General features: G+C 68.7%; 57 protein-coding genes. 35 read left to right on the forward strand and 22 right to left on the reverse strand.

Features of this window, described 5'->3' with window-relative positions; genetic code table 11:
* Positions 1-407, reverse strand: a 407-nt coding sequence (locus UK23_RS51705) for a PhnD/SsuA/transferrin family substrate-binding protein (protein WP_045312865.1), incomplete at its 3' end; no start/stop codon positions are given.
* A gap of 56 nt (positions 408-463) precedes the next feature.
* On the opposite strand from UK23_RS51705, the gene UK23_RS55030 reads away from it, so the two are divergent.
* Positions 464-694, forward strand: coding sequence for a PhnD/SsuA/transferrin family substrate-binding protein (locus UK23_RS55030; RefSeq protein WP_196777788.1), 231 nt, complete (start codon positions 464-466; stop codon positions 692-694).
* Here the strand turns inward: UK23_RS55030 and UK23_RS18775 are convergent.
* Positions 618-1,670, reverse strand: coding sequence for an FAD-dependent oxidoreductase (locus UK23_RS18775; RefSeq protein ID WP_045312866.1), 1,053 nt, complete (start codon positions 1,668-1,670; stop codon positions 618-620). The two genes, UK23_RS55030 and UK23_RS18775, sit on opposite strands and share 77 nt — an antisense overlap.
* Before the next feature lie 102 nt (positions 1,671-1,772).
* Between UK23_RS18775 and UK23_RS18780 the strand changes: the two genes are divergently transcribed.
* Both UK23_RS18780 and UK23_RS53815 read left to right on the forward strand, forming a co-directional pair.
* The gene (locus tag UK23_RS18780; RefSeq protein WP_156213228.1) at positions 1,773-2,513 is read left to right on the forward strand and encodes a GntR family transcriptional regulator; all 741 of its coding nucleotides are present in this window, start codon (positions 1,773-1,775) and stop codon (positions 2,511-2,513) included.
* Between the two features lie 279 nt (positions 2,514-2,792).
* Positions 2,793-3,143 (forward strand): HAD family hydrolase, encoded by a 351-nt coding sequence (locus UK23_RS53815; protein ID WP_231114568.1) that lies wholly within the window; start codon positions 2,793-2,795, stop codon positions 3,141-3,143.
* Here the strand turns inward: UK23_RS53815 and UK23_RS18790 are convergent.
* Positions 3,140-3,568 carry a hypothetical protein gene (locus tag UK23_RS18790; RefSeq protein WP_045312868.1) on the reverse strand — a complete coding sequence of 143 codons (429 nt, stop codon included), beginning with the start codon at positions 3,566-3,568 and terminating at the stop codon, positions 3,140-3,142. The genes UK23_RS53815 and UK23_RS18790 overlap by 4 nt on opposite strands.
* Entirely contained in the window at positions 3,565-5,205 is a 1,641-nt protein-coding gene (locus UK23_RS18795) for a DNA repair helicase XPB (RefSeq protein ID WP_045312869.1), read from the reverse strand. Before UK23_RS18795 ends, UK23_RS18790 begins: the two co-directional genes overlap by 4 nt.
* 109 nt (positions 5,206-5,314) lie before the next feature.
* Here UK23_RS18795 and UK23_RS18800 point away from each other — a divergent pair, with 109 nt between their 5' ends.
* From UK23_RS18800 to UK23_RS51710, 4 genes are all read left to right on the forward strand, one after another.
* Positions 5,315-6,028, forward strand: coding sequence for an LppU/SCO3897 family protein (locus UK23_RS18800; RefSeq protein ID WP_045312870.1), 714 nt, complete (start codon positions 5,315-5,317; stop codon positions 6,026-6,028).
* Between the two features lie 50 nt (positions 6,029-6,078).
* Positions 6,079-6,558, forward strand: a complete 480-nt coding sequence (locus tag UK23_RS18805) for an LppU/SCO3897 family protein (RefSeq protein ID WP_045312871.1) — start codon at positions 6,079-6,081, stop codon at positions 6,556-6,558.
* A gap of 71 nt (positions 6,559-6,629) precedes the next feature.
* Entirely contained in the window at positions 6,630-7,133 is a 504-nt protein-coding gene (locus tag UK23_RS18810) for an LppU/SCO3897 family protein (RefSeq protein WP_045312872.1), read from the forward strand.
* Between the two features lie 220 nt (positions 7,134-7,353).
* On the forward strand, positions 7,354-8,205 hold the full coding sequence (locus UK23_RS51710) for an LppU/SCO3897 family protein (protein WP_156213223.1): 852 nt from the start codon (positions 7,354-7,356) through the stop codon (positions 8,203-8,205).
* A 64-nt stretch (positions 8,206-8,269) separates the two neighbouring features.
* Here the strand turns inward: UK23_RS51710 and UK23_RS18820 are convergent, their stop codons facing one another.
* Positions 8,270-9,247, reverse strand: a complete 978-nt coding sequence (locus UK23_RS18820; RefSeq protein ID WP_045312873.1) for an ABC transporter substrate-binding protein — start codon at positions 9,245-9,247, stop codon at positions 8,270-8,272.
* A gap of 483 nt (positions 9,248-9,730) precedes the next feature.
* On the opposite strand from UK23_RS18820, the gene UK23_RS48760 reads away from it, so the two are divergent.
* The 4 genes from UK23_RS48760 to UK23_RS18840 are packed head-to-tail and all read left to right on the forward strand — an operon-like array spanning position 9,731 to position 14,878.
* Positions 9,731-13,096 carry a nitrate- and nitrite sensing domain-containing protein gene (locus UK23_RS48760; RefSeq protein WP_231114569.1) on the forward strand — a complete coding sequence of 1,122 codons (3,366 nt, stop codon included), beginning with the start codon at positions 9,731-9,733 and terminating at the stop codon, positions 13,094-13,096.
* On the forward strand, positions 13,093-13,512 hold the full coding sequence (locus UK23_RS18830; RefSeq protein WP_030470879.1) for a roadblock/LC7 domain-containing protein: 420 nt from the start codon (positions 13,093-13,095) through the stop codon (positions 13,510-13,512). Before UK23_RS48760 ends, UK23_RS18830 begins: the two co-directional genes overlap by 4 nt.
* Positions 13,513-13,542: 30 nt before the next feature.
* Positions 13,543-14,292 carry a DUF742 domain-containing protein gene (locus UK23_RS18835; RefSeq protein ID WP_082114769.1) on the forward strand — a complete coding sequence of 250 codons (750 nt, stop codon included), beginning with the start codon at positions 13,543-13,545 and terminating at the stop codon, positions 14,290-14,292.
* Positions 14,273-14,878 carry a GTP-binding protein gene (locus UK23_RS18840; RefSeq protein ID WP_030470877.1) on the forward strand — a complete coding sequence of 202 codons (606 nt, stop codon included), beginning with the start codon at positions 14,273-14,275 and terminating at the stop codon, positions 14,876-14,878. Before UK23_RS18835 ends, UK23_RS18840 begins: the two co-directional genes overlap by 20 nt.
* Before the next feature lie 143 nt (positions 14,879-15,021).
* On the opposite strand, the gene UK23_RS18845 is transcribed toward UK23_RS18840, so the two are convergent.
* Positions 15,022-15,663, reverse strand: coding sequence for a hypothetical protein (locus UK23_RS18845; RefSeq protein ID WP_045312875.1), 642 nt, complete (start codon positions 15,661-15,663; stop codon positions 15,022-15,024).
* A gap of 117 nt (positions 15,664-15,780) precedes the next feature.
* On the reverse strand, positions 15,781-18,033 hold the full coding sequence (locus UK23_RS18850; RefSeq protein WP_045312876.1) for a helicase-associated domain-containing protein: 2,253 nt from the start codon (positions 18,031-18,033) through the stop codon (positions 15,781-15,783).
* Positions 18,034-18,118: 85 nt separating this feature from the next.
* Between UK23_RS18850 and UK23_RS18855 the strand changes: the two genes are divergently transcribed.
* The 5 genes from UK23_RS18855 (at position 18,119) to UK23_RS18875 (ending at position 21,204) form a co-directional block, all read left to right on the forward strand.
* Positions 18,119-18,304 carry a hypothetical protein gene (locus tag UK23_RS18855; protein WP_045312904.1) on the forward strand — a complete coding sequence of 62 codons (186 nt, stop codon included), beginning with the start codon at positions 18,119-18,121 and terminating at the stop codon, positions 18,302-18,304.
* A gap of 107 nt (positions 18,305-18,411) precedes the next feature.
* Positions 18,412-19,794 (forward strand): NAD-dependent malic enzyme, encoded by a 1,383-nt coding sequence (locus tag UK23_RS18860; protein WP_045312877.1) that lies wholly within the window; start codon positions 18,412-18,414, stop codon positions 19,792-19,794.
* Positions 19,795-19,841: 47 nt separating this feature from the next.
* The gene (moaC, locus tag UK23_RS18865; protein WP_045312878.1) at positions 19,842-20,315 is read left to right on the forward strand and encodes a cyclic pyranopterin monophosphate synthase MoaC; all 474 of its coding nucleotides are present in this window, start codon (positions 19,842-19,844) and stop codon (positions 20,313-20,315) included.
* Positions 20,312-20,782 carry a MogA/MoaB family molybdenum cofactor biosynthesis protein gene (locus tag UK23_RS18870; protein WP_045312905.1) on the forward strand — a complete coding sequence of 157 codons (471 nt, stop codon included), beginning with the start codon at positions 20,312-20,314 and terminating at the stop codon, positions 20,780-20,782. Before moaC ends, UK23_RS18870 begins: the two co-directional genes overlap by 4 nt.
* Positions 20,779-21,204, forward strand: a complete 426-nt coding sequence (locus UK23_RS18875; protein WP_045312879.1) for a molybdenum cofactor biosynthesis protein MoaE — start codon at positions 20,779-20,781, stop codon at positions 21,202-21,204. Before UK23_RS18870 ends, UK23_RS18875 begins: the two co-directional genes overlap by 4 nt.
* 108 nt (positions 21,205-21,312) lie before the next feature.
* Here the strand turns inward: UK23_RS18875 and UK23_RS18880 are convergent, their stop codons facing one another.
* On the reverse strand, positions 21,313-21,948 hold the full coding sequence (locus tag UK23_RS18880) for a transglycosylase family protein (protein ID WP_045312880.1): 636 nt from the start codon (positions 21,946-21,948) through the stop codon (positions 21,313-21,315).
* A gap of 426 nt (positions 21,949-22,374) precedes the next feature.
* On the opposite strand from UK23_RS18880, the gene UK23_RS18885 reads away from it, so the two are divergent.
* From UK23_RS18885 to UK23_RS18895, 3 genes are read left to right on the forward strand one after another with little or no spacing between them, the layout of a single operon-like run.
* Positions 22,375-24,804 (forward strand): tetratricopeptide repeat protein, encoded by a 2,430-nt coding sequence (locus UK23_RS18885; protein ID WP_052684802.1) that lies wholly within the window; start codon positions 22,375-22,377, stop codon positions 24,802-24,804.
* A 4-nt stretch (positions 24,805-24,808) separates the two neighbouring features.
* Complete coding sequence (locus tag UK23_RS18890) at positions 24,809-27,217, forward strand: ATP-binding protein (protein ID WP_045312881.1); 2,409 nt, start codon at positions 24,809-24,811, stop codon at positions 27,215-27,217.
* The gene (locus tag UK23_RS18895; RefSeq protein WP_196777789.1) at positions 27,214-29,601 is read left to right on the forward strand and encodes an ATP-binding protein; all 2,388 of its coding nucleotides are present in this window, start codon (positions 27,214-27,216) and stop codon (positions 29,599-29,601) included. Before UK23_RS18890 ends, UK23_RS18895 begins: the two co-directional genes overlap by 4 nt.
* On the opposite strand, the gene UK23_RS18900 is transcribed toward UK23_RS18895, so the two are convergent.
* Both UK23_RS18900 and moaA read right to left on the reverse strand, forming a co-directional pair.
* Positions 29,565-29,828, reverse strand: a complete 264-nt coding sequence (locus UK23_RS18900; protein ID WP_045312882.1) for a MoaD/ThiS family protein — start codon at positions 29,826-29,828, stop codon at positions 29,565-29,567. The two genes, UK23_RS18895 and UK23_RS18900, sit on opposite strands and share 37 nt — an antisense overlap.
* Entirely contained in the window at positions 29,825-30,883 is a 1,059-nt protein-coding gene (gene moaA, locus UK23_RS18905; protein WP_045312883.1) for a GTP 3',8-cyclase MoaA, read from the reverse strand. Before moaA ends, UK23_RS18900 begins: the two co-directional genes overlap by 4 nt.
* A 13-nt stretch (positions 30,884-30,896) precedes the next feature.
* Between moaA and UK23_RS18910 the strand changes: the two genes are divergently transcribed.
* Entirely contained in the window at positions 30,897-31,445 is a 549-nt protein-coding gene (locus UK23_RS18910; protein WP_419503889.1) for a MarR family winged helix-turn-helix transcriptional regulator, read from the forward strand.
* Between the two features lie 4 nt (positions 31,446-31,449).
* The gene (locus tag UK23_RS18915) at positions 31,450-32,238 is read left to right on the forward strand and encodes an HAD-IIA family hydrolase (protein ID WP_231114570.1); all 789 of its coding nucleotides are present in this window, start codon (positions 31,450-31,452) and stop codon (positions 32,236-32,238) included.
* On the opposite strand, the gene soxR is transcribed toward UK23_RS18915, so the two are convergent.
* Positions 32,208-32,714, reverse strand: coding sequence for a redox-sensitive transcriptional activator SoxR (gene soxR / locus UK23_RS18920; RefSeq protein WP_045312910.1), 507 nt, complete (start codon positions 32,712-32,714; stop codon positions 32,208-32,210). The genes UK23_RS18915 and soxR overlap by 31 nt on opposite strands.
* 83 nt (positions 32,715-32,797) lie before the next feature.
* On the opposite strand from soxR, the gene UK23_RS18925 reads away from it, so the two are divergent.
* From UK23_RS18925 to UK23_RS18940, 4 genes are all read left to right on the forward strand, one after another.
* Entirely contained in the window at positions 32,798-33,676 is an 879-nt protein-coding gene (locus UK23_RS18925; protein WP_052684804.1) for an NmrA/HSCARG family protein, read from the forward strand.
* Between the two features lie 70 nt (positions 33,677-33,746).
* Complete coding sequence (locus UK23_RS18930) at positions 33,747-34,532, forward strand: metallophosphoesterase (RefSeq protein WP_045312885.1); 786 nt, start codon at positions 33,747-33,749, stop codon at positions 34,530-34,532.
* Between the two features lie 14 nt (positions 34,533-34,546).
* Positions 34,547-36,142 (forward strand): AMP-binding protein, encoded by a 1,596-nt coding sequence (locus tag UK23_RS18935; RefSeq protein WP_196777790.1) that lies wholly within the window; start codon positions 34,547-34,549, stop codon positions 36,140-36,142.
* A 131-nt stretch (positions 36,143-36,273) separates the two neighbouring features.
* The gene (locus UK23_RS18940) at positions 36,274-36,666 is read left to right on the forward strand and encodes a VOC family protein (protein ID WP_045312886.1); all 393 of its coding nucleotides are present in this window, start codon (positions 36,274-36,276) and stop codon (positions 36,664-36,666) included.
* Positions 36,667-36,725: 59 nt separating this feature from the next.
* Here the strand turns inward: UK23_RS18940 and UK23_RS18945 are convergent, their stop codons facing one another.
* Positions 36,726-37,100, reverse strand: a complete 375-nt coding sequence (locus tag UK23_RS18945) for a YccF domain-containing protein (protein WP_045312887.1) — start codon at positions 37,098-37,100, stop codon at positions 36,726-36,728.
* A gap of 22 nt (positions 37,101-37,122) precedes the next feature.
* Between UK23_RS18945 and UK23_RS18950 the strand changes: the two genes are divergently transcribed.
* The gene (locus tag UK23_RS18950; RefSeq protein WP_052684805.1) at positions 37,123-38,082 is read left to right on the forward strand and encodes a Gfo/Idh/MocA family protein; all 960 of its coding nucleotides are present in this window, start codon (positions 37,123-37,125) and stop codon (positions 38,080-38,082) included.
* Here UK23_RS18950 and UK23_RS18955 read toward each other — a convergent pair.
* On the reverse strand, positions 38,061-39,266 hold the full coding sequence (locus UK23_RS18955; RefSeq protein ID WP_045312888.1) for an Nramp family divalent metal transporter: 1,206 nt from the start codon (positions 39,264-39,266) through the stop codon (positions 38,061-38,063). The genes UK23_RS18950 and UK23_RS18955 overlap by 22 nt on opposite strands.
* A gap of 37 nt (positions 39,267-39,303) precedes the next feature.
* Entirely contained in the window at positions 39,304-39,846 is a 543-nt protein-coding gene (locus tag UK23_RS18960) for a TetR/AcrR family transcriptional regulator (RefSeq protein WP_196777791.1), read from the reverse strand.
* Positions 39,847-39,898: 52 nt separating this feature from the next.
* Between UK23_RS18960 and UK23_RS18965 the strand changes: the two genes are divergently transcribed.
* On the forward strand, positions 39,899-40,516 hold the full coding sequence (locus UK23_RS18965; RefSeq protein ID WP_156213227.1) for an HAD family hydrolase: 618 nt from the start codon (positions 39,899-39,901) through the stop codon (positions 40,514-40,516).
* Here the strand turns inward: UK23_RS18965 and UK23_RS18970 are convergent.
* Positions 40,488-40,691 (reverse strand): hypothetical protein, encoded by a 204-nt coding sequence (locus UK23_RS18970; protein WP_045312890.1) that lies wholly within the window; start codon positions 40,689-40,691, stop codon positions 40,488-40,490. The two genes, UK23_RS18965 and UK23_RS18970, sit on opposite strands and share 29 nt — an antisense overlap.
* Before the next feature lie 125 nt (positions 40,692-40,816).
* Between UK23_RS18970 and UK23_RS18975 the strand changes: the two genes are divergently transcribed.
* Positions 40,817-41,206, forward strand: a complete 390-nt coding sequence (locus tag UK23_RS18975; RefSeq protein WP_045312914.1) for a cold-shock protein — start codon at positions 40,817-40,819, stop codon at positions 41,204-41,206.
* A gap of 13 nt (positions 41,207-41,219) precedes the next feature.
* Positions 41,220-41,804 (forward strand): HD domain-containing protein, encoded by a 585-nt coding sequence (locus UK23_RS18980; protein WP_045312891.1) that lies wholly within the window; start codon positions 41,220-41,222, stop codon positions 41,802-41,804.
* Here the strand turns inward: UK23_RS18980 and UK23_RS48765 are convergent.
* The 3 genes from UK23_RS48765 to UK23_RS18995 are packed head-to-tail and all read right to left on the reverse strand — an operon-like array spanning position 41,751 to position 44,550.
* On the reverse strand, positions 41,751-42,266 hold the full coding sequence (locus UK23_RS48765; protein ID WP_196777792.1) for a DUF2771 family protein: 516 nt from the start codon (positions 42,264-42,266) through the stop codon (positions 41,751-41,753). The genes UK23_RS18980 and UK23_RS48765 overlap by 54 nt on opposite strands.
* 10 nt (positions 42,267-42,276) lie before the next feature.
* Positions 42,277-43,791: an MFS transporter gene (locus tag UK23_RS18990; protein ID WP_045312892.1), complete on the reverse strand. Its 1,515-nt coding sequence runs from the start codon at positions 43,789-43,791 to the stop codon at positions 42,277-42,279.
* 3 nt (positions 43,792-43,794) lie between these two features.
* Positions 43,795-44,550, reverse strand: a complete 756-nt coding sequence (locus UK23_RS18995) for a glutaminyl-peptide cyclotransferase (protein ID WP_045312893.1) — start codon at positions 44,548-44,550, stop codon at positions 43,795-43,797.
* A 58-nt stretch (positions 44,551-44,608) separates the two neighbouring features.
* On the opposite strand from UK23_RS18995, the gene UK23_RS19000 reads away from it, so the two are divergent.
* Entirely contained in the window at positions 44,609-45,346 is a 738-nt protein-coding gene (locus UK23_RS19000) for a DUF3027 domain-containing protein (RefSeq protein ID WP_231114571.1), read from the forward strand.
* Positions 45,343-48,117: a sacsin N-terminal ATP-binding-like domain-containing protein gene (locus UK23_RS19005; protein WP_045312894.1), complete on the forward strand. Its 2,775-nt coding sequence runs from the start codon at positions 45,343-45,345 to the stop codon at positions 48,115-48,117. Before UK23_RS19000 ends, UK23_RS19005 begins: the two co-directional genes overlap by 4 nt.
* Here the strand turns inward: UK23_RS19005 and UK23_RS19010 are convergent.
* The 3 genes from UK23_RS19010 to UK23_RS19020 are packed head-to-tail and all read right to left on the reverse strand — an operon-like array spanning position 48,083 to position 51,303.
* Positions 48,083-49,345, reverse strand: a complete 1,263-nt coding sequence (locus UK23_RS19010; RefSeq protein WP_082114775.1) for an MFS transporter — start codon at positions 49,343-49,345, stop codon at positions 48,083-48,085. The two genes, UK23_RS19005 and UK23_RS19010, sit on opposite strands and share 35 nt — an antisense overlap.
* A gap of 58 nt (positions 49,346-49,403) precedes the next feature.
* On the reverse strand, positions 49,404-49,829 hold the full coding sequence (locus tag UK23_RS19015; protein ID WP_045312896.1) for a MarR family winged helix-turn-helix transcriptional regulator: 426 nt from the start codon (positions 49,827-49,829) through the stop codon (positions 49,404-49,406).
* A 40-nt stretch (positions 49,830-49,869) separates the two neighbouring features.
* Positions 49,870-51,303, reverse strand: a complete 1,434-nt coding sequence (locus tag UK23_RS19020) for an NCS2 family permease (RefSeq protein WP_045312897.1) — start codon at positions 51,301-51,303, stop codon at positions 49,870-49,872.
* Between the two features lie 16 nt (positions 51,304-51,319).
* Here UK23_RS19020 and UK23_RS19025 point away from each other — a divergent pair, with 16 nt between their 5' ends.
* Both UK23_RS19025 and UK23_RS19030 read left to right on the forward strand, forming a co-directional pair.
* A complete protein-coding gene (locus UK23_RS19025) occupies positions 51,320-51,583 on the forward strand; it encodes a DUF2530 domain-containing protein (protein ID WP_045312898.1) in 264 nt (87 codons plus the stop codon).
* 9 nt (positions 51,584-51,592) lie between these two features.
* Entirely contained in the window at positions 51,593-52,357 is a 765-nt protein-coding gene (locus tag UK23_RS19030) for an ABC transporter permease (protein ID WP_045312899.1), read from the forward strand.
* A gap of 128 nt (positions 52,358-52,485) precedes the next feature.
* Here the strand turns inward: UK23_RS19030 and UK23_RS19035 are convergent, their stop codons facing one another.
* Positions 52,486-53,106, reverse strand: coding sequence for a superoxide dismutase (locus tag UK23_RS19035; RefSeq protein ID WP_045312900.1), 621 nt, complete (start codon positions 53,104-53,106; stop codon positions 52,486-52,488).
* 91 nt (positions 53,107-53,197) lie between these two features.
* On the opposite strand from UK23_RS19035, the gene UK23_RS19040 reads away from it, so the two are divergent.
* Positions 53,198-54,850 carry an ABC-F family ATP-binding cassette domain-containing protein gene (locus UK23_RS19040; RefSeq protein WP_045312901.1) on the forward strand — a complete coding sequence of 551 codons (1,653 nt, stop codon included), beginning with the start codon at positions 53,198-53,200 and terminating at the stop codon, positions 54,848-54,850.
* A complete protein-coding gene (locus UK23_RS19045) occupies positions 54,847-55,257 on the forward strand; it encodes a hypothetical protein (RefSeq protein WP_045312902.1) in 411 nt (136 codons plus the stop codon). The genes UK23_RS19040 and UK23_RS19045 overlap by 4 nt, the downstream gene beginning before the upstream one ends.
* Positions 55,258-55,351: the final 94 nt, after the last annotated feature.

A 55,351-nucleotide genomic window follows, 5' to 3' on the forward strand; every position in this document is an offset into this window, starting at 1 on the left:
GCACTACTAGCCGCTTGCGCACGAACGCAGACGCCTGGTCGACCACAACAACGAGAAGCAGCACCACGAGGAAGGTCGGCGTCGCGGACGTGAAGCTCGACTACGCCGGTGGCCACCCCGAAGCGATGCTCGCGCTGACCAAAACCAAGGTCGACGCCGCCGAGATCAACAGCCAGACGCCGGCGTCGGCCAAGGACAAGTTCGACACCTCGAAGTACCGCCAGATCGGCGAGGTCCTCGATCTTGCGCGCCGGCGAGTCCTTGGAGACCCAGATGCCCGCGGTGTAGCTGGTGAGCTTGCCGGTGCCGTCGGCGAACGACGCCAGCGGCTCGGCCTTGGCCTTCTGCGAGGCGAAGACGTAGCCGAGCGGGCCGAACTCGGCCAGCTCCAGCTTGCCGTTGCGCAACCGCCTGCGGCACAACGAACTCCTCCAGCGGCGAGGGCTGCCCGAACAACGGCCGCGTGCGGTTCGGCGTCGAGCCGTACGCGGCCCCCGACAAGCTCAAGCCCGCCTACGAGGTGCTCGCCAAGGCGTTGACCCGCAAGCTCGGCTGCGAGGTCGAGCTGCAGATCGTCGACGACTACGCCGCCGAGGTGCTGGCGATGCGTTTTCACGTCACAGCTCCTGGAGGAGGTCGTCGAGCACGGCCGGGGCGAGGCCGAGCGCGGTGGTCATGCCGATGCCGGAGGTGACCGAGACAGCCCGGACCCGAGGAGCGGGCGTCGCGGTCAGGAAGGGTTCTGGGGCCGACGCGTAGACGCCGCGCCAGCGTTCGAGCACGTGCAGCGAGGGCACACCGAGGAGCCGAGCCGTCTCGGTGAGGACCAGGTCGTCGAGGTCCTCCGGCCGGTACGGGTCGACCGTGCGGCTGTAGTGGTGGGTGTCGCCGATCGTGAGCGAGCCGTCGGGGAGCTGGGTGAACATCAGGTTCAGCCCGGCTTCGACCAGTTCGGGGTGGTCGTGCGAGAGGCGTTCACGGACGAGCTGAGTGCTCGGGCACCGCGCGAACGCCTCGTAGCGCAACATCGAGAACCCGGTCAGCACGGCCGGGTCGATCACACCGCCGTGCGCGACGCGCAGCATCCGCAGCCGGCAGCGCTGGATCTGGCGTTCCTCCGCGATGTCCGGGAAGAACCTGTCGACGTCGTGCCCGACCGCGACCACCGCCGCGCGGCAGGCAATCTCGCCGCGAGAGGTGCGGACCAGGCCGGGCTCGACCGTCAACACGTTGGTGGACCAGAGGAACGTGACACCGCGTGAGGCCAGCAGCGCCGCGATCGAGTGCACGGCCTCGCGCGGGTTGACGCGGATGTCCAACGGCAGGAACGCGCCTTCGTCGGTCAACGAGATCTCACGGACGGAGGCGAGCTCTTCGAGCACAGCGCGTTCGTCGTCGTGACGGGCCTTGACGACGGTTCCGCACTCGCGCAGCCAGAAGCCGGCCTCGCGACCGAGCTTCAGCCACTCCTCGCGCGCGGTCATCGCGTACTCGAACGCCACTCCGTCCTGAGCGGTGAAGCAGCCGTGCCCGAAGTTGCGCACGGAAGCCCCGACCGCGTGCTCGTCGCGCTCGACCACGGTGACGGAGAGACCCCGCCGCACCGCGTGCCAGGCGTGCGCGAGGCCTACGACGCCCGCGCCGACGACCACCAGGTCCACACTTGTCATGACAAGAACGATGGGTGGCTCGCAAAGCAGATGCAATGGCTGTTCTGATGTGTTCACTTGGTGTTCAGACTTGTTATGACATGTATGGTTGCCTGCGTGGAGATGCCCCTGCACGAGCGCATCGCGGCCGATCTGCGCCGCCGCATCGCCTCGGGTGAGCTGGCCGTCGGCGATCCCGTGCCGTCCGAATCGCAGTTGTGCGCGCACTGGGAAGCTTCGCGCGCACCGGTCCGGCAGGCGCTCACGACGCTGCGCGCGGAGGGCATGATCGGCGGCGGGCGCGGCAAGCCCGCGGTGGTGCGCAGGCACACGCTCTCCCAGCCGTTCGAGACGTTCCTGTCGTTCTCCAGCTGGGCTGCCGGTCTTGGCCACGTGCCAGGGCAACGAACCCTGGAGATCGCCCGCCGGCCCGCCGACGCCGACATCGCGGACGCGCTGCAGCTCGACGAGGGCACGCCGGTCGTGCAGCTGTTGAGGCAGCGGCTGATCGACGGCCGGCCGACGATGCTGGAGCGCACGACGTTCGTGGAACCGGTGGGGCGCCTGCTGTTCGACTTCGACTGCGACAGCGGCTCGCTCTACCAGTACCTGGGGGAGCAGGGCGTCGACATGACGGTCGCCCGGCACCAGATCGACGCCGTCGCGGCGGACGAGCAGGACAGCGAGCTGCTCGAAGTCGCCTTGGGCGCACCACTTCTGCGTGAACGGCGCTGTGCGTCCGGTGTGGACGGACGTCCGGTCGAGCACTCCGACGACCGCTACCGCCCGGACATGGTCAGCTTTTCGATCGAGAACTCCCAGCAGGCGCAACCGGCGCTGCTGCGGCACTGGAGGGCTTCGTGAAGGTCGACCTCGTGGTGCTGGACATCGCCGGCACCACCGTGGAGGAACATGGACTGGTGTACAAAGCGTTGGCGGACACCGTGATCGCGGCGGGCGGCGACGCGAGCGACGTCGGCGACTGGATGGGCGCCGACAAGTACGAGGCGATCTCCTCGATGCTGGGCAGGTCCATTGTGGACGCCGAGTTCAAGGACTTCCACGAGCGACTCTCGGCCTGCTACGCCGCCGACGCCGATCCCCGGAGCGCCGGAAGCGTTGGCGCAACTGCGATCGAACGGTGTGAAGGTCGCGTTGACGACCGGTTTCGACCGGCCGATCGTGGACGGGCTGCTCGAAGTGCTGGGCTGGGGCGAGGACGTGCTGGACGCGGTCGTCTGCGTGGACGACGTGCCGGCGGGCCGCCCGGCGCCGTACATGATCTACCGGGCGATGGAGCTGACCGGCACGCGCGACGTACGGCGCGTCCTGACGGCCGGCGACACCGTGCGTGACCTGGAAGCGGGCACGAACTCGGGCGCGGGCTTCGTGGTCGGGGTGCTGAGCGGCGGCCAGACGGAGGACGAGCTGAAGCTCCACCCGCACACGCACCTGCTCGGCAGCGTCGCGGAGATCCCTGCTCTCGTGTCCTAGTCCAGAGCGGCGGTGTGGCGGAGCTGCTCCGGCGTCGGGTCGGTGACCAACACCTGCAACGCCGCCGCGAACTGGTCGAAGCGCCGGTCGAACTCGGCCAGTTCGCGCGAGGGCTCGGCGACCAGGGCAGCCCGCCCGGCCTTGGGGATCGCGGTCGCCAGCGCGTCGCGGAGAGGCTGAGACCGGCGCAGAGCCACGAGCAGCGCCCACAGCCGCTGCTCGACCAGCGCGACCTGCACCGGGTCACCCGTGACGCGCAGGAAGTCCGACCGCACGGCCGTGGCACGGCGGCGCTGCTCCGAGCACGCGAAGTCGTCCGACCGGACCACCTGGCCCTCTGGAGCCGAGCGGGCCAGCGACTCCTCCGACCGGAACCGCCGCACAGGCACGGTCCCGGCCGGGTTCCACATCCACCAGAACGTCATCCGACCAGGTCGTCCGCGTCGACGATCTTGTACGCGTAGCCCTGCTCCGCCAGGAACCGCTGCCGGTGCGCCGCGTAGTCGGTGTCGAGCGTGTCGCGCGCGACGACCGAGTAGAAGTGCGCCTGCCGCCCGTCACCCTTCGGCCGCAGGATCCGGCCGAGGCGCTGCGCCTCCTCCTGGCGCGAACCGAACGTGCCGGACACCTGGATGGCGACCGAGGCCTCTGGCAGGTCGATGGAGAAGTTCGCCACCTTCGAGACCACGAGCGTGCGCAGCTCGCCGCGACGGAACTTGTCGAACAGCTCCTCGCGCTCCTTGTTCTTCGTCGATCCCTTGATCACCGGCGCCCCCAGTTCCTCGCCAAGCTCGTCGAGCTGGTCCAGATAAGCACCGATCACCAGAGCCGGCTCGTCGGGATGCTGCTCGAGCACCCTTCGGACCACGGGAATCTTGGTCCGCGCGGTCGAGCAGAGCTTGTAGCGCTCCTCGGGCTCTGCCGTCGCGTACTGGAGCCGCTCGTTGTCCGTCAGCGTCACCCGGACCTCGGTGCACTCGGCGGGAGCGATCCACCCCTGCGCCTCGATGTCGCGCCACGGCACGTCGTACCGCTTCGGCCCGATCAACGAGAAGACGTCGCCTTCCTGGCCGTCCTCGCGCACCAAAGTCGCCGTGAGACCAAGCCGACGACGCGATTGCAGGTCAGCGGTCATCCGGAACACCGGCGCCGGCAGCAGGTGGACCTCGTCGTAGACGATCAGGCCCCAGTCGCGCGAGTCGAACAGCTCCAGGTGCTTGTACTCGCCCTTCGACTTGCGGGTGATCACCTGGTAGGTCGCGATCGTGACCGGCCGGATCTCCTTGCGCTCACCCGAGTACTCGCCGATCTCCTCCTCGGTGAGCGATGTGCGCGCGATCAGCTCCCGTTTCCACTGCCGCCCCGCCACGGTGTTCGTGACCAGGATCAACGTGGTCGCCTGCGCCTCGGCCATCGCCGCCGCGCCCACGAGCGTCTTGCCCGCGCCGCACGGCAGCACGACGACGCCGGAGCCACCGGCCCAGAACGCCTGGGCCGCGAGCCGCTGGTAGTCGCGCAGCTTCCAGTCGGTCTCGTCCAGCTCGATCGCGTGCGCCTCGCCGTCGACGTACCCGGCGTGGTCCTCCGCGGGCCACCCGACCTTGAGCAGCAGCTGCTTGAGCCGCCCGCGCTCGCTCGGGTGCACGATCACCGTGTCGTCGTCGATCCGCGCCCCGAACATCGGCGCGATCTTCTTGTTGCGCAGCACCTCTTCGAGCACCGCACGGTCGTTGGAGTGCAGCACGAGCCCGTGCGCCGGGTTGTTCGTCAGCACCAGCCGCCCGAACCGGCTCATGGTGTCGACCACGTCCACCAGCAACGGCTGCGGCACCGGGTAGCGGCTGAACCGCACCAGCGCGTCCACCACCTGCTCGGCGTCGTGGCCTGCCGCGCGGGCGTTCCACAAGGCCAGCGGCGTCACGCGATACGTGTGCACGTGCTCGGGTGCGCGCTCCAGCTCGGCGAACGGCGCGATGGACGTGCGTGCGTCGTCGGCGAGCGGGTGGTCGACCTCGAGCAGCAGCGTCTTGTCCGACTGGACGATCAGGGGGCCATCGGTCACGGGTACAAGTCTCCCTGACGACGCCAAATGCGTTCGACCTGCGTCAACTGGCGATAACAAGTGTGAGGCGACACACGCAGCCAACACCGCGTGTCGTAGTTTCTCGCGCATGAGCACCGAGTCGACCGATCCCGTCGAGCCGAAGGCGTCGTCAGCACCGGCTCCCGAGGAGACCGGGACCGCGGACACCGAGGTCGTGGAGACCGCGGCAGAGCCCGCGCCGGACACCGCCGAGGCCGAGGAGACCGAGCCGGAGGAGATCGAGGCCGAGGAGCCCCCGGCCGTGGTCTCGTCGGCTTTCGGGGGCGGCGACGAGCCGCCCGCCAAGAACAAGTGGCTGAAGCCGGTCATCGTCGCCGTGCTGGCGATCGTCCTGGTCGGCGCCGGCGCCTGGGCGGTCACCGCGCTCAACGGCACCGCGGTCGGCGACTGCGTGAGCGCCTCGCCCAAAGACGTGGACAAGCCGGACGGCGACTGGAACGTCTCGTCCAAGAGCTGTGGCGACGCGGCTGCGACGCACAAGGTCGCCAAGGTCCTGAAGAACGCCGACGAGCCGTGCCCGGAGGAGGGCATCTACGAGCCGGTCAAGGACGGTGGCGACTCGTTGTGCCTGATGCCGAACCTGGCCGAGGGCAAGTGCTACACCTCGGGCGACGACGGCGCGTTCAAGGCGGAGGCGTGCACGACCGAGTCGCCGGTGAAGATCGTGAAGAAGGTCGACGGTCTGCCAGAGGAGGGCACGGTCTGCCCGGAGGGTTCGAGCGAGCTGCGGTTCAGCGAGCCGGCCTCCGTGTACTGCATGGGCGTCCACGAAGGCTCCTGATCGGGTGAACTCGGTTGAGTTGACCACCCGCTGACGCCGATACCCAGGCCATGAAGAAGGTCGGCCTGGGTATCGCCGTTGTATTTGCGCTCGTCCTGCTCGGCGGGTTCGTGCTGAACCAGCTCGGTGGCGCGGCGCAGGCGGCCCAGGTGGGCGACTGCGCGCGCATCTCCGGCAGCCAGGACAACCCGAGCTACCAGGCGCTCGACTGCGCCTCGGAGCAGGCGACCGTCAAGATCGCCAAGATTCTGCCGTTCAACGAGCAGAAGTGCCCGTCCGGCGGCATGGACTACTCGACGTACACGGGCGACTCGGTGCTCTGCCTGATGCCGAACTTCGTCGAGGGCGCCTGCTACGGGCAGGACGCCAACAGCGGCATCGCCAAGGTCGACTGCACCACCAAGGACTCGGTGAAGGTCGCCAAGGTGCTCACCGGCAAGACCGACCGCGCAGCCTGCGGAGACGCGCGCGCGGCGGTCTTCCCGGAACCCGCCGTCACCTTCTGCCTCGAGCGCGGCGACAAGCAGTGATCTTCCGCGCGGTCGTTTTCTGCTGAAGGCCCGCCGCGGTCCGTGGTCCACATGGGACCCTCTGCGGCGTGATGAACGAGGAGACCGCGCCCAGGACGAGCGTGGCCAAGCAGGTGCTGACCTACGGGATCACGCTGGTCGTCGCCGCGGTCGCGATCTACGGCATCTCCGAGTTCCTCACCCCGGTCCAGCCGCCGAAGCAGGGCGACTGCGCCTCCCTCACCGGCGACATCGGCCGCTACGAGGCCGTCGACTGCTCGGCGAACGCGAACTACGTCGTCGAGGGCACCGTGGCCGCGGCGCAGTCCTGCCCCAACGGCGAGGACCTGAGCTGGGTGCCCGTGCGGCGCATCGACCCGAAGGTCCGGTTCTGCCTGGCCCCGCTCTACGACGTCGGCGAGTGCTACCCCGAGGCCAGGTCCGGCTACGACCTCGACGCCGTGGACTGCGGTGACCAGGACGTCTTCCAGGTGACCAAGGCCAGTCGGGATGCGCCGCCACCGTCGTGCGGGCCGGGCGAGGAGACCCGTTCATACCCCGCGGTGAAGCTCACCTACTGCCTCAGTCGCGCGTAGCGACCGCCCGGTCACCAAGTGGTCGTAACGTTTCCGTAAAGCCCCGGCGGATTTTTTGCCCGCGTGGCAATCTCAGCCTCCGGCCGTGTCGGGGGGCGTGGGCCGTTCGGCGCAGTGACGTGCGCGAATGGCTCGGCCAGTCAGCTTTCCCGAAACCGGAGCCGGGTCCCAACGGCTCCGGTTTTGCCGTCTTTCGCACGCCCCATCGGAGAGGAATCCAGTGACCACCCCCAACTACCCGCAGCAGCCTGGGCCCTACGGCCCGCCTCCCGGTGGGCAGCCGCAGCAGCCGTACGGTCAGCAACCGCAGCCCTACGCACAGCCGGGACAGCCAGGTCAGCCGGGTCAGCCCGGTCAGTACGGCCCGCCTCCCGGTGGCGACCCCTACGGCCCGCCGCCCGGAGGGATGCCGCCCGGAGGGATGCCGCCCGGAGGGATGCCGCCCGGAGGGATGCCGCCCGGAGGGATGCCGCCCGGTGGCATGCCGCCCGGCCAGCCCATGCCGTACGCGCAGCCGCCGAAGAAGGGTGGCGCCGGCAAGATCATCGGCTCGATCCTCGGGTTCGTGCTGATCGCGGGCGTCATCGCGGTCGTGAAGTTCGGCATCGGCAGTGGCATCAACGCCATCTCCACGCCGGACGAGAAGCCCGGTGAGTGCGCGAGCGTCACCGGCACCACGATGAGCCCGAAGTACAAGAAGGTCGACTGCGGTGCGACCGACGCGAACTACATCATCGCCAAGGTCACCAAGAGCACCACCGAGGCGTGCCCGAGCGAGGACTACGCCGAGTACACCGAGTCCGGTCGGCGCGGCTCCAGCCTGAAGCTCTGCCTGGTCGAGAAGCTCGAAGAGGGCAAGTGCTACCAGGAGGAGCTCGTCAAGATCAACATGGATGGCATGAAGCCCATCACGTGCCCGGCGACCCCCAACGAGTTCGCCATCACGAAGGTTCTAAAGATCGAGAAGTCGGTCAAGGCCGCGACCGCCGAGTGCGGTGAGGCGACGGCCATCTCCTACGCCGAGCCGGCGCCCGGAATCACGTACTGCGTGAGCGTCGCAGAGGGCAAGTGAAAAAAGGCGGGCCGTGAAAAGCGGCCCGCCTTTTTCATGTACTGCGTTTCATGTACTGCGACAACTAATTCGTCGTGCCCGGCGGCAAAAGCTGCTGCACGTCCAGACGACCGGACAGCACGTCCTCGGTGTCCATCATGTCGGCGACCCGCTGGAGCCGGATCGGGTTCAGCGACAGCGGGAACGTGCCCACGGACACGAGCGCGGCGGTCGGCTGGTCGACGTCGGCGTAGCTGGTCAGCGAGTCCTGCACGGCCAGCTTGTTGGCCTGTGCGCGCTGCTGTGCCTCACGCAGCACCTCGCGGAAGACCTTGAGCGTCTTCGGGTTCGCCTCGGCGAACTTCTTCGTCGCCGCGTAGCCGGACAGCGGGAAGTCGAGTGTCGGGCCCCGCGCGGTGTCGGTGAGGATCTTCGCACCGATGTTGCGCTGGGCTTTCGTGATGAACGGCTCGATCATGAAGGCCGCGTCGACGGACCCGTCCTTCAGCGCCTTCTCCATGTCGCCGAACGGCATCGGCCGGAACTTGATCTTCTGCTTCTCGACCGCGGCGGTGTCCAGCACGGCACGCGTGGTCAGCGCGCCGATGTCGGTCTCGCTGCTCACGGCGATGGTCGGCTGGGGCTTCTTGCCCGGGTCGTCGTAGTCCGACGCAGCGGACGTGACCAGCGCCATCGAGTTCGGGCCTGCCTGGTAGGCCTCGCCCTGCAGCTGCAGTTCGGTGCCTTCGGCAACGGAGCGGAAGAGGCTGACGTGCGTGGCCCACGTGATGTCGAGCGTGGTGTCCAGCTGCTTGATCGCCTCGGCCTCGCTGGGCTGGGTGACCAGGTTGACCTGCAGACCGGCCTTCTCGAACAGCTTCTCGGTCAGCGCGATTCGCAGCGGGGCCACGTCGACGACCGGCATTACGCCGATGCGCAGGATGTTGCGCTCCACGTCCGCGTTCCCGCCGTTCGACGAACTTCCGAACAGGCTGCAGCTCGCGGTCAGAACACACGTGATGAGCACTGCGGCAAGCCGCAGAGCTTTGGCTCGGGTAGCCATGGCACCTCTCGCCGGTAGGCCTTGAGTAGCATCAAATGATCAGTGAGTGTCGCCACAGACCAGGTAGTCCGCAGTCCGAACAGCGCGTTCGGACGGACATGGGGCGTGCCGACAACCGGGGATGTTAACCACCTGAACGTATGAAACGACACCCCGTCTCGATACGGTGAGTGCTTCTGGAGACTTCCCCCGAGGAGGGGGTGGCCATTACGCTCCCCGCCGGGTGGCACAGGTTGTAGTAGACCGACGTGTCTTCAGAACGGGGTAGGGCGCCTCACCGGGCGCACGGCCCCTGTGCTGCAATTCGGCCCGTTTGACGAGTCCATGCTCGGTCCTGGGGAGAGACCGGGACACTGCTGCTGGAAGAGGAAGCCCAGAGTGGCCCGACGTGAGAGAGGTCCCAGCCAGTTTGGCGTGGGTGACACCACACGCTCCGAAAGGCCCGAATCGGGTGACGGACTGGCTGCGCTGGGTAACGGAACCGTGACGGCGACACCGGACGTGGTGAAGGCCGACCTCGGAACCGGACCCGGATCAGGACCTGCCGCCCGATCCGCGCCCTGGCGCCTGCGCAACTGGCGGTTGCGCACGAAGCTGCTCGCCGTCCTGATGATCCCGACGGTCTGTGCGCTCGCCCTGGGTGGTCTGCGTGTGCGCACCGACCTTCAGAACGCGACGGAGTTCAACAACCTCGCGAACCAGATCCGCCTGGAGACAGCGGTCGCGGACCTGGTGCAGCAGCTGCAGCGTGAGCGCGACCTGTCGGTCAGCTACGTAGCGTCGAACAAGAAGGTCGACCGCGTCGTCCTCGAGCGCCAGCTGCGCCGCGTCAACGACACCAGCGAGGCGTTCAGCAACAAGATCGCCGAGCTCAGCTCCGACCTGAACCCTGCCGCCGTCGAGCGGTTCCAGGTCGCGTTCAACCAGCTCAACCGCCTGAACAGCCTCCGCAACTCGGTGCGCGACACGCAGTACCCCGCGGAAGCCGTCCAGCGGACCTACTCGGAGTCCATCGAGACGCTCATCAACCTCGGTGAGCAGACGATCTCCGAGATCAACGACCCCGAGCTGGTGCGACTGCACCTGACGACGAACGCCATCGCGCGCATCAAGGAGCAGGAGTCCCTCAAGCGGGCGATTCTCCTCGACGTCTTCCAGCGCAAGGCGTTCTCGCCGCAACAGCTGCGTGCCCTGCAGGCAGCAGACGCCGAGCTCGAAGCGGCACGAAACGACTTCCGCAAGTCCGCGACGCCCGAACAGGCCAAGATCTACGACGACACCGTCACCGGCCTCATCGTCGACACCGCGAACGACATGCAGGAATCGGCGATCAACCAGCAGTCCCAGACCGGCAAGAAGGACTTCACGCAGCTGACGTCCGAGAAGTGGGACATCGCCGCCACGCTGACGGTCAACCTGACCCGTGACGTCGAGAACCTGCTGGTCGAGCAGCTGCAGAACAAGACGGACGTCGCTGCCGGCAACGCCCGTCAGAGCGCGTACATCCAGTCCGGCATCGTGCTCGCGGTCCTCGCGCTCGCGTTGCTGATGGCGCTGTTCGTCGCCCGCTCGATCCTCAACCCGCTGCGCACGCTGCGCCGCACCGCCCTCGACGTCGCCGACCACGGTCTTCCGGACGCGGTCGAGCGGATCCTCGCGGACCCGAACCCGGAGGACGCGGCCAAGACCGCCGTCGAACCGGTGCCGGTGCACACGCGTGAAGAGATCGGTCAGGTGGCGCGCGCGTTCGACGCGGTGCACGGTGAAGCGGTGCGACTGGCCGCCCAGCAGGCCCTCCTGCGTGACAACGTCAACGCGATGTTCGTCAACCTGTCCCGCCGTTCGCAGGCGCTGGTCGAACGCCAGCTGAACCTGATCGACCGGCTCGAGCAGGACGAGCAGGACCCGGACCAGCTGGCCTCGCTGTTCGAGCTGGACCACCTCGCCACTCGTATGCGCCGCAACTCGGAGAACCTGCTGGTTCTCTCGGGCACGGACCTCTCGCGGCGCCTGACCCGGCCCGTCCCGGCCGCCGAGGTCCTCGGCGCCGCGGTCTCCGAGGTCGAGCAGTACGCCCGCGTGCAGGTCGGCCAGACCCCGGACCTCACCGTCCAGGGCCGCGCGGTCAACGACCTTGTGCACCTCATCGCCGAGCTGCTGGACAACGCCACGGCGTTCTCCGACCCGGTCACCAAGGTCACCGTTCGCACGGCCAAGACCCGCAAGGGTGAGCTGGCGATCGAGATCCAGGACCGCGGTGTGGGCATGGGCGACCAGGAGATCCTCGACGCCAACGAGCGTCTGGCCGACCCGCCGGACGTCGACGTCGCCGTCTCCCGCCGAATGGGCCTGTACGTGGTCGCGCGGCTCGCCAAGCGCCACGACATCAAGGTCCGCCTGCGCGGCAACGAGGACATCGAGGGCGGCACGACCGCACTCGTCATCGTGCCGGAGACGCTCATCGCGATCCCCGGTCAGGCAGGCCCCTCGACCCCGCCGTCCGGCTCCAGTGGGCTGGCCGCCGCGTTCGGCATGCCGACCCCGGCTCCCGGCCTGGCCTCGGCCGAGCTCACCACCGAGATCGGCACCACGGCCACCAGGGCGAGCGGTATCGCGGGCGCGTTCGGCGGGGCCACCGGCACCCAGCCGAGGATCGACGAGTCGAGCCCGAGCAACCCGAGCATTCCGGTCAGCTTCGTCCCGAGCGCACTCACCGACACCGGTGCGGGCGCCACGGGGATCCCCGTCTACAACGAGACGCCCGCCCAGAACGAGATTTTGGCGCAGGACTCGACGCCGTCCGAACGGTGGCGGCGCGACCAGCTGGCAGCCGTTGAGCCAGAGGGCTCCTTCGGCGAACCGACCCTCTTCACGGCTTACGAGGACCGCCAGGAAGACGACGGCGGCGAGATCTCCTTCGAGCCGGGCTACGAGACCACGCAGTTCGTGCCGATCTCTCCGCTCGACGCGGAACCGGCATCGAGCAACGGTGTCTCGCGGGCCCCGGTGGACACCGAACTCGCGCACCGCAACGGCACCTCGGAAGCCTCCCGCAAGCAGGTCGAGCACGACCTGGACGCCCCGACCGAACGCCTGCCGATCTACGAGGCCGTTCTGTCGCAGTGGTTCCAGGCCGTCGGCAGCGAGACCTCGGCGTCCTCCGCGGCGCCGGTTCCGCCGTCCGCCGAGAGCTCGCCCGAACCCGCGGAGTCCAACGGACGTGTCGAGTCCAGGCTCGGCAGCAGCGTCGACCGCCTCGGCAACACCGACAAGGGTGGTGTCGAGTACATCGACGAGCCGGTGACGACCCCTCCCCTCTCGGACGGGCCTGAGCCGGAGCTGCCGACCCGCAAACCGAAGCCTGTACCGGCGGTGGCACCCACCACCACGTCGGCTGCCGGTCTGCCCGTGCGCCAGCCGCGCGCGAAGGTGCAGCCAGCGGTCGAAGAAGTTGTGACCGCACCCGCCGAGCAGGAGCGAGTTGTGGAACCGGAGCCCGTTGTGGAGGAGACTCCAGCGGCGGCGCCCACGTCTGAGTCGGCTTGGCAATCACCTGCCGATGAGGGATGGCACGCGGCTCAGGCGTTGTTGAACAAGGCGCCGGAGACGAAGACAACGGCAGGATTGCCAAAACGGACACCGAAGGCTCAACTAGTGCCAGGTTCGGCGGCACCCAAGCCGCAGTCCCTGTCGCAGACGGCCCAGCGCCCGCCGCTGCCTCCGCGTTCGGCGGATGCGGTGCGCGGACGGATGTCGAGCCTGCAGAGTGGTGTCAAGCGAGGCCGGCACGCATTGATCGAGGCATACGCTGGTGACCAATCGAGCCGGCAGAACGAGGAGCAGGAGTGACGACCGCAGCGCAGCCAGGCAGCTTTGGTTGGCTTATCACCGACTTCGTGCGGAGGGTGCCCGGCGTGGCACATTCCGTCGTGGTGTCCGCGGACGGGCTGTTGCTCGCGGGGTCCCAGGGTCTGCCCAGGGACCGTGCAGAGCAGCTCTCCGCCGTCGCGTCAGGGCTGGTCAGCCTCACACAGGGTGCTGCCCGCTGCTTCGAGGCAGGCGGGGTCAACCAGACCGTGGTCGAGATGGAGCGGGGCTACCTGTTCCTCATGTCGATCAGTGACGGCTCGTGTCTCGCCGTCCTGGCGGCACCAAACTGTGACATCGGCCTGGTGGCCTACGAGATGACGCTTTTGGTGGAGAGAGTCGGTCAACAACTCACCCCTGAGCTGCGCGCGCAGCTTCAGGGCGTGGTCCGTCGCTAGACCTCACTGGCAGTTCAGGGGTGAGAAGAGATGGCTGGAAGATCTGGCGCTAGAGGCCGGGGCTTCGGTAGGAACTTCAACTACCAGGAGTGGGCCGCTGGTGGGTTCCAGTTCGACGAGCCTGACGCGATCCCCCAAGAACCAGAGGAAGCCGAGGACGCACCCCACGATGAGCGGGTTACAGGGCAAGGGCTAGGCGATATGTCTCAGCGTGAGGTGGATGACTCGTCGTCGTATCCGTACGACGACGTGCCGAACCGGTTCGACATAGACGGCGGGTACGGCACCGGGTTGTTCGGTGGCCCCGGTGCGGACCTCTTCGGCCAGCACGAGATGCCGGACGCCGTGCCGGAACAGTTGCCGTACACCACCGGGCCGCAGCCGGTGTACAGCACCGGTGCGCAGTCCGCTGTGCGTCCGGAGGAAACTTCTTCTGCGGACTCGGGTTCACTGGTGCGGCCGTACACACGCACCGGTGGACGCACACGACCCGACTACGACCTCGCCATCGAGGCTTTGATCTCGACCAGCGAGCGTGGCCTCGAACGGGATGCCGCAGTTCTTCCCGAGCACAGGTCGATCTGCGGGCTGTGTGTGGACACGCGGTCGGTGGCCGAGGTCGCGGCACTCCTACGCTTGCCACTTGGCGTCGTGCGGGTGTTGATCGGCGACATGGCAAGCATGGGATTGGTTTTGATTCACCAGGGCGGTCTGGTCGTGGGGGACCGGCCTTCCATGGAATTCCTGGAGAGGGTGCTCAGTGGGCTTCGCAGGCTCTAGTCCCCAGGGCGCCGAGGGCGCACGGAAGCCGACGACCTCCGCCAAGATCGTGGTGGCGGGTGGCTTCGGTGTTGGCAAGACGACGTTCGTCGGCTCGGTGTCCGAGATCGTCCCGTTGACCACCGAGGCGGTGATGACCGAGGCCAGCGCGGGGGTGGACGACCTCTCCGCCACGCCGAACAAGGTCACCACGACGGTCGCGATGGACTTCGGCCGTGTGTCGCTCGACAGCGACCTGATCCTGTACCTCTTCGGTACACCGGGTCAGCACCGGTTCTGGTTCATGTGGGACGACCTGGTGCGGGGTGCCATCGGCGCCATCGTGCTGGTCGACACCCGCCGTCTCGCCGACGCGTTCGCGTCGATCGACTTCTTCGACGACCGGCAGCTGCCGTACGTCGTGGGTGTCAACTGCTTCGACGGCCTCCTCCACCACAGGCTGGAGGACGTCCGCGAGGCGTTGACGATCGACGAGTCCGTGCCGATCGTGACGTGTGACGCCCGGAACCGGCAGTCGACGAAGCAGACGCTCATCACGCTGGTGGAGCACGCGATGCGCCAGTGGATGTCCGTCCGCGCCGGCTGATCTCCTTCACCGGGGACAACCGCACAACGTGAGACGAGGCGAGCGCCACCTTCGGGTGCGGCGCTCGCCTCGTCGTTGCACGTCTGGCTCAGCTCTGGGTCACGTCGTCCTGATGGCCTCCTCCCTGCTCGATGTGCGGCTCGTCAGATGTGCAGCTGGACCAGGTTGGGCAGCAGGCAGACGCTGAGGATTCCCAGCGCGGTGATGTTGGGGCAGCCCGACGGGCCCGCCTCGTCCGGGCAGTCCTCTTCCTCGTCGTCGCCCTTGGGCTCGTCGGTCACCGCCGCGGTGTCGTCGGTGATCGTGACGGCGGACTCGAGGACCGGTGCGGCCTCGGGTTCGGCGGGCAGCGCGGCCACCTGAGGTGCGGGAGGCGCGGCCACCTCGGGTTCGGCTGCCGGCGGTGGGGCGACCGCGACGTGCGCCGCAGGCATGTCGACCGCGGCTGCGGCGGACGCCTCGACACCGATGTGCGTGAACGGGACGCCGACCGACGCGCCGGCCCAGATGTCCGCGTGGCCGATGTCCAACGCGAGCTGGATGCCCTCGTTCTCGTCGAGGTCGAGGGTGAGTCCGCTGCCGGTGTTGAGGCTCGCGCCCGCGCCCAGGCTGATGGGGATCGAGTCCACGTTGTTGTTGTAGGCGCCAACGGTCACGTTGACGTTGTTGTCCCCGAGAATCTCGATGATCGGGTCGGCCTGCGCTGTTCCTGTGGTGAACGGCAAGGCGAACGCCAATGCCGTTGCGGTGAGGACGGCTCTACGCGCCCACCGGTTGATGGCCATTTGCGCTGCTCCTCCTTCGTCGAGGGAGCGTCGTGAAACGCTCACGCCACTCGACGCTAGGTCGCGAAGCGGTCACGCAAGGATGAACGTGCGTTTCTACCGGGGGATGACCGTCCGTCAGTCCTCGTCCACCAATGCGGCGGACGTGACGCGATGAAGAGGGAACCTGAGCACCTCTCCGTAGCTGTGGTCGTAGCCCTCGAGGACGCCCCCTCCGACCACGTGCGGCTCGATCACGCGCTGCGCGGCCGTGCCGTGGGAGTCGACGAACCCGACGAGCACTCTGCGTCGCGCCCTCGCGGCCTGCTGGAGCAACGACAGGGTGGCGGACGGCCCGGCGCCGAGGTGTCCGGGGACGGCCACGCGTTCACCCCGTGGTGTCGCGGCGGCACGATCTCCGGCCCGGACCAGCCGGACGAGTTCACCCAACCGCTCGTCGGCGGGCACGGGGGGTGACGCGACTTTCCGGGCCGTTCGCTGCCTCGGCGTGGTCCGGCGTCCACCGGGACGCAGGTCGAGCACCTGGCCGTCGGGGCCTTCCGCCGCCGGGGCGAACCCGGCCGAGCGCAGCCCGTCCAGCACGTCTGCCAGCGGCAACGGGCTGACCAGCACGGTCGGTGCGATTCTGCGCAGCTCCAGCCGGGTGGCCTCCGGGTGCGCGAGGACCTCGCTGATCAGCACCGGGTCGTCGCACCGCAGGAACGAGCCCGCAGCGCCGCCGCGCAGCCTTCCGTGCCTGCGCGCGGCGTCGTCGATCAGGTAGCTCAGCGACTGCGGCACGGGCGTGCGCGAGCGGAGCTTGAAGAGTTCCTGCAGCTCATCGGCGGTGCGCCCGGAGTCGAGCGCGCGGCGGACCGTGGCCTCGCTGATCCGGTAGACGGTCGCGCTGCCCGCCGACTCGACGTCCGCGACGAGCGCCATCTCGTCCGCGAGCTCGGGTTCGAGCCGGCCGGGCGCGATGACGGTCAGGTCGGCCTGCACCAGCACGTGGTCGAGTGGAGCGGGCAGCGCGTCGCCGAGCGTCTTGGCGGCGTGACCGGGGCCCTCGTCGAGCAGCACGCGGCCCGCGCTGGTGATCGCACCGAGGGCGAGCACGCCGACCGCGGTGCCCTCCTCGACCGTCCAGCGCACGAGCTCGTCGCGCTGCCGTCCGCCCTTCCGCGGCGCGCGCCAGCCGAGCAGTGCGGCCAGGTCCGACGGGTTCGCGATCGCCGTGCCCTTGGGGAACGCGGCCAGCGCCTCCAGGACCCAGCGGCGGTCACGGGGTGCCTGGGCACGGCGGATCTCGTCCGCGAGGGGGGTGAAGAGCTTGTCCTTCTCGTCGCGGCGGCCGACCAGCGCGGGCAGCCTCGGCAGCTCCAGCCAGGCGTGCGCGATCGTGGCCCAGCGGACCTCGGTGGTCGCGGCGAGCCACACGTCGGCCTTGGTCGTCGGCACCCACTCGGGTTCGGCGGCCTCGGTGTTGGCGGCCAGGTCGGCGCCGGCCACGAGTTCGATCAACAGCGCGGCGCGGCGTTCGTCGACGTCGAGGTCCTTGGCGACCTTGCGCAGCTCGCGGACGCCCAGTCCGCCGGTCCGCAGCACCGCGGGGGGTTCGGCCGACCAGCTCGTGATCAGTTTCTCGACGTGCCGGACGAGTTCCAGCGCCTCACCGCCGCCGGTGGCGTCGATGCTGACCGGCTGGAGGCTGGTGGTCTTGGGCTTCGGCTCGGTGACCTGGATCGGGCCGAGCGGGCGTTCACCGCGGAACTGGAGTGCGATCTCTCGTGGCAGCTCAACTGTGCCGGGGTCGCGTCGCAGCAGCAGACCACGCGCGAGGAGCCGTTGCACCGGGGTCTCGGCCTTCTCCAGCGGCACGACCCGGGAGGCGTCCTTGGTGTCGCCGATCGGAGGCCCGGCGGCGAGCTTCTGCAGAACGCGCTGCTCGCCCTCGGTGATCCCGGCGAGGTCGTACGTCTGCCCGGTCGCCCGGCCCAGCCCGCCGGGATACGTGCCGAACGCCTCCCGTGTGACCGGAGGGACCGACATCGCGTCGTCGTCACCCCACACGACCGCGAGAGAGCGCAGTTTCGCGACGGCCAGCTTGAGCGGCCTGGGCTTCACGTCCGGCCCGAGCACCTGCGCGAGTGTGGCCAACGCCACGGGCTCGGCGTCCGCGCCCTGCACGACCAGGCCTTCGAGCACCGCCAGCGTGAACGTGTCGAGGTCCTCGCAGGCGCGCGCGATCGACGCCCTGGTGCCGACCCGTGTCGCGAGCACGGACATATCGGCAGGTGGGGGCGTTGCCAGGTCAGGACGCGCGCGCAGCAGAGCCACGAGTGCGGCGTCGTCCTGGGCGCGCAGCCAGTCGGCGAGAGTGATGCCGGACATTCTCACCACGGTATATGGGCCGGTTGAGAACGTGTCGTGCTCTGTCACACTTGTCGCGTCATTGGGCATCACCGAGGAGGAGAACGTGGCGAAAGGACGCCCTGGACGGGTCGACCCGCACTGGCCGGAGGGCCCGGACGGCGGTCACCCCGTCACCGAGCTCACGAGCGACTCGCAGGGTGCGCTCTCCCCGTTCGGCTCGGTGACGTTCCCGCTGTCGGCTGAGGACCTCGGCTACACGCACCCGGTCACCGAGATCAACAAGTCCTGAGGGATTTGTCAGACCGGTCTTAAGACTGGTCGAGTCGCGTGAGTACCGCAAAGGGCCCGGGGATAGGCTCACTTCCCGCTTGAGCAGCACTTCGTGGGAGGAAGACGATGCCGGTCCCCGGCCCTGGTTACTCGATCACAGTTCGCCTGGAGGCGCCGCCGTCAGCGAGCGCCGCGGGTGACCTCACGACGGCTGTCGGCCGCGCGGGCGGGGTGATCACGGCGTTCGACGTCGTGGAGTCGCACAACGACCGCGTCGTCATCGACCTCACGTGCAACGCGCTTTCCGCGAACCACGCGAAGGACATCACCGACACGCTGGAGACGTTGCCCGGCATCGTCGTCCGCAAGGTGTCGGACCGCACGTTCCTCGTGCACCTCGGTGGCAAGATCGAGATCGCGTCGAAGGTTCCGCTCCGAAACCGTGACGACCTCTCCCGCGCGTACACGCCGGGTGTCGCTCGTGTGTGTGAAGCGATCGCCAAGAACCCGGACGACGCGCGCCGCCTGACCATCAAGCGCAACACCGTCGCCGTCGTCACCGACGGTTCGGCCGTGCTGGGCCTCGGCAACCTCGGCCCCGCCGCCGCGCTGCCGGTGATGGAGGGCAAGGCGGCCCTGTTCAAGAAGTTCGCGGGCGTCGACGCCTGGCCGGTCTGCCTGGACACCCAGGACACCGAGGAGATCATCCGCGCGGTCGAGCTCATCGCTCCCGTGTACGGCGGCATCAACCTCGAGGACATCTCCGCGCCGCGCTGCTTCGAGATCGAGGCCCGCCTGCGCGAGAAGCTCGACATCCCGGTCTTCCACGACGACCAGCACGGCACCGCCATCGTCGTCGTGGCCGCGCTGCGCAACGCCCTGCGCGTCGTCGGCAAGGACATCAAGGACTGCCGCATCACGGTCTGCGGCGTCGGCGCGGCCGGTTCCGCGATCATCCGCCTGCTGCAGGCCCAGACGCCGGGCGACATCATCGCCGTGGACGTCGACGGCATCGTGCACCGCGACCGCCCAGGCCTGGACTCGAACCTGAAGTCCATCGCGGCCTCCACGAACAAGGACAACCAGGCCGGCCGCCTGCACGACGCCCTGGTCGGCTCGGACGTCTTCATCGGCGTCTCCGCTCCCAACCTCTTCGGTGCGGAGCAGGTCGCGACCATGGCCAAGGACGCCATCGTGTTCGCCCTGGCCAACCCGGACCCGGAGATCGACCCGATGGAGGCCCAGCAGCACGCCGCCGTCGTCGCGACCGGCCGCTCGGACTTCCCGAACCAGATCAACAACGTGCTGGCGTTCCCCGGCGTGTTCCGGGGACTCCTGGACGCCCACGCCCGCACCATCACCGACGCGATGCTGCTGGCCGCCGCGCAGGCCATCGCGGACGTGGTGGACGGCAGCCGCCTCAACGCGTCGTTCATCGTTCCGTCGGTCTTCGACAACACCGTTGCTCCGGCCGTGGCCGACGCAGTCCGCAAGGCAGCCACTTCGTAGGGACTTCGGCCCGGGCCGCGCACTGTGAGCAGGCATACGATCGCGGTATGACCAAGCAGTTCACCCACCTGGACTCACAAGGCGCGGCCCGCATGGTCGACGTCTCCGGCAAGGAGCAGACCACCCGGACGGCCGTCGCCACCGGCGTCCTGCACACGACGGCCGAAGTGGTCGAACTGCTCGGCGCCGACGGCCTGCCCAAGGGCGACGCCATGGCCACCGCCCGGATCGCGGGCATCATGGCCGCCAAGCGCACCTGGGAGCTCGTCCCCCTCTGCCACCCGATCTCGTTGTCGTCGGTGGTCGTGGACCTGGCACTGGCCGACTCGGCGGTGCTGATCACCGCCACGGTCCGCACCACCGACCGCACGGGCGTCGAGATGGAAGCCCTCACCGCCGTCTCGGTGGCGGGCCTGACCCTGCACGACATGGTCAAGTCCGTGGACCCGGCCGCCACCCTGGACGCCGTGCGCGTCGAACGCAAGGAAGGCGGCAAGTCGGGCCTGTGGGAGCGTCCGTGAAGGCTGTGGTCATCACCGCCTCCAACCGAGCAGCCGCCGGTGTCTACGAAGACCGCAGCGGCCCCATCATCACCACCTGGCTGACCGAACGCGGCTTCTCGGTCTCGGATCCGGTCGTCGTGCCGGACGGCGAGCCCGTTCGCGAGGCTTTGAGCACGGCGGTCTCCTGGGGCGCGGATCTCGTCCTGACCACCGGCGGCACCGGCATCAACCCGACCGACCGCACCCCGGAGGCGACGCGCGCGGTCCTGGACTACGAGGTCCCGGGGCTGGCCGACGCCATCCGCATGTCCGGCTGGCCCCGCGTACCGGGTTCGGTGCTGTCGCGCGGTGTGGCCGGTGTCGCGGGCCGGACCCTGATCGTCAACCTGCCGGGCTCGACCGGCGGAGTCCGGGACGGCCTGGACGTCCTGGCCACCGTCGTAGAGCATGCGTTGGACCAGTTGCGCGGAGGTGACCACAAATGAGCGTCGTGCTGAGAGCAGCAGTGACCGAAGAGCCCCTCTCGGTGGCAGAACACGAGGCCCTGGTCACCTCGGACCGGGCAGGCGCGATCGTCACGTTCTCCGGCGTGGTCCGAGACCACGACGGTGGCCGGTCCGTCCTCGAGCTCGAGTACCACTCCCACCCGTCCGCGGGCGACGTCGTGGCCGAGGTGGTCGAGTCGCTCGCCGAGAAGTACTCGGGTGTGCACGGCATCGCCGTCTCGCACCGCGTGGGCCCGCTGAAGATCGGCGACGTGGCACTGGCGTGCGCGGTGGCGGCAGAGCACCGCAAGGAAGCGTTCTCGCTGTGCGCGGACCTGGTCGACGAGGTGAAGGCCCGGCTGCCGGTCTGGAAGCGTCAGGTGTTCTCCGACGGCAAGGACGAGTGGGTCAACTGCCCTTAGCCGTGAACGCAGGCAGGGACCTCACCGTCGGGGGGGTAACGGTGAGATCCCTGGTCCTACGTCGGCCCGCACACACAGGGCCGACCGAAATTCAGCGAGAAACCCAGATCAGAGCTGGATCTTGTCGCCCGGGAAGATCAGGTCCGGGTTCGTGAGGAAGTCCTTGTTCTTCTCCACGATGGCCTGATAGCCGCCGGCGACCTTGTTCTCGTCGGCGATCTTGGACAGCGTGTCGCCGGCCTTGATCTCGTAGTTGCCGTTCGGGTTCGACTTCGAACCCGCGAGCGCGACAACCGGAGCCTGCTGCACCGGAGCGGTGCGCTGCTGCGGCGCAGCCTTGCGCTGCGGCTGGGCCTGCTTCGGGGCCGGCGCGGTCTTGCCCACGTAGGCGCCGATGCGCTTGCTGCACGACGGCCACGCGCCTTCGCCCTGCGTGCGGAGCACGTTCTCGGCGACACGGATCTGCTCGGCGCGGGAGGCGTTCGCCGGGTTACCGGAGCCGCCGTTGGCGTTCCAGGTGCCCTGCGTGAACTGCAGACCGCCGTAGAACCCGTTGCCGGTGTTGGCGGCCCAGTTGCCACTGGCCTCGCACTGCGCGAGTGCGTCCCAGTCCATTCCCTGAGCGTTGGCGGTGCCAACGGCCAGGCCCAGAGGGGCGCCGGCGATGATGCCGGCGACCGCGACCTTGGCGATAGTGCGAGCGGCGGAACCCTGCTTGCCCTGCTTGCCTCGGTTGAAAGCCATGTGCCTCTCGGTCCACCACACCTGCGGCCAGGAACTCGGGTTCGGGGCCCGGTACGTCCCTGCGTCCCAGTCCGGCGGTATCTCTCGCTCGGGGTTGTGCCGGAGAACCCTCGGACTGGGTTCGGTGCTCGGTCCTCCGGTCGTGCTCGTGGCTGGTCGGGGCCAGCCGAGGAGCGACGGTACGTAACCGGAGATGCCCTCACCAAACGTATCAAGCTGTGATGCGCATCACAGTAACGTTTTGGAACGTTGTGCAGACCCTACAAAACGGCAGCTCAGGACCGTCGTTATCGGTCCGTATCCGTTCTGAGATCGGCCGAGATCTATTACGGAAAGTGAGGCGTGGCTCACGGCTTTTGGGCCATCGGAGACGCTCTCCTCACGGTCGGAGGACGGTCTTCCGGCGTTCGGATCATGATGTCCCGCATGAGCAAGGAATCCCGGCTGGCCGCGTTGCACCGGGCCCTCGCCGCCCAGGCGGGGCAACCGGTGTTGTTCGCCGATCTCATCCGCGCGGTGTGGGGCGACGATCCGCCGTCAGGGCCGTTGCCCGCGCTGCGCAGCCTGGTCAAGCGGCTGCGGCAGTCCATCGACGACGAGATCGTCACCGACGCGTCCGGCTACCGGCTCGTCGTGCGCCCGCCGGGACCGCGGCAGCTCCCGGCAGACCTGCCGGACTTCGTCGGGCGTGACGAGGAGCTGGCCGCGCTCTCGGCCTCGAACACTCCGGTACTGGCGATCACCGGCCCGCCCGGTATCGGCAAGACCGCGCTCGCGGTCAGGCTCGCGCACCGGATCCGCGACCGGTTCCCAGGCGGTCAGCTGCACGTCAACCTGCGCGGGTTCGCGGCGGGACCCGCGGTGACCGTCGAGCAGGCGCTCGGCCGGTTCCTGCGCTCACTCGGCGTGTCGCCCGCGAACATCCCGCTCGACGTCGGTGAGCAGATCGAGCTGTACCGGTCGAAGCTGCGTGGCCGCCGCGTCCTCGTCCTGCTCGACAACGCCACCGAACTCAGCCCGCTCGTCCCGGACGTCGACGGCTGCACGGCCATCGTGACCAGCCGCAACGAGCTCGCCGGACAGGTCAGGCTGGACGTGTTGACCGACGACGAGGCCAGCACGCTGCTCGACCGGTGGCAGATCGACGGTTCACCGCAGGACCGGGTCGAGCTGATCAAGCTGTGCGCGCACCTGCCGCTCGCGTTGCGGATCGCGGGTGCCCACCTCGCGGACCGGCACCTGTCCGACTACCTGGCCGACCTGCGCGGCGACGGCAGGCTCGACGCGCTGGAGATCGAGGGCGACGCGGCGGTGCAGGCGACCTTCGACCTGTCCTACCGGGCTCTGCCTGAGCGCGCTCAGCACCTGTTCCGACTGCTCGGCCAGATCCCCGGCGCGGACTTCGGAGTCGAGGCCGCCACGGCATTGCTCGGCGAGGACGCCACCGAGCCGCTCGGGCACCTCGTCCACGCGAACCTCGTGCAACGCGCACAAGACCGCCACAGCCTGCACGACCTGCTGCGCGCCTACGCGCTCCGCCTCGGCGCACCCGAGCCGACCCGGCTGTACGAGTACTACCTGGTCAACGCGGACGCGGCAGGCAGGCGGCTCAATCCGGAGGTGCACCGGATGGAGCTGCCGAGGTTGCCGGACGACCTTCCCCGGCACGACATGCCCGACGAGCCGGGTGCACTGGCCTGGCTCGACACCGAGCGGGCCAACGTCGTCGCGGCGGTGCTCGCGGCAGGCGACCAACCGATCACCTGGCAGCTGGCCGACGCGATGCGCGCCTACTTCATGCACCACGCCGCGAACGCGATCGAGTGGCGCACCGCCGCGCAGGCGGGGCTGCAGGCAGCGCAGCACCTCGGCGAGGTCGGCGCGGAGGCGAACATGCTCGGCTCGCTCGGCCTCGCGCATTGGCGGTCGAGCCAGTTCACCGAAGCACTGCCCAAATACGCGCGAGCGGTCTCGCTCGCCCGGCAGGAGAACGATCTCGACTCGTTGCAGCCTTACCTCGGCAACTTCGGCATCATCCACTGGGAGCTGGGCAACCTCGCCGAGGCGGCAGAGGCGATGCGAGAGTCGCTCTCCATCGTTCGGAAGCCGAACACGCTGTTCAACCTGAGCTGCGTCCTCGAGGACCTCGGTCCGCTGGATCTCGCCGTGTCCTGTGGCGAGGACGCGTTGCGCATGTCGGTCGAGCAGAACCTGACGGCCGGAGTGGCGATCTGCCTTCACGGTCTCGCTGTCTCCCACCAGTTCATCGGGGAGTTCGACGAGGTGGAGAGATACCTGGCCGAGGTGGAACCCCTGGTGACGCCCGAGCTAGGTCCTTCCTTCGCCGCCAGCGTTCTCGAGAGCCGCGCGCTTCTCCTGTTCGAGCAGGGCCGACTCGCCGAAGCGGAGAGCGTCTGCCGTCAGGCGCTCGAAGTCGCGGCAAGCCACGAGGACGAGCTGAACCAGGCGGACGCCCACAGCACGCTCGGCAGCGTCCTCCGACAGCTCTCGCGATTGGACGAGGCGGTTCAGCAGCACCACCAGGCGCTGGCGCTCTCTCGAAAAGCGGGGTTGGCACGCTGCGAGGTCCAGTCGCTGACCGCACTGGCCGCCGATCACCGCGTGCTGGGAAACCTGGCGGCGGCGCTCGGCTTCGCCACCGAGGCGGACAAGATCGCGGAGCGCGGCCAGTTGCGGGTTCGTCAGGTGCCGGTCGTGGCGGAACTCGCGGAGATCCACCGGGCGAACGGGGACGAGGCGGAGGCCGAGAGGTGTCGCCGGCGAGCGCTGGACCTGGCGCGCGTGACCGGCCGGAAGGAATGGGCGCGGCGGTTGATCGAAGTTTCGGCACGATGAACACATGAGGATCGAGGCGTTGCGCGCTGCCCTGGCGGCCAGGCCCGGCCAGCCGGTGTCGTTCGACGAGCTGGTCGACGCCGTCTGGGGTGAGGACAAGCCGTCGAATCCCAGGGGCGCGCTGCGCAATCTCGTGCAGCGGCTGCGCGCGACCGATCAAGTGGTCACCGAGCCGTCCGGCTACCGGCTCGTGCTGCGCAAGCCCGGCCCGCGCCAGCTGCCGGCCGACCTCCCGGACTTCGTCGGCCGCACCGACGAGATCGCGAAGGCCCTCGACTCGGCGGCACCGGTGCTGGCGATCACCGGGCCGCCCGGTGTCGGCAAGACGTCGCTCGCGGTCCACATCGCACATCGAATGCACGACCGGTTCACCGACGGCCAGCTGTACGTGAACCTCCGCGCCTTCTCGCCGGGGGCGCCGGTCACGCCGGAACAGGCGGTGTCGCGGTTCCTGCGTGCGCTCGGGGCAGAGGAGGTCCCGGTCGACCTGGCCGCGCAAACCGAGCTGTACCAGCAGATGACCGCTGACCGCGCCGTCCTGGTCGTGATCGACAACGCGACCCGCGAGCTGCTCGGCCCGCTGCTGCCGGCGGGCGAGCGCACGAAGGTGATCGTCACCAGCCGCACCGACCTGCCGGAGTACGAACAGCTCAGGGTCGGCGTCTTCGGTCACGGCGAGGCGCAGGACCTGTTGTCGCACCTGCACATCGGCGGCAGCCGCACCGAACGGGCCGAGCTGGCGCGGCTCTGCGGGCACCTGCCGCTGGCGTTGCGGATCGCGGCCGCGAACGTCGCGGACGGACACCTGCCGGACTACCTGACCGAGCTGCGCGGCGACGACCGGCTGAGCGCGTTGGAGATCGAGGGCGACGCGGCGGTGTGGGCGACCTTCGACCTCTCGTATCGCGCGCAAACCCCTGCGGCGCAACGGCTGTTCCGGCTGCTCGGGCACGTGCCGGGACCGGATTTCGGGGTCGGTGGCGCGACGGCGTTGCTCGGTGAGGACGCGGCGGGTCCGCTCGGCCAGCTCGTCGACGCGAACCTCGTGCAGCGCGCGCAGGACCGGTACTCCCTGCACGACCTGCTCCGCATCTACGCGATGAGGCTCGCCGCGCCTGAGCTCGGCCGGCTGCACGACTACTACCTCGTCAACGCGGACGCGGCCGGCCGCGCGCTGCACCCGGAGTTCCGCAGGCTGCCGTTGCCGGCGATCGCGGACGGCGTGCCGCGTCATGACCTGGCCGACACGCCCAAGGCACTCGCGTGGCTGGACGCGGAACGGGCAGGCGTCGTGGCGGCCATCTCCGCGGCGGCGGACCAGCCGGTGACGTGGCAGCTCGCCGACGCCATGCGGGCCTACTTCTACTTCCACAGCCATCTCGTCGACTGGGTCGCCACGGTCCAAACGGGACTGCGGACGGCCCGGCGGCACCACGACCAGGCCGCAGAGGCCGCCATGCGCGGCTCGCTCGGCCTCGCGCACTGGCGAGGCGGCCAGTTCGCCGAGGCGCTCACCGAGTTCGAGGCGGCCGTCGCGGTGGCCAGGACACTCGGCGACGAGCAGGCGCTCAGCGGGTTCCTGATCAACCTCGGCATCGTGAACTGGGAGTACGGCCGTCTCGCCGCGGCTGCCGACGCACTGCGCGAGGCACAGCGGATGTTGGGGGACCACCCGCCCGCGTTGTACAACCTCAGCGGCATCCACCTGGACCTCGGCCCGCTGGACCTCGGCATCTCGTACGCGAAGGAGGTCGCGAGGCTGTCCGCGGAGCAGGGCCTCACGCTCGGCACCGCGTTCGCCGAAGGGCACCTCGTGGACGGCTACCTCCTCGCCGGTGACATCGAGAGCGCCGAGGAACACCTCGACGCGCTCACGCCGATGCTCGACGACCCGTCGCTGGGCGTCGTGTTCGTCCTGCGCGCGCTCGACACCAAAGCGCTGCTGGACCTGGCGCGCGGGCGGTTCGCCGACGCGGAGGCCGGTGCCCTCCGCTCGCTCGAGCTGGCGATCGAGGGCGACGACCCGAAGTCCGAGGCGGACGCCCACAACACCCTCGGTCTGGCGTCGTGCGCGCAGGGCCGGTTCGAGGACGCCCTGCTGCACCACCAGCAGGGGCTCGAACTGTGCCGCAAGGTCGGCTTCCTGCGGGGCGAGGTCGACGCGCTGACGGGGCTGGCCACGGCTCAACGCGCGCTCGGGCACCTCAGCGCGGCCTTCGAGCACGCGGTCGAGGCCGTCGCGGCGGCCGAACGCGGGCAGCTGAACGTGCGACTGGTGCCCGCGCTGGCGGAGCTGGCCGAGGTCCACCGGGCGATGGGCGACGACGAGGAAGCCGAACGGTGCCGGATTCGCGCGCTGGAACTGGCCCGCCAGACCGGACGTCGAGCATGGGTGGAGAAGATGTCGTCATGAGCAGTGAGTCGAGATTGGCCGCGCTGCACAGGGCGCTGGCAGACCAGGCTGGTCAACCGGTGCTGTTCGGGGATCTCGTCCGCTCGGTGTGGGGTGACGAACCGCCGGCGAAACCGTTGCCCGCCTTGCGAACCCTGGTCAAGCGGTTGCGGCGGTCGGTCGACGACGAGATCGTCACCGACGCGTCCGGCTATCGGCTCGTCGTGCGTCCGCCGGGGCCGCAGCAGCTGCCCGCGGACCTGCCGGACTTCGTCGGCCGGGAGGACGAGCTCGGCGCACTGGCGGCGTCCGGCGCTCCGGTGCTCGCGATCACCGGTCCGCCCGGCATCGGCAAGACCGCGCTCGCGATCAGGCTTGCGCACCGGATCCGCGACCGGTTCCCGGACGGTCAGCTGCACGTCAACCTGCGCGGGTTCGCATCAGGACCGGCGCTCACCGTCGAGCAGGCGCTCGGCCGGTTCCTGCGCTCGCTGGGCGTGCCGCCGGCGAAGGTCCCGCTCGACCTCGACGAGCAGATCGAGCTGTACCGGTCGAAACTGCGTGGCCGCCGGGTGCTCGTGGTGCTCGACAACGCCGCGGAGCTGAGCCCGCTCGTGCCGGGCGTGGACGGCTGCACGGCCATCGTGACCAGCCGCAACGAGCTTGCCGGACAGGTCAGGCTGGACGTGCTGGCCGACGACGAGGCGGGCACGTTGCTCGACCGGTGGCAGATCGACGGGTCATCCGAGGACCGCGCCGAGCTGATCAAGCTCTGCGCGCATCTCCCGCTCGCGCTCAGGATCGCGGGTGCCCACCTCGCGGACCGGCACCTGTCCGACTACCTGGCCGACCTGCGCGGCGACGGCAGGCTCGACGCGCTGGAGATCGAGGGCGACGCGGCGGTGCGGGCCGCGTTCGCGTTGTCCTACAAGGCTTTGCCGGACGACGCGCGCCGGCTTTTCGGACTTCTCAGCGTCCATCCCGGAACCGACTTCGGCGTGCGGTCGGCCTCCGTCATCGGCAGTCTGTCCACAGAGGACACCGAGAGGCTGCTGGACGTGCTGGCACGCGCCGGGCTCGTGCAGAAGACCGGCGAACGGTTCCAGTTGCACGACCTGATCAGGCTCTTCGCCTCCGAGCAGGTGGGCGGGGAAGGACCACCCGCGCTGCGCCGGCTGCTGTCCTTCTACCTGGCCACCGCGCACGTCGCCGCCGAGCTCGCGCACCCGACGATGAAACGGCTGGATCCGCTGCCGGTCGACGTCGAGGGGCGGTCGTTCGAGACCGCGGACGAGGCGCGTGCGTGGCTCGACGCGAAACGCCCGGTGCTCGTGGCGGCCGTGCAGATCGCGCCGCACCCGTTCGCCAGCCAGCTCGCCGACGTGTTGCGCGGTTACCTCGTCTCCAGCGGCTACCGGGCGGAGATGGCCCTGGCGCTGACCGCCGGCCTGGCGACGGCGCACGCGGCGGGCGACGTGGTCCGCGAGGGGGCGATGCACAACGGGTTCGGTCAGCTCCACTGGTTGCGGGGCGAGTACGCCGACGCGCTGAAGTCCTACGGCGTCGCGTCCGAGCTGGCCACGACGGATCACATGCGGGCCACGTTGCTCAACAACACGGCTTTGCTGAAGCGGGACATGGGTGACCTCGCCGGTGCCGTGGCGGACCTGGAAGACGCGCGGCGAATGTCAGGTGAGCATCCGGACCTGCACGTGACCGTGCTGGCCAACATCGGCACGATGCTGGGCATGCGCGGCGAGCTGCGCAAGGCGATCGAGCTGTTCGAGGAGGCCAGGGGGCTGTCGGAGGAGCACGGACTCGAGCTCAAGGTCGCCGTCGCCGCCGAGAACCTCGGCTTCGCCCATCTCGAACTCGGGGAGTTCGACGAGGCGCGGCGGCACCTGGAGGCCGCGTTGACCTTCTACCAGGAGACGATGGCGGCACCGTTCTCGACGCCGAACGTGCTGGTCAACCTCGCGGACATCGCCGCGAAGACCGGTGACCACGCGCAGGCGCGAACCCTGGCGCTGACGAGCATCGAGGAGGCGCGGAAGGTCGAGGACGGTCGCACCGAGGTCGAGGCGCTGATCTTGCTCGGTGACTTCGCGGCGGCGGTCGAGAAGGCGAACGCCGTCGGCTACTCGGTTGGCCGGCGCCGGGCGCAGCTGGAGCTCGCGAGGCATGATCGGGCGCTTGCCGAGGAGCTGGTGCGGGAAGCGCGAACCAGTGACGACCGGCTGCTGGAGTCCCAGGCGCTGCTGGCGCTGGCCGAGGCGACCGGCGACGCGGCAGTCGCCGGGGAGGCGCTGGAACTGGCGAGAGCCCGCGAACAGAGCGCGGTGGTGGCCCGCGCGGAGGCGTTCCTGGCTCAGCCGCCCGCGAACGGCGGCAGCACGTCCAGCTGAGAGCCCGCGGGCACGCGCACCGACGTGTCGCGGACCGCGACGCCGTCCAGCAGGAAGCTGGACGCGGCGAGGACCTTGCCGAGCTTGTCGCCGTGCCGTTCGCCGATGGTGCTCACCACGAGCGCCACGGTGGGTTCAGGGGAGTCGAGCAGCAGGTCCTCGTCGGCCACTCCGGCCGCCGCGCGCGCACCCGCGAAGTACCTGATCTTCACGCCGGTCACGCTCATCCTCCGATTGCGCTCATGGGACGGTCGGGCTGGTGGAAGCCCGCGTCGTTGATGCCGTGACCAGCGGCCTTGGCCCACATCGTGGCGCGCCACGCGTCGGCGATCGCCTCGTCGGGGCTGCCGTCGCGCAGCAACGTGCGCAGGTCGGTCTCGGTCTGGCTGAACAGGCAGTTGCGGATCTGGCCGTCCGACGTCAGCCGGGTGCGGTCGCAGGCGGCGCAGAACGGCCTGGTCACGGACGCGATCACGCCGACCGTCGCGGGCCCGCCGTCGACCAGCCAGCGCTCGGCCGGCGCACCACCGCGCGGAGTCTCCGACGGTGTGAGCGTGTAGGCGGCCGAGAGCATCGTGAGGATCTCTTCGGCCGTGACCATGTTCGTGCGTGTCCAGCCGTGCTGCGGGTCGAGCGGCATCTGCTCGATGAACCGCAACTGGTAGCCGTTCTCGACGCAGAACCGCAGCAGCGGGACGGCCTCGTCCTCGTTCATGCCGCGCAGCAGCACGGAGTTGACCTTCACCGGCTCCAGGCCTGCCGCACGGGCGGCGTCCAGGCCGTCCAGCACGTCCGTGATGCGGTCGCGCCTGGTCAGCGTGGCGAAGCGGTCGGGGTCGAGGGTGTCGAGCGAGACGTTGATGCGGTTCAGGCCGGCGTCCTTGAGCGACTGGGCCCTGCGCTTGAGACCGATGCCGTTCGACGTCATCGACATGCGCGGCCGCGGCTCCAGCTCGGCCGTCGCGGCGATGACGTGCTCCAGGCCTCTGCGGAGCAACGGCTCGCCGCCGGTGAAGCGGATGTCCGTCACGCCCAGGTCGACGACGGCGATGCGCATGAGGCGGATCAGCTCGGCGTCGGTGAGCAGCTCGTCCTTCTGCAACCAGTCGAGGCCCTCAGCAGGCATGCAGTAGGTGCAGCGCAGGTTGCAGCGGTCGGTCAGGCTGACCCGCAGGTCCTTCGCGACCCGGCCGAACCGGTCCACGAGCAGCGGCGTGTCCGGCCGTGCGGACCCGTCAGGGGTGCTGCGCACGATCGGTAGTCCCAGATCCACTGCTGTCACCCCATCAAGGGTAATGAACATCCTGTTGTGGATGACGCTACAAATAGGGTTTCTCACGTTCCGCCCGTTTGGAGCACTGTCACAAGGAATTGTCTTAGTGGCTAAGATGTTCAACATGGAACCTGAGGCGCTCGAGAGGTTCACCTGGTACATGCGGGAGCAGAGTGCGCTCACCGTCATGTTCCACACGAAGATCGCCGACCAGATGGGCCTCTCGGCGACCGACGAGAAGTGCCTCGATCTCGCCATGCGGGCGGACGGACCGGTCACCGCGGGCCGGATCGCCGAGCTGTCCGGCCTCTCCACCGGTGCCGTCACGGGCGTGATCGACCGTCTCGAACGTGCCGGATTCGTCCGTCGTGTCCGGGATCCGCACGACCGCCGCAAGGTGTTGGTCGAGGTCACGATCGCGGACGTGGAAAAGTTCGGGCACCTGTTCGAGGTCGCGCGCCAGAGCCTGATCGAGGTGCTCAGCCACTTCGGCGAGGATGAACTTCAGGTGATCGAGCGTTACCTGCAGCTCCAGATCGAGACGTTCCGCAAGCGCGTGATCGATACTTAGGCCCATGTGGCACTACTTGATGGACATGGACGGTGTTCTGGTTCACGAGGAGCACCTGATCCCCGGCGCTGACGAGTTCGTCGCGGAGCTCCGCTCCTCCGACACCCCGTTCCTCGTGCTCACCAACAACTCCATCTACACGCCACGGGACCTGCGGGCGCGACTGCAGCGCACCGGCCTGGACATCCCGGAGAAGTCCATCTGGACCTCCGCCCTGGCCACGGCCCGATTCCTCGACTCGCAGCGCCCGAACGGCTCGGCGTTCGTGATCGGCGAGGCCGGCCTCACCACCGCGCTGCACGAGATCGGCTACGTGCTGACCGACCGCGACCCGGACTACGTGGTGCTCGGCGAGACCCGCACCTACAGCTTCACCGCCATCACCAAGGCCATCCGCCTGGTGGAGGAGGGCGCGAAGTTCATCGCGACGAACCCGGACGCGACCGGGCCTTCCCGCGAGGGTTCGCTGCCCGCGACGGGCGCCGTGGCGGCGTTGATCGAGCGTGCCACCGGCCGTGAGCCCTACTACGTCGGCAAGCCGAACCCGTTGATGATGCGGTCGGCCCTGCGTGCGCTGGGCTCGCACTCCGAGAACGCGCTCATGATCGGCGACCGGATGGACACGGACGTGCGTTCCGGTCTCGAAGCCGGTCTTTCCACGATCCTGGTCCTGTCCGGGATCTTCACCGCCGAGCACGCGGAGATGTACCCGTACCGGCCGACGCGCGTGCTGAAGTCGATCGCCGAGCTGGTCGGTCACTCTCAGGACCCGTTCGGCGAGTGGGCCGGCTGACGTTCGGCCTGCTCGTGTTCGGATGAGGGTGGCAGGCGACGTGCACCGGGCCCTCCGCGGCCCAGCACGTCGCGCGGGTTCCTCAGGTGGCACGACCGCAGTGAGAGGCAGCCGCACCCGATGCAGTCGTCGAGGGTGTCCCGCAGCGCGTGCAGCTGGGCGATGCGCGCGTCGAGGATGACGCGCCACCCCTTGGACAGGCGCGTCCAGTCCTCGCGGGTCGGTGTGCGCTCGCTGGGCAGCTGGTCCAGGGCTTCCTTGATCGTCGCCAGCGGGATGCCGACGTTCTGGGACGTGCGGATGAAGGCGACCCGGCGCAGCGCGTCCCGGCTGAACCGCCGTTGGTTGCTGGCCGTCCGGGTGCTGCGGATGAGGCCCTGGCGCTCGTAGAAGTGCAGCGCGGAGATCGCGACACCGCTGCGCTCGGCGACCTGTCCGACGGTGAGCTCGTGGAACGTGGTGCGCGCCCTGGGCATGATCGGAACGTAGCACTTGACCTCAACCAAAGTTGAGGCCAGAGGATCGCGTCCGACCACCCCAACGCGATCAAGGAGCATCCGTGACCTCCGTTCTCGTCATCGGCGCCACCGGCAAGCAGGGCGGCGCCGTCGCCGAACTCCTGCTCGACCACGGCCACGACGTCACCGCCTACGTGCGCTCGCCCGAGTCCGCGCGGGCGCTGTCCACCGCCGGCGCCCGTCTGGTCACCGGCGACCTGGCCGACCCGGAGGCACTCGCCGGGGCCGCACGGGGTGTCGACGCGATCTTCGGGCTGTCGGTGCCGTTCGGCGCGGGAGGGAAGGACGGGGAAGTCGCCCAGGGCCGCCTCCTGGTCGACGTCGCGGCGAAGACCGGAGCGCACCTCGTCTACTCCTCCGTGCGCGGAGCCGACCGGATGACGGCAACCGACATCGACCACGCCGACAGCAAGCAGCTCGTGGAGGCCTACCTGCGTGACCAGCAGGTCCGGGCGACGGTTCTGGGGCCGGTGTACTTCATGGAGAACGTCCTCAACCTCGGGTTCAGCCGCCTCGCCGACGGCGTCCTGGTCAACCCGCTCTCCGCGGGCAAGCCGCTGGACCAGGTCACCGTCAGGGACATCGCGGGTCTCGCGGTGCACGCCGTCGAGAATCCGGACCGGTTCACGGGCAAGCGGATCGACATCGCCTCCGACCGCGTCACCGGTGCGGAAGCGGCCCGGATCCTCAGCGACGTGCTCGGCCGCGAGATCCCGTATCAGCAGATGCCGTTGGCGCAAGTCCGCCAGTGGGCGGGCGACGAGGTCGCCGACATGTTCCAGCGGTTCGAGGACAACACCGACTTCCTCGACATCGAGACCCTGCACGCCTCGCTCCCCGGCGTGACCTGGCACAGCTACGCCGACTGGGCGAGGACCGTCGACTGGGACCGCGTCCTGCACAGCCCGGCGACGGCGTGAACCGGGCTGGCCACTGACGGACGAGGACAAATCACCTATCGTCGCGGGCGTGGACACAGATCGACGCCCGATGCACGTCGTTGGAGACGTGCACGGGCACCTCGCCGAACTGACCAGAGCCCTGCACGTCGCCGAGCTGTGCGACGAGGAAGGGCACTGGGCGGGCGGTGAGGCCGAGCTGTGGTTCCTCGGCGACTTCGTGGACCGCGGGCCGGACGGCGTCGGTGTGATCGATCTGGTCATGCGGCTGGCCGAGGAGGCGGCAGAGGCCGGGGGTTCGGTCAACTCGTTGATCGGCAACCACGAGGTGCTGCTGCTCGGCATGCACCGGTTCGGCGACGAGCAGGTTCCGGACAGCGCGGGGCCGCGGTCGTTCGCGCGCAGCTGGCTGCTCAACGGCGGGCTGCGCAGCGACCAGGACCGGCTGACCGACGAGCACGTCGAGTGGCTGACTTCCCGTCCGGTGCTGAAGCTGCGCCAGGACCACCTGCTGATGCACTCCGACACGGTCGCCTACCTCGAATGGGGGGCCTCGATCGAAGAGGTCAACGAGGCCGTCCGCCAGGTGCTCAAGGGCGACGATCTGGTCGACTGGTGGGAGTGCTGGCGCAAGATGACGACCCGGTACGCGTTCCGCGGTCCGCAGGGGCCGGAAATCGCGGACGAGCTGCTAGCGACGTTGGGCGGCACCACGATCGTGCACGGCCACAGCGTCATCGCCGATCAACTCGGGGTGCCGCCGGAGCAGATCGACGGGCCTCTCGTGTACGCCGGCGACAAGGTCCTGGCGATCGACGCGGGCCTCTACAGCGGCGGTCCGTGCCTGGTCGTCCCCTTGCCATACGCCGAAGCCTGACTACCGTCTGGTGGATGACCGCCAGCTACTCCTCGGGCACGTCCGCCGCCCCGCTGCTGGGCGACACGATCCACGCGAACTTCGCCGCGACCGTCGCGCGCTTTCCGGACCGCGAGGCACTTGTCGACAAGGCCACAGATCGCCGGTGGACGTACGCGGAGTTGTCCGCCGAGGTCGATCGGGCCGCTGCCGGGCTGCACTCGCTGGGTGTGCGCAAGGGGGACCGGGTCGGCATCTGGGCGCCGAACTGCGCGGAGTGGGTCTTCGTGCAGTACGCGACCGCCCGGATCGGCGCGATCCTGGTCAACGTCAACCCCGCCTACCGGGTGCACGAGCTGGAGTACGTGCTGAACCAGGCAGGCATCCACACGCTGGTGTCCGCGCGGACGTTCAAGACCTCGGACTACGCGGCCATGATCGCGGAGGTCCGGCCGCGGTGTGCTTCGTTGCGGCACGTCGTGTTCGTCGACGATCCACAATGGACTCCGGGAGAACTCCCGGACGTCGAACTGGACCGCGACGACCCGATCAACATCCAGTACACGTCCGGCACCACGGGATTCCCCAAGGGCGCGACACTCAGCCACCACAACATCCTCAACAACGGCTACTTCGTCGGTGAGCTGATCAGCTACACCGAGGACGACCGCATCTGCGTGGTCCCGCCGTTCTACCACTGCTTCGGCATGGTGATGGGCAACCTCGCCGCCACCAGCCACGGCGCGTGCGTCGTGATCCCCGCACCGGCGTTCGACCCGGCGGCAACCCTTGCCGCAGTTCAGGAAGAGCGCTGCACGTCGTTGTACGGCGTGCCGACGATGTTCATCGCGATGCTCGACCTGATCGACGGCTACGACCTGTCTTCGTTGCGCACGGGCATCATGGCGGGCTCGCCGTGCCCGGTCGAGGTGATGAAGCAGGTCGTCGAACGCATGGGCATGCGCGAGGTCTCCATCTGCTACGGCATGACCGAAACCTCCCCGGTGTCAACGCAAACGCGCGTCGACGACTCACTCGACCGTCGTGTCGGGACGGTCGGGCGGGTCGGCCCGCACCTCGAGGTCAAGATCGTCGACCCGGAAACGGGCCTCACGGTTGCGCGCGGCGTGCCGGGAGAACTGTGCACGCGCGGCTACTCCGTCATGCTCGGCTACTGGGACGAGCCCGAGAAAACGGCCGAGGCGGTGGACCAGGCGGGCTGGATGCACACCGGCGACCTCGCGGTGATGGATGACGACGACTACGTGAACATCACCGGGCGCATCAAGGACATGGTCATCCGCGGCGGCGAGAACATCTATCCGCGCGAGATCGAGGAGTTCCTCTACACGCACCCGGACGTGCTCGACGCGCAGGTGATCGGCGTGCCCGACGCCCGCTACGGCGAGGAGCTCATGGCCTGGGTCCGCATGCGCGAGGGCGCGGCGCCGTTGACCGCCGAGGCCGTGCGGGAGTTCTGCACCGGCAAGCTCGCGCACTACAAGGTCCCGCGGTACGTGCACGTGGTGGACGAGTTCCCGATGACGGTCACCGGCAAGATCCGCAAGGTGGAGATGCGGGCCAAGGCGGTCGAGCTGCTGAGGCTCGACGACAGCACCGAGCACGCCTAGGGATCGTGCGTTCACGGATTGAAATCGTCTCGCGGATCAACTATCTCCGCAGGTCACGAACGGGTGTAAGGGCTCTTGCGGATGCGGTGTGACGCGCGCAACATCGGTGGATTCCGCCGAAGGAGGCGCTCATGCTCACCGCCACCAAGACAACGACGATGCTGCCCGTCGAAGACTCCGAGCGCGCCGGCCGCTTCTACGCGGACATGCTCGGCCTCAAGCCCATCACCACCGCCCCGGACGGCACGCGGATCTTCTCGCTCGGCCAGGGCGACGCGCTCGGCCTGATGCCCGCGGAGAAGGGCGCGCAGACGGCTCACACGGTCCTCAGCTTCGAAGTGCCGAACCTCGAGGACGAGATCCGCGAGCTCGAGGACAAGGGCGTGCAGTTCGACGACTACGACCTGCCCGACTTCAAGACCGTCAACCACATCGCGGTGATGGGCACCGAGCGCGCGGCGTGGTTCCACGACACCGAGGGCAACATCCTGTGCCTGCACGAGCTGTTGGGCGACGACGCCTGACCGCACGTGCCGAATGAGAGGTCTCCCGCTCCCCGCCCCCGACGAGGAGCGGGGGACCCTCATGGGACGTCGACGATCTCCTTGCCCAGCGGCACCAGCGAGACCTTCACCAGCTTGAAGTTGGCGATGCCGAGCGGGATGCCGATGATCGTCACGCACAGCGCGATGCCGGTGACGATGTGGCCGATCGCGAGCCACAGGCCGGCCACGATGATCCAGATGATGTTGCCCAGCAACGAGCCCGCGCCCGCGCCCGGCTTGTCGACGACCTCGCGGCCGAACGGCCAGAGCGCGTAGTTCGCGATGCGGAACGACGCGATGCCCCACGGGATCGTGATGATCAGGATGCAGCAGATGAGGCCGGCGACCGCGTAGCCGACGGCCATCCAGAACCCGGCGAGCACCAGCCAGATCACGTTCAGGATGAGGCGCATACATCCAATCTAAGCTCACCTCATGAAGTGGGGTGTGATCGCTACCGGCGGAATCGCTAATGCTGTGACCGCCGACATGCTCAAGGTGCCGGACGTCGAGGTCCTCGCCGTGTCCTCGCGCGACGTCACGCGCGCGCAAGCGTTTGCCGACAAGTTCGGCATCAAGCGCGCGTACGGCGACTACCGGGAACTGCTGAAAGACCCGGACGTCGAGGTCGTCTACATCGCCACGCCGCACGGCCAGCACCACGAGGTCGCGCTGGCCGCGCTCGACGCCGGCAAGCACGTGCTGTGCGAGAAGGCCTTCGCGCTGACGGTCGCGCAGGCCGAGGAGATGATCGAACGGGCAAGGTCGAAGCAGACGCAGTTCCTCATGGAGGCCATGTGGACACGCGTCAACCCGCTGATCCGCAAGGTCGTCGCCGCCGTCGAAGCCGGTGAGATCGGCGAGGTGCGGACGATCACCGCGGACTTCGGCTTCCGGCACGAGTTCAACGACGACGACCGGCTGTGGGCCAAGAAAGCCGGTGGCGGCTCGATCCTCGACCTCGGCGTCTACCCGATCTCGCTCGCGCACCGGCTCCTCGGCGTGCCGACGCACATCGCCGCGCACGGCAGCCTCGCACCGTCCGAAGTGGACGCCGACGCCTCGATCCTGCTCGGTTACGAGAACGGTGCGCAGGCACTGTTGAGCTGCTCGCTCGTCGCCGACCTCGGCAGCGCGGCGGAGATCGTCGGCACCGAGGGCCGGATCGTGATCGCGGACCCGATGTTCAACCCCACCAAGGTGATCATCAACGGCGTCGAGCACGAGACCGAGGACCTGGGCTACCGGCACCAGATCCACGAGGTCGAGATCGCGGTCGGCCGGCGCGCGGTCCAGCACCCCGACATCCCGTGGTCGGCGACGCTCGAGATCATGCGGATCATGGAGGAGGCGCTGCGCCAGGTCGGCGTCTCCTACGAGGACACCGTCAGGTAGATCAGCGCCACGTTCAGCACGACCACCGCGAAAGCGACCACCCAAGCGGCGAACGTGACCGCGCGCCGGTTCGCATACGAGCCCATGACGGACCGGCGCGCGGTCAGCCACACCAACGGCACCAGTGCGAACGGGATGCCGAACGACAGCACGACCTGCGACAGCACCAACGCGAACGTCGGGTCGACACCGAACGCCAGGATCGCCAGCGCTGGCATCAAAGTCACGAGTCGCCGCGCCAGCAACGGAATCCGCACGCGCAGCAGCCCGTCCATCACGACGGCGCCCGCGTAGCAACCGACCGCGGTGGACGCGAAACCCGAAGCCAGCAAACCAAGAGCGAACAGCAGCGCGATCCCGCCACCCAACGTGGAACCGACCGCCGCGTGCGCTCCCTCAAGCGTGTCAACGCCATCGCGACCGTGCAGAGCCGAAGCCGCGACGAGCAACATCGCCATGTTCACCGCACCGGCGAGCACCATCGCGACCACGACGTCGACCTTGGTCGCGCCGAGCACCGAAGGGTCCTTGCCGTGCCGATCACGGGCTAGCGCCGAGTGCAGGTAGACCGCGTGCGGCATCACCGTGGCGCCGAGCATGCCCGCCGCGAGCAACACGCTGTCCGCGCCGTCGAACCGAGGCAGCAAGCCGCTCAAAGCCTCAGAACCAGAAGGTGGTGAAACGAAAAGCCCCGCCATGAACCCGACCGCGATCACGACCAGCATCGTGGTGATCACGCGCTCGAACGGCTTCTGGCCCCGACGATCCTGAACCAGCAGCAGAACCGTCGACACCACACCGGTGATCACGCCGCCGAGCAGCAGTGGCAGATCGAAGAGGATCGACAGCGCGATCGCCCCGCCGAGCACCTCCGCCAGGTCGGTCGCCATCGCTACGACCTCGGCCTGACCCCAGTACGCGAGCCGCACCGGCCGCGGCAGGTGATCCCGGACCGCCTCGGGCAACGACTTCCCGGTGACCAGGCCGAGCTTCGCGGACAGGTACTGCACCAGCCCGGCCATGACGTTCGCGACGACGAGCACCCACACCAGCAGGTAGCCGTACCGTGCTCCGGCCGCGGTGTTGGTGGCCACGTTGCCGGGATCGACGTACGCGATCGCGGCGACGAACGCCGGACCGAGCAGCGCCGCACCCGCGCGCAAGCGTCCTGAAACAGCGACCACCGGACACCCCCTTGCTGCAAAACTATTGCAACAAGAGTCATGCCTCCAACGTGGCGCGGGCCACTCGGACCACGGCGTCGATCGCGCTGTCGAGATCGCCGCTCGGCATCAGCAGGTGGCTCAACGCGAGTCGCACGGTCGTCTCCGCCGTCAGCCGCACGTGCCGGCCGGGGAAGTGCTCGCTGAGGTGCCGCTCGACCACCTCGGTCGCGTGGAACAGCACGGGATGGCCGCGGATCGTGAGGAACGGCAACAGGTCCTCGGCGTCCTGCCCGGTCAGCACCGCGGAGACCAGCCGGTCCTTCTCGGTCCGCTCGAAGGTGTAGCGGAACGCGGACCGCATCGCCTCCCACGGATCGGGGTCCTCCTTGAGCCGCGTGACGATCCCGGAGAGGTACTCCTCGGTCTGGTGGGCGGCGACGGCCTGGACGAGCCCCTCCTTGTTGCCGAACTCGTTGTAGACGGTCTGTCTGCTGACGCCCGCGCGACTGGCGACCTCGATCATGCGCAGACCGTGGAAACCGCGGGCCGCGAGCAGGTCGGCGGCCGCGTCCAGTAAGAGCTCGGTGATGTCGCTCACCTCGCCAGCTTTACATAAAATCAATTCCTGTAAAGACGTAAAGTGGGGTTCTGTGCCGTTCACCGTGGGCTTTGACCTGGACATGACCCTCATCGACCCGCGACCGGGCATGGCCGCCGTGATGTACGAGGTGGGTGCGCGCACCGGCCACGACCTCGACGGCGACCACTTCGCGTCGAACCTCGGCCCGCCCCTCGACATGACCTACCGCGAGATGGGCGTGCCCGAGGAGGAGATCCCGGACCTCGTCACGCTGTTCCGCGCGCTGTACCCGGACGTCGTGATCCCGGCGACGGTCGCGCTGCCAGGAGCCGCCGAGGCGCTTGCGTGTGTTCGTGAGCTGGGCGGCCAGACGATGGTCGTCACCGGGAAGTACCGCAAGAACGCCGCGTTGCACCTGGAAGCCCTCGGCTGGGAGGTCGACCACCTCTACGGCGAGCTGTGGTCGACGGGCAAGGCGGAGTCGCTGAAGCTGCACGGCGCCGCGATCTACGTGGGCGATCACGTGGGCGACATGAAGGGTGCCGAGGCCGCCGGAGCGCTGGGCGTCGGCGTGGTGACCGGGCCTTGTTCCAGGACTGAGCTGGAAGAAGCGGGCGCCGCGGTGGTGCTGGAGGACCTGCGCGAGTTCCCGGACTGGCTCAGGACTTCTGCCGGCGTGCTTTCCTGATCACCGCGATGATCCCGAGCGCCAGGCCGATCGCCGGCAGGTAGGTGGCGGCCACGTTCAGCCAGACCGGCAGGTCGCCGTGGCCAGTGGCGAAGAGCACGAAGACCGCGATGATCGCCAGCACACCGGCGGCGAACAGGCCGACGGCCAGCGGGAACAGCTTCGGAGCGGTCATGTCGTGAAGGGTAGTCGCGCTAACGGAGGTGCCCTACCCGAGGTCTTCTGGCTAGTCTGGTGAGACGCGTCTCGGGTACGCCTGGGGCGCGTTCGTTGTGCAGAAGTAAGGGAATGGTGAGCGCGGTGCCGACCGGCAAGGTCAAGTGGTACGACACGGAGAAGGGTTTCGGCTTCGTCACCCAGGACGGTGGCGAGGACGTCTACGTCCGCAAGGCGGCGTTGCCTCCCGGTGTCGACGGCCTGAAGGCCGGCCAGCGCATCGAGTTCGGCATGGCGGAAGGCCGCCGCGGTCCGCAGGCGCTGTCCGTGCGCCTGATCGACCCGCAGCCGTCGGTCGTGGAGGCGCGCCGCCGTCCCGCCGAGGAGATGCACGGCCTGATCGAGGACATGATCAAGCTCCTCGAGAACAAGGTGCAGCCTGACCTGCGCCGGGGCCGTTACCCGTCCGACAAGAAGAACATGAAGCTCATCGCCGAAGTGGTTCGGGCGGTGGCGCGGGACCTCGATCCGTAAAAAGATCGGCTGCATGTCTGAAGCGGACCGGATCGTCGAGTTCCTGTACGAAGTCGGCCAGCTCAAACGCCTGCCCCGCGCGGGGTGGCTCTTCGCCGGGGTGCAGAACCCCGAGTCGGTGGCCGCCCACTCGTTCCGGGTGGGCGTGCTGGCGTACGCGATCGCCGTTCAGGAGGGCGCGAACCCGGACCGGGCCGCGACGCTGGGCCTGTTCCACGACGTGCCCGAGACGCGGATCGGCGACATCCCGTACGTCGGCAAGCTCTACCTCGACGTGAAGGTGCCGCCGGAAGCCGTGGCGCGGGACCAGGTCCGGCACCTGCCCGCGCCGCTCGCCGCGCACATCGAGGCGTTGGTCGCCGAGCACGAGGCGGCCAAGGAGATCGATCACACGCCGGAAGCGCGCTGCTCCCGTGACGCCGACAAGCTCGAACTCCTGCTGCAGGCGCGGGAGTACCAGGCCGCCGGCATCACGAAGATGGAACGCTTCATCCAGACCATGCAGGCGTCGGTGGTCACCGACACCGGCAAAGCCCTGATGGAGTCAGCACTCCGAATCGTCCCCAGCGAGTGGTGGGAAGCGTTCGGCAAGCACTAGTGAGCGATGTCGACGACCCACGAACCGCGCATCAGCGGCTGGCCGGTCCTGGCCGGTCTCCAGCACCGCGCCGGCCGCCTCGTGCACCTCGATGCGCAGCAGTTGGTCCGAGTCGTTCGGCACGGCCAGCGTGTAGGAGAAGTTGTCGCCCTTGCCGAGCAACGGCGAGCTGCAGCCCTCCTGCACCTTCGCGGCGTTCTCGTACACGCACACGACCTCCCAGAGGCCGTCGGCGAGCTGCCCGTCCACCGAGATCTGCACGACCTTGCCCGGCGGCACCTTCAACGTGCCGGGCGAGTTCTTCTCGGCGCAGTTGTCGCCGGTGACGTCGCAGTAGATCGTCGGCTCGACGCGGATGGTCTTGCCGTTCGCGTAGAACGTGACCTCGGGATCGTGCTGCGGCAGCCCGCAGCCGGTCAGCACGAGCACGCTGGCGGCCAGTACAGAAGCTAGTCGACGCACGTCAGGCAGCCTACGGGGTCGCGGGTGCCGGCCTGCGGACCAGCCTGCCCAAGACCAGGTGCAACGAGGTGCCGTTGCGGTACAACCAGGTCTGGGTGAGGCCCAGGGCGAGCAGGACGGACAGCACCAGGAAGCCGATCCAGAACGTCGCCGGCAGCAGCACGCCTAGCGCGCCGCCGAAGACCCAGGTGAGCTGCAGGATCGTCTCCGAGCGGCCGAACGCCGAGGCGCGCGACTGTTCCGGCAGGTCGTCCTGGATCACCGCGTCGAGGCTGATCTTGGCCAGCGACGACGCGGTGGCGCCCAGCAGGCCGACGATCGCGGCGGTGGTCAGGCCGGGCAGCGCGGCGGCCACGATCGTCGCCACCAGGGCCGTGCCGACGCAGGCGAGCACGACCTCGTCCGGTTTGTCGAAGTGCTGGCGCGCGCCGATCGCGTTGCCGAGGAAGCTGCCGATGCCCGCCGCACCGGCGATCACGCCCAGGAGCAACAGCTGCTGCACCGGTTCGCCCTCGGTCTGTGCGCGCACCACGAAGGCAGCGAAGAGCGTCAGGAACCCGGTCAGCATGCGAATGGAACCGTTGCCCCACAACGCGACCACGATGTGCCGGGACACCGGTTGCTTGGCCGGTCGCGGCCGCAGCGTCGCCGGGACCTCGCCCTCGGTCACCTCGACCCAGGCCGGGATCTTCATGCACAGCCAGGCGTTCACCAGGCACAGCACCGCGGTGAACCACAGCGCGCCCGGCGAGCCGAAGACCTTGGCGAACCCGGCCGCGAACGCACCGAACACCGCACCCGCCGCGAGACCGAAGACGGTCATGCGCGCGTTGGTCTTCGACAGCGTGATCTCCGGCGGCAGCACCCGTGGCGTGATCGCGGACTTGAGCACGGTGAAAGACTTCGACAGGACCATGCTGCCCAGCGCCGCCGGGTACAGCAGCCAGCTGTCGAACTCCATCGCCATCACGATCGACAGCACCACCCGCACCACGCACGAGGCGGCGAGCGCCAGCCGTCGGCCACGTTGGATCTTGTCCAGCAGCGGGCCGATCACCGGCGCGATCAACGCGAACGGCGCGACCGTGATCAACAGGTACAGCGCGACCTTGGTCTTGGACTCCGCCGACGCCGCGGAGAAGAACAGCGTGTTCGCCAGCGCGACGGCCATGGCGGCGTCGGCGGCGTAGTTCATCATCACCGCGTAGGTGACCGACGACATGCCGGACTTCTTGGCGCCGTCGGCGTGGGCCGCGCGCCGGAACGCCGCGACCGCCTGCTGCGAGATCTGCTTGCTGCGGAACCAGGCGACGCGGGTGACCGTGAGCTTGCGCGGCGGCTTCGGCGTCGGAGTGGTCTGCTGATCTTCGTTGGGCAGCGGGCGGGTGTTCTGCGGGCGCTTCGGCGGAGGCTGGAACCCGTGTTCGGACGCGGGTCGGGAACGCTGCCGCGGCTGGTACTCGTCGTCCTGCCACGGGTAGCGCTTCGGAGTCGGCTGGTCACTCCACCCGCGGTCGCCCGTCACACACTAATCCTGCCCCATTCCGTTGAACCTCACTCGGAAGATGGTCGGCCAGTTCTTGCCTGTGACCAGGAACTCGTTGGTGCCGGGGATGTGCGCGATCCCGTTCAGCACGTCGACGTCCGGATCGGACGGTTTGAGCGAGGACAGGTCGTAGGTGTTGGTGACCTGACCGGTCGCGGGGTCGATGCGGACGATCTCGTCCGTCTTCCACACGTTCGACCACACCTTGCCGCCGACGCACTCCAGCTCGTTGAGCTCGGTCAGCGGCTGGCCGTTGCGCGTGACCTGCACACTTCCGGTTTCCTTGAACGACTTCGGGTCGCGGAAGGTCAGCTTCGCGCTGCCGTCGCTCATGATCAGGCGCTGGCCGTCGTCGCAGATGCCCCAGCCCTCGCCCTGGTACTCGACGCGGCGGACCTCGTTCAGCGTCTTGCGGTCGCGTTCGATGGCGACGCCGTTGCGCCAGGTGATCTGCCAGATGGTGTCGCCGACGACGGTGATGCCCTCGCCGAAGAAGTCCTCCGGAAGATCGACCTTCTTCTGCACATTGCCGCTCGACGGGTCGAGCGCGCGCATCGTCGACTGACCCTCCAGACCCGTGCCCTCGTAGAGGACCCCGTCGACCAGTTCCAACCCCTGGGTGAACGCCGACGTGTCGTGAGGAATCTTCTGCAGGACTTCTACCTGCGGTTTTGCTTCTTGCTGAGTCGAGCAGGCGGCCAGAGCCACCGCGAGGACCAGCCAGACGGGTGAGCGCACCCCACGGAGGGTGGCACGAGTTTTCGTCCCGGCGAAGACCTGCGGCACAATTCACCACGTGACCGCGACTGAGATGCTCCTCGACGCCGTTGATCTCGCCCGCGCCGCCGCCGAGGAAGAGGCGGGTGTGGAACGCGTCGGCGCTCACGTCGGGGTGCACGGCGAGGACGAGTACTCCGTCACGCACCTGTTCGAGGCCGAGCACGCGGGCTACCGCGGCTGGAACTGGGCCGTGACCGTCGCCCACGCGGGCGAGGGCTCCCCGGTGTCGGTCAGCGAGGTCGTGCTGCTGCCGGGCCAGGACGCGCTCGTCGCGCCCGAGTGGGTGCCGTGGAGCGAACGGGTCCGCGCCGGCGACCTCGGCGTTGGCGACCTGATGCCGCCCCGCGAGGACGACCCGCGCCTGATCGAGGCGTACGTGCAGTCCGACGACCCGGCTGTGGAGGAGGTCGCGCTGGAGATCGGCCTCGGCCGCACGCGCGTCCTGTCCCGCGAGGGCCGCCTCGACGCCGCCGAGCGCTGGGTGTCCTCCGACTTCGGCCCGCGCTCCGACATGGCCCGCAGCGCCCCCGCGCACTGCGGCACGTGCGGCTTCTACACCCGCGTGGCCGGAGCGTTCGGTGCCGCGTTCGGCGTCTGCGCGAACGAGATCGCGCCCGCAGACGGCCACGTCGTCCACGTCGAGTACGGCTGCGGCGCGCACTCGCAGGCCGAGGTCGACATCAGCCCGATGGTCCCGGTCGCCGACCTGGTCTACGACGACGCACAGCTGGACGTTCTGGACGTCTCGGAGTGACCGACCCGTTCGGCACCGAGGCCCTGCGCACCTCGGTCCTTTCCGCGTGGCGTGGTTCGCCCACCCGGTTCCGCGAAGACGCGAACGCAGAAGAAGACCTCCGTCTCGGTGGCTACCGGGACCGCCTGCTCGTCGAGCTGGCCCAGAACGCGGCCGACGCGGCGGGTGCCGAGCCGGGTGTGTTGCGGATCACTCTCGTCGACGGCGAGCTGCGTGCCGCCAACACGGGTGCTCCGCTGACCGCTGCCGGCGTCGCTGCTCTCGCCTCTCTGCGTGCTTCGGCCAAGGAGTCCGGCGTCGGGCAGTTCGGTGTCGGCTTCGCGGCGGTGCTCACCGTGTCGGACGCGCCGCGGGTGGTTTCTACTTCGGGCGGTGTGGAGTTCTCCGCCGCCCGGACGCGCGCCGAGGTGCCGGAGCTGGCTTCCGAGCGCGGCGGCGACGTGCCGGTGCTGCGCCTGGTGTGGCCGATTGCCGAGTCGGTTCCCGACGGCTTCGCGACCGAGGTGCGGTTGCCGCTGAAGGTCGACCTGTCGCTGGACGACCTGGCCGCCGAGGTGCCGGACCTGCTGCTGGCGTTGCCCGGTCTGCGCCGCATCGAGGTCGGCTCGCAGTCGTGGGAACGTTTCGTCACCGCCGACGGCGTCGTCACGATCGGCTCGACCCGGTGGCTGGTGGAGCAGCAGTCAGGAGAGCTCGCCGCCGAGTTCGTCCAGGGGGTCGAACACCGTCCTGAGTGGACGGTCACGTGGGCCTACCCGCTCGACTCGGAGCTCGGCGAGGACGTGCTGCACGCGCCGACGCCGACCGACGAGCGCCTGTCGTTGCCGGCTCGGCTGATCGCGACCTTGCCGGTCGAGCCGTCGCGTCGGCGGATCCTGCCCGGCCCGGCGGCGTGGTCGGTGCTGGACGCTGCTGCTGCTTCGTACCCGGCTCTGGTCGCTCGGGTGCCTGCTGTCGAGCGGACCGCTCTGGTGCCGCTGCCCGGTTTCCCGCTGTCCGAAGTGGACGATCGGCTGCGCACCGCGGTGATTCGTTCGCTGCGGGCTGCTTCCTGGCTGCCGCTGGCCTCCGGTGAGTGGATCTCGCCTGCCCGGGCTCGGGTGCTGGACGTGGGGTCCGAGGAGCTCGTCGAGCTGGTCGAGGACGCGCTGCCCGGGCTGCTGGACGCCGAGCTGTCCGCGCCGGTGCACGCGAAGGCCTTGGCCGCGTTGGAGGTTCCGCGGGTTTCGACTGCCGAGGTCGTGGCCGCGCTGGCCGGTGTTTCCGGCGATCCGGGGTGGTGGCGCGACGTTTACGCGGCCTTCGCGCCACTGGCCGAGGTCGATCCGGACGTTCGCGAGGCTCTGCAGTCGTTGCCGGTGCCGTTGGCCGATGGGCGGACGGTCACCGGGCCTCGTACGACTTTGATCGCCGACGAGCCGCTGCCAGGGCTGCGGGTCGTGCATCCCGATGCGGTGCACCCGTTGCTGGTTCGGCTCGGGGCGGTCGAGGCGGGGGCTTCGGAGCTCCTCGCCGATCCTTCGCTGCGCGAGAACGTGGCTCGGTCGGTGGAGGACGCCGAGGCGGGGCTCGACGGCGAAGATCTGATCGAGACCGTGCTGCGGCTGGTCGATCGAGCAGCGTTGCGTGCGGGCGAAGAACCGTGGCTGGGTGCCCTGGCCCTGCCTGATGGTGCTGGCGAGTGGCACCGGGCCGACGAGCTGTTGATGCCGGACTCACCGCTCGTCGGAGTGGTCGAGGCGGACGCGTTTCCGTTGCTGTCCAAGGAGATCGCTGAGGCGTACCCGCGGTCCGCGCTGGTCGCGATCGGGGTGGTCGACGGGTTCTCGCTGGTGGTCGACGACGAGCCCGCCGGGCCTGATCACGATCTGCCGGACGAGTCCGCGTGGTGGTCTTCGATGCCGGACGAGCCTCGTCGAGTGGTGGCCGTCCGCGACCTGGATCTGGTCGCCGACTGGCCGGCGGCGTTGCGGCTGCTGGCGTCGGATCCCGTTACCTGGCGGGCTGTTGCCGAACCCGACGGGTACACCGGGTGGTGGATCGCTCGGCACGCTTCGCTTGCCGGGAAGGCGCCGCGCGAGTACCGGCTGGCTGAGGCAGCGTTGCTGGACGGGCTTTTCGACGCCGTGCCGGATCTCGAGCTGCCCGAACACGTGTTGCGTGCTGCCGGCGTCCGGTCCCGGTTGGAGATCTGGGACGACGATGATGCCGAGTTCGTCCTGGAGCGGCTCGGGGACGCGGATCGCGCCATCGCGGATGCCGTTGTGCTGCGGGCGCATGCGGCGTTGCCTGAGGGGGACTTCGCGCCGCCTGAGCGGGTTCGGGTGTTGTCCGGCGAGGTAGTGGCCGCGGACGACGTCGTGGTGCTTGATCACCCGTGGTTGCTCGGCGTGGTGCCGGCTTCTCGGGTGTTGCTGGCTGACGGGTCCGAGGAGCTGGCGGACCTGTTGGACCTGGCGTTGGCTTCCGAGGAGTTCGACGGGTCGCCGGACCACGTAGGTGAAGTGGTGCAGTGGCAGGACCTGGCTGCTGTTCGAATGGCTTGTGAGCTGCTCGAGGTGGCGTTGCCCGACGGGGTCGTCGTCGTGCACGAGCAGCTCGTGGTGGACGGGCAGCGGGTCGAGTGGTGGATGGCCGACGGGGTGCCGCATGCCGCGGACACGCCTGAGGGGCTCGCGCGGGCGTTGGCCTGGGTGGCGCAGCGGTGGGAGGACCGGCACACGTTCGCCGCGCTGATCACCGATCCGACGGCTGCAACTCTGCTGGGCTGACCGGCTCTTCCGCTCGCTGCCTGCGCAGGCGGGGCTTCGCGATGTCGCCCCGCCGCACCAGGATGACCCACGCGGTGATGGTGACCAGCATCGAGACCGCGCCGCCCACGATGATCGGCGCGCGGCCGTTGATCTCGCCCAGCCAGCCCATCAGCGGGCCGCCCACCGGGTTGCCGCCCAGGAACACGAGCATGTAGATGCCCATCACCCGGCCGCGCATCTCGGGTTCGACGGCCAGCTGGATGGTGGCGTTCGCGGTGGTGTTGAAGGTCATCATCGCGATGCCCACCGGGATCATCATCAGGCCGGTCAGGAGCATCGTCGGCATCATGCCCGACACGATTTCCAGCAGGCCGAAGACGACGCCCGCGCCGATGAAGACCGTCAGGCGAGGGGTCTTGCGGCGGGCTGCCCACGTTGCGCCCGCGAACGTGCCGACTGCGATGAGTGTGGAGAGAAGCCCGTAGGCGTCGGCGTCGCCCCCGAAGACGTTGCGGGCCATGATCGCGAGGGTCATGTAGAAGTTCATGCCGAAGGTCGCGATGAAGAAGACCAGGAGCATGACCGTGAGCAGGTCTGGGCGGTGCTTCACGTACCTCAGCCCGGAGAGGAGTTGGCCCTTCTCTCGTGGCACGGGGGCGGCGCGTAACAACTGGGAAGTGCGCATCAGGTAGACGCCCAGGACGACGCCCACGAAGCTGATGGCGTTGGCCAGGAAGACCCAGCCGGTGCCGATGGCGACGATCGTGACGCCGGCGATGGCCGGTCCGACGATGCGGGCCAGGTTGAACATCATCGAGTTGATGGCGACGGCGTTGGTCAACGAGTCGCGGCCGACCATCTCGACGACGAACGACTGGCGCACCGGGGTTTCCACGGCGGAGAAGCATCCGAGCAGGAAGCAGAGCACGTAGACGTGCCAGAGGTGCACCACGCCGGTGACGTCGAGCAAACCGAGAGCCAGCGCGCAGATGCCCAGCGCGGATTCGAGCCAGAGCAGGAGCTTGCGCTTGTCCATGCGGTCGGCGAGCACGCCGCCCCACATGGAGAGCAGCAGAACAGGCAAGAACTGCAACGACGCCGCGAAACCCAGCGCGACCGGAGAGCCGTTGGTGAGCTCGAGGACCAGCCAGTCCTGGGCCACCCGCTGCATCCAGACGCCGACCAGCGAGATGATCTGGCCAGAGGCGTAGAGGCGGTAGTTGTATATGCCTAACGATCCGAACATGCCGGTACGACGAGGTGGCGAACTGTCTGCTCCACCACCCGCGTAACCTGCCACGTCCTTACTGCCCCGCCATCCTGTCGATGATCTCGGCGGCCTCGGAGAGCAGGGCCCGTTCGTCGGGCTCCAGTTCCGCCAGCCGCTTGTCCAGCCACGCCTCGCGCGCGGTGATCTCGTCTTCCAGGTACGACAAGCCTTCGCCGGTCAGCTCGACGATGGCTTGACGGCCGTCGGTGGGGTGCGGGCTGCGCGTCGCGAAGCCGAACTCCTCCAGCGCTGCGATCACGCGCGTCATCGACGGCGGTTGCACGCCTTCCTTGGCCGCCAGTTCGCCTGGGGTCAGTGGTCCGCACTTGTGGAGTGTGGACAGAGCGGACACCTGCGTCAGCGACACCGACGAGTTGGTGCGCTGGGCCCGCAGGCGACGGTTGAGGCGGACCACGGCAAGCCTGAGCTTGCTCGACAGTCCGTGCTGTTCGGTCGCCACGTAGTTAGCATACCTCACGAAATAGTTTCCTGCCGAAAGGTCAGTTGAGCAGGCCCTGGATGGGGCCCAGGGCGAAGTAGATGACGAACGCGGCGGCCACGACCCACATGAGCGGGTGGATGCCCCTTGCTTTGCCGGTCATGGTCCTGAGCAGCACGTAGCTGACGAAGCCCGCGCCGATGCCGTTCGCGATGGAGTAGGTGAACGGCATGACGACGATGGTGAGGAACGCGGGCAGCGCGATGGTGAAGTCGGCGAAGTCGATCTCGCGGATCTGCATCATCATCAGCGCGCCGACGATCACGAGCGCGGGGGCGGCTGCTTCGATGGGCACGATCTCGTAGAGCGGCGTGAAGAACATCGCGAGCAGGAACAACACGCCTGTGACGACGTTCGCGAGACCGGTGCGGGCGCCCTCGGCGATGCCGGACGCCGACTCGATGTAGACGGTGTTCGACGAGCTGGACGCGGCACCACCGGCCACGGCGCCGAGGCCGTCGACGAACAGGGCCTTGCTGACGTTGGGGAGCTGGCCGTCCTTGTCGATCAGGTCGGCCTCCTTGCCCAGGCCGGTCATCGTGCCGACGGTGTCGAAGAAGTCGGTGAGGACGAGCGTGAAGACGATCAACGCGGCGGCCAGCGCCGGGAGCCTGGTCCACGCGCCGAACGACACGTCGCCGAGCAGGCTCAGGTCCGGCACGCCGAACACCTTGTCCGGCAGGGCGGGGTAGCCGAGGTTCCAGCCCTTGGCGTTGGTGCCCGCGGACGGACCGGCCTTGACGATCGCTTCCAGGATGATCGCGAAGATCGCGGTGCTGACGATGCCGATGAGGATCGCGCCCTTGATCTTGCGTGCGAACAGCACACCGGTGACCACGAGTCCGACCACGAACACGAGCGTCGGCCAGCTGGCGATCGAGCCGTTGATGCCGAGGCCGACCGGAACGGTGGTGTTGGCGGCGTCGGGGAGGCGGCGCACGAAACCGGCGTCGACCAGGCCGATGAACGTGATGAACAGGCCGATGCCGACCGCGATGGCGGCTTTCAGCTCGTTCGGCACGGCGTTGAACACCGCGGTCCGCACGCCCGTGAGCACCAGGATCAGCACGACCAGGCCGTTGACGAGGATCAGGCCCATCGCCTCGGGCCAGCTGACTTTCGCGGCCACCGAGACGGCGACGAACGAGTTGATGCCGAGGCCCGTCGCCAGCGCGAACGGGTAGTTGGCGATCAGTCCGAAGAGGATGGTCATCACGCCGGCGACCAGCGCCGTCACCGCCGCGACCTGACCCACCGGGAGGATGTTGCCCAGCACGTCGGGGTGCGCGCCGGGCCCCGTCGGCGCGAAGCTGCCGATGATCAGCGGGTTCAGCACCACGATGTAGGCCATCGTGAAGAAGGTCACGACGCCGCCGCGCAGTTCGCGCGCCACGGTCGACCCGCGCTCGGAAATCTTGAAGAACCCGTCCAGCATCTGGTCTCCTAACGATGTGTCCGAACGCGACTCCGCCCCGCACCCGCCGCCGTTGCCGCACCGGCTGGCCGACCCAGTGCCGGTCGTGCTGGGTGGAACCGCGCTGTGGTTCCTCGGTTTCCTCGTGGTGCTCCTGCTCGACCGCTCGAACAGCACGCTGCTCTGGACGACCCTGTCCGGCGGTCTGCTCGGGATCATCGGGTACGGAGTGTTCTACTGGCAACGCCGGGCGGCGAGGCGAGGGTCACGAACTGCGCAACAGGGCCTCGACGACGTCTAGCGGATCGCGATGATCGACGCCACCGACTGGGTCCGGCTGCTGATCGTCTGCGTCCTCTTCACGGTCGCCGCCGGCGCGATCGCCTGGGCCACGGGCCTCACCACCCCGAAGCCGTTCCTCAAGGCGGCAGCGAGAGCGGTGGCACAGCTCGCCGCCGTCAGCGCCGTGATCACGCTCGTGCTCAACCACCTCGGCCTGACCGGAGCCTTCCTCGCCCTGATGGCGATCGTGGCCACCGCGACCTCGGCCCGCCGCACCGGGACCGGCTGGAAAGGCACGTGGGTGGCCGTGGCCATCCTGATCGGCTCCGTGCCCGCGCTCGCCCTGCTGATCCTCATCGGACTGCTCCCGGTGAAGGGCATCGCGCTGATCCCCGTCGGCGGCATCCTGATCGGCGGCGCGATGACCGCGACCACGCTCTCGACCAGACGAGCGCTCGACACCCTCAACGACCGCCACGGCGAGTACGAGGCCGCCCTCGCGTTGGGCTTCATGGAACCGACAGCGGTGAGGTTCCTCGTCAGGCAACCCGCGGCCGAGGCGTTGCTGCCGCCGCTCGACCAGACCAGGACGGTCGGGCTTGTCACCCTTCCGGGTGCTTTTGTCGGCATGCTCCTCGGAGGGGCTCCCGTTTGGCAGGCCGGCGCACTACAACTCGTGGTCCTGCTCGCGTTGCTCGCGGTGGAGGTGGCGGCGGTCGCCACGGTGGTCGAGCTGGTCGCGAGGGGCCTGATCAGGAGGGCTTCCCACGGAAGCGAAGTTAGGCTAACCTAAGTCCCGTCGCTTCGTGGTGGGAGCGGCAGTCAGTTCGGGAACGGACGAGGCCCCCGCTCTGGGCAGAGCGGGGGCCTCGTCGTATCCGGCGACGGGGAGGCTTTGTCGGAGCACCCACCGCCGAAGAATCAGAGCTGCAGGCCGTTCTGGCCGGCGCGCGCGGCCTCGAAGCGAGCCGAGACGTCGTCCCAGTTCACGACGTTCCACAGCGCCGAGATGTAGTCGGCCTTCAGGTTGCGGTACTGCAGGTAGTACGCGTGCTCCCAGATGTCGAACGCGAGCAGCGGCGTGGTCGCGATCGACAGGTTCGAGTGGTGGTCCTTGAGCTGCAGCGTGACCAGCTTCTGGCCGATCGGCTCCCACGCGAGGATGCCCCAGCCGGAACCCTGGATGGAGGACGCGGCTGCGTTGAGCTGACCGCGGAACTTGTCGAACGAGCCGAAGTGCTCGTCGATCGCGGCAGCGAGCTCGCCCACCGGCTTGTCGCCGCCGTTGGGTGAGAGGTTCTTCCACCACACCTGGTGCAGCGCATGGCCGGCCAGGTGGAACGCCAGCGTGGTCTCGAGGCCGACGATCGAGCCGAACGACTCCTTGTCGCGGGCTTCCTCGATCTGCTCCAGCGTGTCGTTCGCGCCCTTCACGTAGGCCGCGTGGTGCTTGCCGTGGTGCAGCTCGTTGATCTCACCGATGATCGCCGGCTCGAGGTCGCCGTAGTCGTAGTCGAGATCCGGCAGCACGTACTGGGCCATGACATCTCCCCATTTGCAATCTCTTGGTACTTGCAACTTACTAGCAACAAGGTCGAGTTAACCAGTTGCGAGGGCACGTACCGTCGAAAGCGTGTCCGTGCTGACAGCCAGGAATATTTCGCTGTCGTTCGGTCCGAGGACCGTGATCTCGGAGGTTGATTTCGATGTTTCGCCTGGTGACCGCGTCGGTCTGATCGCGCCCAACGGTGTCGGCAAGTCGACTTTGCTCCGGCTGCTGTCCGGTGAGCTGCGACCCGAGACCGGATCTGTCTCATGCACCGGAACCGTCGCGCACCTGACGCAGGAGACCCTCCACCATGCTGGAGAGTCGCTGCGGGACCACCTCGCGCGCAGAACGGGTGTCGCCGAAGCCGAGAACTGGTTGCAGCGCGCGGCCGAAGCGCTCGGTAGAGGAGAAGGCGAGGACTACCCGGACGCGCTCGATCACTGGACCGCCATCGGCGCCGGTGACTTCGGCGAACGCGCGGACGCGGTGTGCGAACGCCTCGGCCTGCAGGCCGACCTGCTCGACGGACGGGCGTCCGACGAGCTGTCCGGTGGCCAGCAGGCGCGGCTGCGGCTCGCGGCGGTGTTGCTGACGCGCGCGGACGTGTTGCTGCTCGACGAGCCGACGAACGACCTCGACGGCACCGGACTGGAACTCCTGGAGTCCCACGTGCAGGGGTATGCGGGCGCGATCGTGCTGGTGAGCCACGACCGGGAGTTCCTGGCGCGCACCACGACCGCGATCGCCGAGCTCGACGAGTTCTCGCACAAGCTGACGGTGTTCGGTGGGGGCTGGGACGCGTACGTCGACGAGAAGGCGAACGCGGGCCGGCGCGCGCAGGAGGAGTACGACGCGTACGCGGCCAAGCGCGACTCGCTGACCCAGCGCAGCCGGCAGGTCAAGGAGTGGTCGCGCAAGGGCGTGCGGCGGGCGACGAGTGCCAAGGCGCACAACGACGAGCCGGACAGGAACGTCCGTGCCGGGCGGGTGCGGGCAGCGGAGAACCTGACCGCCAAAGCGTCCGTTGTGGACCGTCAGCTGGACCGGCTGGAGGAGGTCGAGGAACCGCGCGAGGCGTGGCAACTGCGGCTCACCCTGCCGTCGGCCGGGCGGGGCAGCTCGGTCGCGTTCACGTTGCGCCACGCGGTGGTCAGCCGCGGCGACGTGACGCTCGGGCCGATCGACCTCACGATCGGTGCGGGCGAGCGGTGGCGGATCACCGGACCGAACGGATCGGGCAAGTCGACGTTGCTCGGCGCGTTGCTGGGCCGGATCCCGCTGCGCGAGGGTGATCGTTCGATCGGGCCGGGCGTGGTGGTCGGCGAGGTCGACCAGCTGCGGGCCGAGTTCGCTTCGGACGAACCTGCACTGCGGATCGTGGCCGATTCGACGGGGCTGCAGGACGTCGAGGTGCGCACGCTGCTCGCGAAGTTCCGGCTGGGCGCGGACGCCGTGCTGCGGCCGGCGCGCGAGCTGTCGCCGGGTGAACGAACGCGCGCGGGATTGGCCCTGCTGCAAGCTCGCGGAACGACGTGTTTGGTTCTCGACGAACCTACGAACCATCTCGATCTGCCGGCGATCGAACAACTGGAACAAGCGCTCGACAATTACGAAGGAACGTTGTTGCTGGTCACGCACGATCGGCGGCTCGCTTCGGCCGTGCGGGTGGATCACGAGATCAACGTGCGCGACCTCCTCACGTTTCCTCGTGTTAAGGGTGGAAGATATGAGCCATGACCACCGAGGAGGACTGGCCGGTCGAACAGACCTGGTCGATGCGCAACACCCACTGGCATGCCTATGTGGAACACACGTCGCTCGACCACGCGTCCCCTCGGCAGGTCCGGCTCGAGCGCACGCCTGAGGAAGTGCTGACGTCGCCGGCCGAGGTGGCGGCGTGGCTGGAGGTCAACCTCCGCAGCGCCACCCGGCCGGAGGAGACCGGCAAGAAGCGCGTGAAGGACGAGCGCGACTTCACCGACTCGAACCGCGTGCACGCGTCGCTGGCCTCGCGCGGTGAGTCGATCTACACGGGCGTGAAGGGCGAGCTCACGCTGGCCGTCGAGGCGGTGACGCCGGACGAGTGCCGCACTTCGCACGACGGTGCGGACGTTGCGCCCTTGAAGTCGGGTCGCCGCCGCTAGATCGACCCTCAGAACGTGCTCTGGGGGAGTTTCGTGAGGTTCGTGCAGTTCGACGAAGTCGGCGGAACGCGTCTAGACGGTTGATTCCAAGGGT

The organism is Lentzea aerocolonigenes, from assembly GCF_000955955.1.
Taxonomy (GTDB): Bacteria; Actinomycetota; Actinomycetes; order Mycobacteriales; family Pseudonocardiaceae; genus Lentzea; species Lentzea aerocolonigenes_A.

What these genes read in the sequence shown, in the direction of transcription:
- UK23_RS18775 (WP_045312866.1), bottom strand. Translation starts at nt 1,670, where the DNA reads ATGACAAGTGTGGACCTGGTGGTCGTCGGCGCGGGCGTCGTAGGCCTC.
- UK23_RS18780 (WP_156213228.1), top strand. Translation starts at nt 1,773, where the DNA reads ATGCCCCTGCACGAGCGCATCGCGGCCGATCTGCGCCGCCGCATCGCC.
- UK23_RS18790 (WP_045312868.1), bottom strand. Translation starts at nt 3,568, where the DNA reads ATGACGTTCTGGTGGATGTGGAACCCGGCCGGGACCGTGCCTGTGCGG.
- UK23_RS18800 (WP_045312870.1), top strand. Translation starts at nt 5,315, where the DNA reads ATGAGCACCGAGTCGACCGATCCCGTCGAGCCGAAGGCGTCGTCAGCA.
- UK23_RS18805 (WP_045312871.1), top strand. Translation starts at nt 6,079, where the DNA reads ATGAAGAAGGTCGGCCTGGGTATCGCCGTTGTATTTGCGCTCGTCCTG.
- UK23_RS18810 (WP_045312872.1), top strand. Translation starts at nt 6,630, where the DNA reads ATGAACGAGGAGACCGCGCCCAGGACGAGCGTGGCCAAGCAGGTGCTG.
- UK23_RS18820 (WP_045312873.1), bottom strand. Translation starts at nt 9,247, where the DNA reads ATGGCTACCCGAGCCAAAGCTCTGCGGCTTGCCGCAGTGCTCATCACG.
- UK23_RS18835 (WP_082114769.1), top strand. Translation starts at nt 13,543, where the DNA reads ATGGCTGGAAGATCTGGCGCTAGAGGCCGGGGCTTCGGTAGGAACTTC.
- UK23_RS18845 (WP_045312875.1), bottom strand. Translation starts at nt 15,663, where the DNA reads ATGGCCATCAACCGGTGGGCGCGTAGAGCCGTCCTCACCGCAACGGCA.
- UK23_RS18850 (WP_045312876.1), bottom strand. Translation starts at nt 18,033, where the DNA reads ATGTCCGGCATCACTCTCGCCGACTGGCTGCGCGCCCAGGACGACGCC.
- UK23_RS18860 (WP_045312877.1), top strand. Translation starts at nt 18,412, where the DNA reads ATGCCGGTCCCCGGCCCTGGTTACTCGATCACAGTTCGCCTGGAGGCG.
- moaC (WP_045312878.1), top strand. Translation starts at nt 19,842, where the DNA reads ATGACCAAGCAGTTCACCCACCTGGACTCACAAGGCGCGGCCCGCATG.
- UK23_RS18875 (WP_045312879.1), top strand. Translation starts at nt 20,779, where the DNA reads ATGAGCGTCGTGCTGAGAGCAGCAGTGACCGAAGAGCCCCTCTCGGTG.
- UK23_RS18880 (WP_045312880.1), bottom strand. Translation starts at nt 21,948, where the DNA reads ATGGCTTTCAACCGAGGCAAGCAGGGCAAGCAGGGTTCCGCCGCTCGC.
- UK23_RS18885 (WP_052684802.1), top strand. Translation starts at nt 22,375, where the DNA reads ATGAGCAAGGAATCCCGGCTGGCCGCGTTGCACCGGGCCCTCGCCGCC.
- UK23_RS18890 (WP_045312881.1), top strand. Translation starts at nt 24,809, where the DNA reads ATGAGGATCGAGGCGTTGCGCGCTGCCCTGGCGGCCAGGCCCGGCCAG.
- UK23_RS18895 (WP_196777789.1), top strand. Translation starts at nt 27,214, where the DNA reads ATGAGCAGTGAGTCGAGATTGGCCGCGCTGCACAGGGCGCTGGCAGAC.
- UK23_RS18900 (WP_045312882.1), bottom strand. Translation starts at nt 29,828, where the DNA reads ATGAGCGTGACCGGCGTGAAGATCAGGTACTTCGCGGGTGCGCGCGCG.
- UK23_RS18910 (WP_419503889.1), top strand. Translation starts at nt 30,897, where the DNA reads ATGAACATCCTGTTGTGGATGACGCTACAAATAGGGTTTCTCACGTTC.
- UK23_RS18915 (WP_231114570.1), top strand. Translation starts at nt 31,450, where the DNA reads ATGTGGCACTACTTGATGGACATGGACGGTGTTCTGGTTCACGAGGAG.
- soxR (WP_045312910.1), bottom strand. Translation starts at nt 32,714, where the DNA reads ATGCCCAGGGCGCGCACCACGTTCCACGAGCTCACCGTCGGACAGGTC.
- UK23_RS18930 (WP_045312885.1), top strand. Translation starts at nt 33,747, where the DNA reads ATGCACGTCGTTGGAGACGTGCACGGGCACCTCGCCGAACTGACCAGA.
- UK23_RS18935 (WP_196777790.1), top strand. Translation starts at nt 34,547, where the DNA reads ATGACCGCCAGCTACTCCTCGGGCACGTCCGCCGCCCCGCTGCTGGGC.
- UK23_RS18940 (WP_045312886.1), top strand. Translation starts at nt 36,274, where the DNA reads ATGCTCACCGCCACCAAGACAACGACGATGCTGCCCGTCGAAGACTCC.
- UK23_RS18945 (WP_045312887.1), bottom strand. Translation starts at nt 37,100, where the DNA reads ATGCGCCTCATCCTGAACGTGATCTGGCTGGTGCTCGCCGGGTTCTGG.
- UK23_RS18950 (WP_052684805.1), top strand. Translation starts at nt 37,123, where the DNA reads ATGAAGTGGGGTGTGATCGCTACCGGCGGAATCGCTAATGCTGTGACC.
- UK23_RS18970 (WP_045312890.1), bottom strand. Translation starts at nt 40,691, where the DNA reads ATGACCGCTCCGAAGCTGTTCCCGCTGGCCGTCGGCCTGTTCGCCGCC.
- UK23_RS18980 (WP_045312891.1), top strand. Translation starts at nt 41,220, where the DNA reads ATGTCTGAAGCGGACCGGATCGTCGAGTTCCTGTACGAAGTCGGCCAG.
- UK23_RS19010 (WP_082114775.1), bottom strand. Translation starts at nt 49,345, where the DNA reads ATGTTCGGATCGTTAGGCATATACAACTACCGCCTCTACGCCTCTGGC.
- UK23_RS19020 (WP_045312897.1), bottom strand. Translation starts at nt 51,303, where the DNA reads ATGCTGGACGGGTTCTTCAAGATTTCCGAGCGCGGGTCGACCGTGGCG.
- UK23_RS19030 (WP_045312899.1), top strand. Translation starts at nt 51,593, where the DNA reads ATGATCGACGCCACCGACTGGGTCCGGCTGCTGATCGTCTGCGTCCTC.
- UK23_RS19035 (WP_045312900.1), bottom strand. Translation starts at nt 53,106, where the DNA reads ATGGCCCAGTACGTGCTGCCGGATCTCGACTACGACTACGGCGACCTC.
- UK23_RS19045 (WP_045312902.1), top strand. Translation starts at nt 54,847, where the DNA reads ATGACCACCGAGGAGGACTGGCCGGTCGAACAGACCTGGTCGATGCGC.